46 protein-coding genes and 1 riboswitch are annotated in these 55,443 nt (G+C 65.4%); of the genes, 22 read left to right on the plus strand and 24 right to left on the minus strand.

All coding sequences use genetic code 11. The features are described from left to right. Positions 1-118 precede the first annotated feature (118 nt). Positions 119-628, plus strand: a complete 510-nt coding sequence (locus tag ACIA76_RS41125; protein WP_397160604.1) for an aquaporin — start codon at positions 119-121, stop codon at positions 626-628. Positions 629-865: 237 nt separating this feature from the next. Next, positions 866-1,621, plus strand: a complete 756-nt coding sequence (locus ACIA76_RS41130; protein ID WP_397160607.1) for an intradiol ring-cleavage dioxygenase — start codon at positions 866-868, stop codon at positions 1,619-1,621. 180 nt (positions 1,622-1,801) lie between these two features. On the opposite strand, the gene ACIA76_RS41135 is transcribed toward ACIA76_RS41130, so the two are convergent. The 3 genes from ACIA76_RS41135 to ACIA76_RS41145 all read right to left on the minus strand — a co-directional run bounded on the left by ACIA76_RS41135 (position 1,802) and on the right by ACIA76_RS41145 (position 4,965). After that, entirely contained in the window at positions 1,802-2,332 is a 531-nt protein-coding gene (locus ACIA76_RS41135; protein ID WP_397160609.1) for a DUF6636 domain-containing protein, read from the minus strand. A 196-nt stretch (positions 2,333-2,528) separates the two neighbouring features. Next, positions 2,529-3,128 carry a cadmium resistance transporter gene (locus tag ACIA76_RS41140; RefSeq protein WP_397160610.1) on the minus strand — a complete coding sequence of 200 codons (600 nt, stop codon included), beginning with the start codon at positions 3,126-3,128 and terminating at the stop codon, positions 2,529-2,531. A 31-nt stretch (positions 3,129-3,159) separates the two neighbouring features. Then, positions 3,160-4,965: a DUF1003 domain-containing protein gene (locus ACIA76_RS41145; protein ID WP_397160612.1), complete on the minus strand. Its 1,806-nt coding sequence runs from the start codon at positions 4,963-4,965 to the stop codon at positions 3,160-3,162. Positions 4,966-5,256: 291 nt separating this feature from the next. Here ACIA76_RS41145 and ACIA76_RS41150 point away from each other — a divergent pair, with 291 nt between their 5' ends. The 4 genes from ACIA76_RS41150 to ACIA76_RS41165 all read left to right on the plus strand — a co-directional run bounded on the left by ACIA76_RS41150 (position 5,257) and on the right by ACIA76_RS41165 (position 10,062). After that, the gene (locus ACIA76_RS41150; RefSeq protein WP_397160615.1) at positions 5,257-5,604 is read left to right on the plus strand and encodes a hypothetical protein; all 348 of its coding nucleotides are present in this window, start codon (positions 5,257-5,259) and stop codon (positions 5,602-5,604) included. A 241-nt stretch (positions 5,605-5,845) separates the two neighbouring features. Beyond that, a complete protein-coding gene (locus ACIA76_RS41155) occupies positions 5,846-7,150 on the plus strand; it encodes a DUF1800 family protein (RefSeq protein WP_397160691.1) in 1,305 nt (434 codons plus the stop codon). A gap of 13 nt (positions 7,151-7,163) precedes the next feature. Continuing rightward, a complete protein-coding gene (locus ACIA76_RS41160) occupies positions 7,164-8,345 on the plus strand; it encodes a DUF1501 domain-containing protein (protein ID WP_397160616.1) in 1,182 nt (393 codons plus the stop codon). A gap of 92 nt (positions 8,346-8,437) precedes the next feature. Next, positions 8,438-8,616, plus strand: a riboswitch (M-box (ykoK) riboswitch). Positions 8,617-8,691: 75 nt separating this feature from the next. Beyond that, positions 8,692-10,062 carry a stealth family protein gene (locus ACIA76_RS41165; RefSeq protein WP_397160619.1) on the plus strand — a complete coding sequence of 457 codons (1,371 nt, stop codon included), beginning with the start codon at positions 8,692-8,694 and terminating at the stop codon, positions 10,060-10,062. A 248-nt stretch (positions 10,063-10,310) separates the two neighbouring features. On the opposite strand, the gene ACIA76_RS41170 is transcribed toward ACIA76_RS41165, so the two are convergent. From ACIA76_RS41170 to ACIA76_RS41180, 3 genes are all read right to left on the minus strand, one after another. Beyond that, the gene (locus tag ACIA76_RS41170; protein ID WP_397160621.1) at positions 10,311-10,568 is read right to left on the minus strand and encodes an antibiotic biosynthesis monooxygenase family protein; all 258 of its coding nucleotides are present in this window, start codon (positions 10,566-10,568) and stop codon (positions 10,311-10,313) included. Between the two features lie 755 nt (positions 10,569-11,323). Then, entirely contained in the window at positions 11,324-11,509 is a 186-nt protein-coding gene (locus tag ACIA76_RS41175; protein ID WP_397160623.1) for a ferredoxin, read from the minus strand. A gap of 32 nt (positions 11,510-11,541) precedes the next feature. Continuing rightward, the gene (locus tag ACIA76_RS41180; RefSeq protein ID WP_397160625.1) at positions 11,542-12,825 is read right to left on the minus strand and encodes a cytochrome P450; all 1,284 of its coding nucleotides are present in this window, start codon (positions 12,823-12,825) and stop codon (positions 11,542-11,544) included. On the opposite strand from ACIA76_RS41180, the gene ACIA76_RS41185 reads away from it, so the two are divergent. Then, entirely contained in the window at positions 12,790-13,518 is a 729-nt protein-coding gene (locus ACIA76_RS41185; RefSeq protein WP_397160627.1) for a TetR/AcrR family transcriptional regulator, read from the plus strand. The two genes, ACIA76_RS41180 and ACIA76_RS41185, sit on opposite strands and share 36 nt — an antisense overlap. 422 nt (positions 13,519-13,940) lie before the next feature. On the opposite strand, the gene ACIA76_RS41190 is transcribed toward ACIA76_RS41185, so the two are convergent. Together ACIA76_RS41190 and ACIA76_RS41195 are read right to left on the minus strand one after the other, a co-directional pair. Next, a complete protein-coding gene (locus ACIA76_RS41190; protein WP_397160629.1) occupies positions 13,941-15,536 on the minus strand; it encodes an asparagine synthetase B family protein in 1,596 nt (531 codons plus the stop codon). A 1,226-nt stretch (positions 15,537-16,762) separates the two neighbouring features. Further along, entirely contained in the window at positions 16,763-17,896 is a 1,134-nt protein-coding gene (locus ACIA76_RS41195; protein ID WP_397160631.1) for a hypothetical protein, read from the minus strand. A 259-nt stretch (positions 17,897-18,155) separates the two neighbouring features. On the opposite strand from ACIA76_RS41195, the gene ACIA76_RS41200 reads away from it, so the two are divergent. Next, a complete protein-coding gene (locus ACIA76_RS41200; protein WP_397160632.1) occupies positions 18,156-18,608 on the plus strand; it encodes a hypothetical protein in 453 nt (150 codons plus the stop codon). A 67-nt stretch (positions 18,609-18,675) separates the two neighbouring features. Here ACIA76_RS41200 and ACIA76_RS41205 read toward each other — a convergent pair whose 3' ends face one another. From ACIA76_RS41205 to ACIA76_RS41215, 3 genes are all read right to left on the minus strand, one after another. Next, complete coding sequence (locus ACIA76_RS41205) at positions 18,676-19,185, minus strand: hypothetical protein (protein WP_397160634.1); 510 nt, start codon at positions 19,183-19,185, stop codon at positions 18,676-18,678. A 517-nt stretch (positions 19,186-19,702) separates the two neighbouring features. Then, positions 19,703-20,587: a hypothetical protein gene (locus ACIA76_RS41210; protein WP_397160636.1), complete on the minus strand. Its 885-nt coding sequence runs from the start codon at positions 20,585-20,587 to the stop codon at positions 19,703-19,705. A 3-nt stretch (positions 20,588-20,590) separates the two neighbouring features. Then, entirely contained in the window at positions 20,591-20,815 is a 225-nt protein-coding gene (locus ACIA76_RS41215) for a hypothetical protein (RefSeq protein WP_397160638.1), read from the minus strand. On the opposite strand from ACIA76_RS41215, the gene ACIA76_RS41220 reads away from it, so the two are divergent. The 4 genes from ACIA76_RS41220 (at position 20,814) to ACIA76_RS41235 (ending at position 24,390) form a co-directional block, all read left to right on the plus strand. Beyond that, a complete protein-coding gene (locus tag ACIA76_RS41220) occupies positions 20,814-21,467 on the plus strand; it encodes a response regulator (protein ID WP_397160640.1) in 654 nt (217 codons plus the stop codon). The genes ACIA76_RS41215 and ACIA76_RS41220 overlap by 2 nt on opposite strands. Further along, entirely contained in the window at positions 21,464-22,576 is a 1,113-nt protein-coding gene (locus ACIA76_RS41225) for a sensor histidine kinase (RefSeq protein ID WP_397160642.1), read from the plus strand. Before ACIA76_RS41220 ends, ACIA76_RS41225 begins: the two co-directional genes overlap by 4 nt. Positions 22,577-22,797: 221 nt before the next feature. After that, entirely contained in the window at positions 22,798-23,142 is a 345-nt protein-coding gene (locus ACIA76_RS41230) for a YciI family protein (RefSeq protein ID WP_397160644.1), read from the plus strand. A gap of 3 nt (positions 23,143-23,145) precedes the next feature. Beyond that, positions 23,146-24,390: an RNA polymerase sigma factor gene (locus ACIA76_RS41235; protein ID WP_397160646.1), complete on the plus strand. Its 1,245-nt coding sequence runs from the start codon at positions 23,146-23,148 to the stop codon at positions 24,388-24,390. Between the two features lie 111 nt (positions 24,391-24,501). On the opposite strand, the gene ACIA76_RS41240 is transcribed toward ACIA76_RS41235, so the two are convergent. Beyond that, the gene (locus ACIA76_RS41240; RefSeq protein ID WP_397160648.1) at positions 24,502-25,497 is read right to left on the minus strand and encodes a zinc-dependent alcohol dehydrogenase family protein; all 996 of its coding nucleotides are present in this window, start codon (positions 25,495-25,497) and stop codon (positions 24,502-24,504) included. A gap of 552 nt (positions 25,498-26,049) precedes the next feature. Between ACIA76_RS41240 and ACIA76_RS41245 the strand changes: the two genes are divergently transcribed. Together ACIA76_RS41245 and ACIA76_RS41250 are read left to right on the plus strand one after the other, a co-directional pair. After that, positions 26,050-26,493 (plus strand): MarR family winged helix-turn-helix transcriptional regulator, encoded by a 444-nt coding sequence (locus ACIA76_RS41245; RefSeq protein ID WP_397160649.1) that lies wholly within the window; start codon positions 26,050-26,052, stop codon positions 26,491-26,493. Positions 26,494-26,553: 60 nt separating this feature from the next. Beyond that, a complete protein-coding gene (locus ACIA76_RS41250; RefSeq protein ID WP_397160651.1) occupies positions 26,554-27,903 on the plus strand; it encodes an MFS transporter in 1,350 nt (449 codons plus the stop codon). Between the two features lie 151 nt (positions 27,904-28,054). On the opposite strand, the gene ACIA76_RS41255 is transcribed toward ACIA76_RS41250, so the two are convergent. The 3 genes from ACIA76_RS41255 to ACIA76_RS41265 form a co-directional block, all read right to left on the minus strand. Next, entirely contained in the window at positions 28,055-29,602 is a 1,548-nt protein-coding gene (locus ACIA76_RS41255) for an O-antigen ligase family protein (protein WP_397160653.1), read from the minus strand. Further along, complete coding sequence (locus tag ACIA76_RS41260; RefSeq protein ID WP_397160654.1) at positions 29,599-31,089, minus strand: CpsD/CapB family tyrosine-protein kinase; 1,491 nt, start codon at positions 31,087-31,089, stop codon at positions 29,599-29,601. Before ACIA76_RS41260 ends, ACIA76_RS41255 begins: the two co-directional genes overlap by 4 nt. Positions 31,090-31,182: 93 nt before the next feature. After that, entirely contained in the window at positions 31,183-31,581 is a 399-nt protein-coding gene (locus tag ACIA76_RS41265; protein ID WP_397160656.1) for a hypothetical protein, read from the minus strand. A 342-nt stretch (positions 31,582-31,923) separates the two neighbouring features. Here ACIA76_RS41265 and ACIA76_RS41270 point away from each other — a divergent pair, with 342 nt between their 5' ends. The 3 genes from ACIA76_RS41270 to ACIA76_RS41280 all read left to right on the plus strand — a co-directional run bounded on the left by ACIA76_RS41270 (position 31,924) and on the right by ACIA76_RS41280 (position 34,960). After that, entirely contained in the window at positions 31,924-33,273 is a 1,350-nt protein-coding gene (locus tag ACIA76_RS41270) for a nucleotide sugar dehydrogenase (protein WP_397160658.1), read from the plus strand. 20 nt (positions 33,274-33,293) lie between these two features. Next, positions 33,294-34,310 (plus strand): glycosyltransferase family A protein, encoded by a 1,017-nt coding sequence (locus tag ACIA76_RS41275; RefSeq protein WP_397160660.1) that lies wholly within the window; start codon positions 33,294-33,296, stop codon positions 34,308-34,310. A gap of 86 nt (positions 34,311-34,396) precedes the next feature. Beyond that, positions 34,397-34,960 (plus strand): YdcF family protein, encoded by a 564-nt coding sequence (locus ACIA76_RS41280; protein WP_397160662.1) that lies wholly within the window; start codon positions 34,397-34,399, stop codon positions 34,958-34,960. Here the strand turns inward: ACIA76_RS41280 and ACIA76_RS41285 are convergent. After that, positions 34,941-37,133: an alginate lyase family protein gene (locus ACIA76_RS41285; protein ID WP_397160664.1), complete on the minus strand. Its 2,193-nt coding sequence runs from the start codon at positions 37,131-37,133 to the stop codon at positions 34,941-34,943. The two genes, ACIA76_RS41280 and ACIA76_RS41285, sit on opposite strands and share 20 nt — an antisense overlap. A gap of 228 nt (positions 37,134-37,361) precedes the next feature. Here ACIA76_RS41285 and asnB point away from each other — a divergent pair, with 228 nt between their 5' ends. Further along, entirely contained in the window at positions 37,362-39,191 is a 1,830-nt protein-coding gene (asnB, locus tag ACIA76_RS41290) for an asparagine synthase (glutamine-hydrolyzing) (protein WP_397160666.1), read from the plus strand. Positions 39,192-39,256: 65 nt separating this feature from the next. On the opposite strand, the gene ACIA76_RS41295 is transcribed toward asnB, so the two are convergent. The 7 genes from ACIA76_RS41295 to ACIA76_RS41325 form a co-directional block, all read right to left on the minus strand. Beyond that, the gene (locus tag ACIA76_RS41295) at positions 39,257-40,756 is read right to left on the minus strand and encodes a sugar transferase (protein ID WP_397160668.1); all 1,500 of its coding nucleotides are present in this window, start codon (positions 40,754-40,756) and stop codon (positions 39,257-39,259) included. 391 nt (positions 40,757-41,147) lie between these two features. Beyond that, positions 41,148-42,323, minus strand: coding sequence for a glycosyltransferase family 4 protein (locus ACIA76_RS41300; protein ID WP_397160670.1), 1,176 nt, complete (start codon positions 42,321-42,323; stop codon positions 41,148-41,150). A 187-nt stretch (positions 42,324-42,510) separates the two neighbouring features. After that, positions 42,511-43,644, minus strand: a complete 1,134-nt coding sequence (locus tag ACIA76_RS41305; RefSeq protein ID WP_397160672.1) for a glycosyltransferase — start codon at positions 43,642-43,644, stop codon at positions 42,511-42,513. Then, positions 43,641-44,714 carry a glycosyltransferase family 4 protein gene (locus ACIA76_RS41310; protein ID WP_397160674.1) on the minus strand — a complete coding sequence of 358 codons (1,074 nt, stop codon included), beginning with the start codon at positions 44,712-44,714 and terminating at the stop codon, positions 43,641-43,643. The genes ACIA76_RS41305 and ACIA76_RS41310 overlap by 4 nt, the downstream gene beginning before the upstream one ends. Before the next feature lie 41 nt (positions 44,715-44,755). Continuing rightward, on the minus strand, positions 44,756-46,153 hold the full coding sequence (locus ACIA76_RS41315; protein WP_397160676.1) for a Wzz/FepE/Etk N-terminal domain-containing protein: 1,398 nt from the start codon (positions 46,151-46,153) through the stop codon (positions 44,756-44,758). Next, positions 46,150-47,625, minus strand: a complete 1,476-nt coding sequence (locus tag ACIA76_RS41320; RefSeq protein WP_397160678.1) for an oligosaccharide flippase family protein — start codon at positions 47,623-47,625, stop codon at positions 46,150-46,152. Before ACIA76_RS41320 ends, ACIA76_RS41315 begins: the two co-directional genes overlap by 4 nt. A gap of 49 nt (positions 47,626-47,674) precedes the next feature. Further along, positions 47,675-49,210, minus strand: coding sequence for a polysaccharide pyruvyl transferase family protein (locus ACIA76_RS41325; protein ID WP_397160680.1), 1,536 nt, complete (start codon positions 49,208-49,210; stop codon positions 47,675-47,677). 292 nt (positions 49,211-49,502) lie between these two features. On the opposite strand from ACIA76_RS41325, the gene ACIA76_RS41330 reads away from it, so the two are divergent. The 4 genes from ACIA76_RS41330 (at position 49,503) to ACIA76_RS41345 (ending at position 53,898) form a co-directional block, all read left to right on the plus strand. Next, the gene (locus tag ACIA76_RS41330) at positions 49,503-50,666 is read left to right on the plus strand and encodes a glycosyltransferase family 4 protein (RefSeq protein ID WP_397160682.1); all 1,164 of its coding nucleotides are present in this window, start codon (positions 49,503-49,505) and stop codon (positions 50,664-50,666) included. After that, on the plus strand, positions 50,663-51,655 hold the full coding sequence (locus ACIA76_RS41335) for an NAD-dependent epimerase/dehydratase family protein (RefSeq protein WP_397160684.1): 993 nt from the start codon (positions 50,663-50,665) through the stop codon (positions 51,653-51,655). The genes ACIA76_RS41330 and ACIA76_RS41335 overlap by 4 nt, the downstream gene beginning before the upstream one ends. 42 nt (positions 51,656-51,697) lie before the next feature. After that, positions 51,698-52,609 carry a heparin lyase I family protein gene (locus ACIA76_RS41340; RefSeq protein WP_397160686.1) on the plus strand — a complete coding sequence of 304 codons (912 nt, stop codon included), beginning with the start codon at positions 51,698-51,700 and terminating at the stop codon, positions 52,607-52,609. A 347-nt stretch (positions 52,610-52,956) separates the two neighbouring features. Continuing rightward, entirely contained in the window at positions 52,957-53,898 is a 942-nt protein-coding gene (locus ACIA76_RS41345; RefSeq protein ID WP_397160688.1) for a glycosyltransferase family 2 protein, read from the plus strand. A 698-nt stretch (positions 53,899-54,596) separates the two neighbouring features. Here the strand turns inward: ACIA76_RS41345 and ACIA76_RS41350 are convergent. Then, on the minus strand, positions 54,597-55,337 hold the full coding sequence (locus tag ACIA76_RS41350) for an FG-GAP repeat domain-containing protein (RefSeq protein ID WP_397160690.1): 741 nt from the start codon (positions 55,335-55,337) through the stop codon (positions 54,597-54,599). Between the last annotated feature and the right edge of the window lie 106 nt (positions 55,338-55,443).

Genomic DNA, 55,443 nt, shown 5'->3' on the forward strand with positions numbered 1-55,443 from the left:
TTCGATCCTAGACAAATCGAATTATCGCAGCTCAGAGCACCTTTCGCCATTTCAGCGACCAGTTGTCACCAATTACAATGAATGGCCGAGGTTAGCGATCGGCGCGACGCTCATGGTCATGGTGTATGCGGGCGGCCACATCTCCGGTGCGCACTACAACCCGGCGGTGACATTGGCTGCCCTGGTCCGCGGCCGCATCACACTGCTTGCGGCCGTTGGGTATTGGCTCATACAAGTCGTGGCCGGACTGGTCGCGGCGGCGGTCGTCCGCATAGTCGTCGGCGGCCCGCGGGGCCAGGTCTGGAGTCCCTCGGGTCGGCTACTCGCCGAGGCGCTCGTTGTGGAGTTCCTGTTCACTTTCGCTCTCGCCTACGTGGTACTCAATGTCGCTACCAGCGTGGACCACCCGAACAACTCGTTCTACGGACTGGCAATCGGATTCACCGTCGCCGCCGGAGCCATTGCGGTCGGCGGTATCTCCGGCGGCGTGTTCAACCCGGCCGTGCTCTTCGGCGGCATGGCGATGGGCCTGTTCGGCACGTCGACACTGCTCTACCTCGTCGTCGAGCCGCTCGGCGGCGCCGCGGCGGGTTTGATGTTCCGACTGCTGAACCCCGCCGACTCCTAGGGATCGGTAGTCCCACACGGCGAACGCAGCCTCGAACAACTCACCCCGGAAGCATGGGCGTTCGTCCGAGACCACCGCGATCGATCGCCCGAATCGACTGGGGCCGTGCGACTCTCGCGTGGATGACGTTGACTGCGGCAACCGCCGGGCCGCGTTGGTAATTCCTTCCATATGGAACCCCCTACTGCCGCTCGATCCGGCCGCGGATGTTATGCGCCATCGCTATCGTCAATTGCTATGAGCGAGAACCAATTTCAGTCCAGCAGGCGGCAAGCACTCACGGCGATGGGCGTAGCGGGGATCTCCGCGGTCACCGCGTCCGTGCTGGGTGGCACCGCCTCGGCCGCCCGGGCAACGAGCCCCGACAAGGTGACGTGTTCGACGGTGCTTTCGCCGGAGGAGATCGAGGGTCCGTATTTCGTCGACAACGAACCGGTGCGCAGCGACATCTCCGAGAACAAGCCCGGCATCCCGCTGAACCTACGGATGACCTTGATAGATGTCGGGTCGTGTGCACCCCTGGTCAACGCCATGGTGGCGATCTGGCACTGCGACGCCTTCGGCTTCTACTCCAAGTTCACCGACCAGCCGCCCAACGGCCCGGACGGACCACCACTCCCGCCGCCCCCGGACGACGGAACCTTCATGCGCGGCGTGCAATTCACCGACCCCGGCGGCATCGTGAGCTTCCGTACCGTCTTCCCCGGTTGGTACAACGGCCGGGCCGTCCACATCCATGTCAAGGTCAAGGCCGACGGCGGCAGCAACTACATCCACACCGGCCAGCTGTATGTCAGCGAGACGCTCACCCGGCAGGTCGTCGCGCTGGACCCGTACCGCCAGCACGATTTCCGCCGGTGGCACAACGACGAGGACGACATCTACAACCAACAGGGCGGTGCCGATTCGATGTTGACCGTCACGCCGGTGAACCCCAACTCGCTCGCCGACGGCCTCACCGCCACGACCACCCTCGGCATCCAATCCACGTGACGCCACCTCGTCACTGATGGAAGCGGAGCCCGCAGACACGGAACGTCTGAACCCGCACCGCTGCCCGGGCGCTCGAGCAGCCGTATCCGATGGCCGGCAGTCGGTCTCGCGAACGACTGAAGCCGCACCGACGAGCGAATGTTCGAGTTCGAGAGCCCGCACACCCGGGACGGATGCCGATCAGTAGATGGTGTAGAACTCGCGTGCGAGATGGAATCCGTGCCCCGTGCCCAGGTCGGTGCAGACGAGGTAGCCAACCATGCTGCTGCACAGGATGTTTCCGAGTTGCCGCTGATCGCCGTAGGGCAGCTCCGGGACGTCGTTTCCGACGGGGCGATCGGTATGACAGACGATCTGGACCGGTTGTCCGGCAGGGAGCGCGAACTCGTCTCCCCAGCCGCCGTGGCAGTCCGGAGGTGGCGGGGGCGCGGTGTAGATGCGTTGAGCGACCATGCACACAACGTTTTCGGCTGACATGCTGCACGCAATGTTGCGGGTCGGGGACTGGAACTGAATGATCCCCGGGCTCGGCGCGGCAGCTACCACGGAACCACCGAGCGCCGAGGCGGCAGCGAACACACAGACGAGGATTGAAATCCTGTGCCGCACAGTCATTGTCTTCTCTCCACAATCTACGACCATCGCGCTGGCCGACGGTCGCCCCGTCATGACCACACCGACCCTCGTGCCGGGCGGGTTGGCTCGACGCATCAAGTGTGGAGGCCGCGCAGACACTGGTCAATCAAGGTTCGGACATCCCCTCGCCGCCGCATATCGCATGGTTCGCAATGCCCGACAAACTCACCGAACGACCCGCTCAGGGAGACACCCCGATTCTGAGAGGGGTCTCGACCAACTGAGAAGCCAGTCCAACAGTCGTGGGATCGTGCTGGTGGTCGTTGCGGCCTCACAGTGCCTGCCCGATCGCTTCGAGGGTGCCGCTGTCGAGGATGATGAGTAGTCCGACGCCGATGAATACGGTGGGGACCAGCCAGTGCGCGATGCGTCCGACTGCGGCTGCCGCGGTTCGGTTGGTTGCCAACGCTGCGCCGATCACGCACCAGAGGCCGATCAGGGTCAGGAACAGGGCCGTGGCCAGGCTGGAGCCGCCGAGGTGGAGGCTACGGAACAGGGGCGTGAAGACCGTGATGTTGTCCGCGCCGTTGGCGAAGGCGAGCGTCGCGATGCCGGTGACGGTGCAGGCCAGTGGCGGTCGCGTAGTTGTGCCGGTACCTCGCAACCGCCACAGTCCCCACACGCCGAACCCGATCGGGACCAACCCGACCAGTCCGATCCACCGGTCGGGAACGATCCGCAACCCTGCCGCCGCGGCCAGGGCAATGGCGAGCACGGCGACGAACCCGACGTATTGACCGGCGACGATCATCCAGGCCGCAGGGCGGCCGGATACCCGGCGGGCCAGGAACAACGCCGCGAGTACGACCAGGTCGTCGATGGTGGTACCGGCAAACGCGACCATCGCGGTGAGGAGTTGAGATCCGGTCACCGCGGCGGCCTCGGACTGGGGAACCGGAGTGTCACTCGGCCGGACCGCCGTCCTCGAGTCCCGCCGCCCGGTAGACCGCCCTGATAGCGGTGACTTCGTTGCCGTAGCGGCGGCGGGCGCCGAGCCCGAAGAAGCCACCCTCCTGGTTCGCGTCGCCGACCGTCTCGGCGATCTCGCCCAGCAGCGCGCGGAAATCGGGAAGCGCGTTCGGTGCGGTTCGGCCGAGAATGACAACGGCCGAACGGATCGTCAGCACCGCGAGCGGCTCATAGTCGACGTAGCGGGTGTCCGGTCGCAGACCCGTGTCGAAGGTGGACGCCCCGGCCAGTTCGCGGATGAACCGATCGGGGTGGGTGATGCTGACCTCCCGGAGTTTCTTGATCAGCGCGAACATCTCCTCGGCATCCACGACACCCTCCGCCAGCGCCACCAGCACACCGGCAGCCATCAGCGCTTGGCGCAGGGTTTCCCAATCCTCGGCAGTGAAGTCGGCTTCGGTGGGGCCGCCAGCGCTTCGGGAGTCGCGCAGCACCTGGAAACCAGCGCGGGCCAGCACCGCCGGAACGCGCCGGGCCGCAGCGATGCTGATCGCCCGCGCCTGATCCGGTAAGCGGTCCCACGCCACCGCGATCGTGCCCTCGTCGCGTCCGGCCATGGCCTCGACCGCGCCGATCGTGCGCCCGCTGGTCCAGCGTTCGTAGTCGAACCGGGCCAGCGCCCCCACCTCCTCCTCGGTGAGCGCGACGCTCAGCGCGGGATCGAAGGTGGGCACCATGAGACACCCGATCGCGGCCAGATCCTCACCGATCCGCCGCGCCCGAACACGATAGGACTGCTTGTGTTCCTCGTCCAGCTCGTCCCAATTCCGGTGCCGCGCACCACTATGTGAGCCGCGATCACCTCCAGCGGCGAGGCGGGTGTGGGTCTCGTAACGGGCCAAGGCGGTGTCGGCGTGGACAGCCTGGGCGAGCTGCTCGGCGGCGTGGGTAGCGGTGTAGCCGGAGAGACTCTCGATGATGCGGTCCTGCGCGGTCAGCCGCGCTTTCATACGACGGCATTCATACAGGATGGCCTCAGCATCGAGGAAGGTCTGTTCCGAGCGGCGATCACCCGCCCGGCCCAGCACATCCTGCCCGACCATGATCACGATCATGAACACCAGCTGAGCCAGGGTGGACAGAAAACTCATGAACGCGAACGGATAGCGGTCGAACCGCTGCAGGCCCAGCTGCGCCGAGACCACCCAGACCGCTTGGGTGGCGGCTGCCAGGTAGAACGCCCACACATTGCCCAGGCGCCCGGTCAGCCAGGCCGCGATCCGCTGGTTGGCGGTCACCACCTCATCGCGGGCCTGCGGCGGAGACTGCACCCGGTGCCGCTCGACCCAGGGATGCGGGCTGGAATCCAGCAGACTGACGCCCCGGCTCAGCGCCCCATCGTGCCGGTCCAGATGGGCTTGCAGGTCCGCGACCTGGCGGAAGATCTCCTCGGCGTTCTCATATGTTTGTACCGCGCGACGGTCGGCGGCCCTACCCAGCACACGCTGCCCGACCAAGATCACCAGACACAGAACGAGTTGAGCGACGTTGTCCAGGAACAGCAGAAATGGGAACGGATAGGGATCGAGCCGATGCAACGGCCCCCACCACGTCGCAGCAGTCACCCACGCCCCGAAAACAACCAACACCACATACAACGCGGGCATCGACCCCACCCACCGCGTCAACGCCGCGGCGATGGCATCGTTCACGCCGATTCGCTCATCGGCCAACGCCACCGGCTGACGTGACGCACCGCTTCCCGGGCCGGAGTCGGTCACCGAGCTCTCCTCGGACACGAAGCCGATCATCGTCGACACACAACCCCCAGCTGACTTCTCCGCGTTGTCCCCGACCCTGCCGAGGGTACTGGCACCGCAGCGCGAAGGGCGACAAGGAATTCCGCGCTACCAGTCATCTCCCGGCATCGACATCGCCCGACCTCTTGCCGCTGCAATCACACTTCGAACCCCGGCTGTGCCCGACTGTTCGTCGGCGGTCCGAGCGACCCAACTCGGCCGTAGGATCCCCTGGGGGTAAACGCTTTTCGTTTACGGCGCCGTGGGGACCCTGGAAGGGGCGAGTCGATCGTGGCGAATATCGGATGGTGGCTCGCGGGTGGACCCGGTAGGGGGTTGACCATCGCCGCGATGTCGCCCGAGCATGTTCCCGTCTACTCCCGGACCGAGGTGTGGATCGGGTCGGGAATCCTGCTGCTGGGCCTGGCTGCGTTGCTGATCGGACTGCTGCTGGCCACCCGCCGCGGGGACGGCCACCACCCGCCGCGTCACCAGCCGTTTCGACGGGCACGTCATCGGCGTGGCTGGCCGTCACTCAATCAGCCCCCGGCCAAGTCGGATTGCTTTGATCAGCCACGGGATTGCGCCGACGATCAGATGGCCGCGTCGAGCGAGCATCCCGAATTTCGTTCCCGCTGACCAGATAACGGGTTCGAGCAGGTCGGCCGCGGCATGCGCCGCGCCGGAAACCCCAAGATCGACGCACTGACCGACGCCGCCGACTACGAACGGACCAAGAGACAACTCCCCTCGGCGTTCTTTTGGCCGGATGCGTTCCGGCCGCCGCATACTCGGACATTCTCCGGGGTGGGCTGAAGATCTGCTGAAGGTCGGTTGTCAGCCGCTCGAGGCGGCCCGCGAGCGGCTGATACTCGGCTATATGGGGACGCAATCACTGCAGTGGATGGGCACCGCCCGGGTGCTGCGCCGAATCGGATTCGGCGCGACCGGGGCCGAGATCGATGCCGTATCCGACCCCATCGCCTATCTGCGCACGGCTTTGGCCACCGATCCGGAGGCCGATCCCGGTGCCCGCGCCACGCCGCTGCCGAGCTTCAGCCTGCCGACCCCGCCCGGCAAGGGGGCGACCGCCGATGTCCGGCATCGCTATCAGGCTGAGCTGACCGCCCAGCTCGATGCCCTGACCGCGTGGTGGCTGCGCCGCATGGCCGCCGTGCGGGTCCCGGTGCGCGAGAAGCTGACCCTGGTGTGGCACAACCACTTCGCCACCTCCGCCACCAAGGTGCGCAATGCCGCCGAGATGGCCGCCCAAAACACGACGCTGCGCGGCCTGGGCACCGGCGATTTCGGCACGCTGGCCTCTGCGATGCTCACCGACCCCGCCATGCTGCGCTGGCTCGACGGCATCGCGAACACCGCCAAGGCGCCCAACGAGAACCTGTCCCGCGAATTCATGGAGCTGTTCGCCCTCGGCCACGGCAACGGTTACACCGAAACCGATGTGCGCGAGGGCGCGCGGGCGTTGACCGGGTGGGTGATCGGCTCCAGCGGTGCGGTACTCGATGCCAAGCGGCACGACGACGGCGTGAAAACCGTTCTGGGCGTGACGGGTCCGCTGGGCGCGCGAGAGTTCTGCGAGATCGTACTGGCCCGCCCGGAATCGGCTCGATATGTCGCCACGCGGACCTGGCAGCAACTGGCCTCCGACAATCCGCCCACACCGCCCGTGCTGGATCGTCTGACCGCCGCGTACGGGCCCGGCCGCGACCTATCCGCGCTGGTGACCGCGATCCTCACGGATGCGGAATTCCGCTCCGCCCGAAACACTGTCGTGCACGGACCGGTCGAATGGTTGATCGGTATGGTGCGGGCGCTGCGGATCCCGCTCGACGACGATGCCCAAGTCCGGCGAGTGGCCGGGGTGCTGCGCGGGCTGGGACAGCTGCCGTTCTATCCGCCCGACGTCGGCGGGTGGCCGCGCGGGCAGGGATGGATGTCCAGCGCGGCCGCGCACTCCCGGCTGACCGCCGCGGCCGAGATGATGAAGACGGCCGACCTGTCGCCGATCGCGCAGGCGGCGCGGCCGGACCGGCTCGACGCCGCGGCACATCTGCTCGGCGTGGGCGGCTGGTCGGATCGCAGCGCGAAGCTGCTCGCCGCCGTCGCGGACCCGGCCCGGCTGATCACCCTCGCTGTGAATACTCCCGAATACCTCACCAGCTGAAAGCGCCTCTGCCATGCCGGAATTCACTCGCAGACAGTTCCTCGTCGGCTCCAGCGTGCTCGGCGCGCTGGGCGTGCTCGGCGCGTCCGCCATCACCTGGGACGAGCTGCACCGCCGCGCCGAAACCACACCCCTGCCACCGGGGTCGGGCGTGCTGGTGGTGCTCACGCTCTACGGCGGCAACGACGGCATCAACACTGTGATTCCCTACGCCGACAACGCCTATCACGACGCTCGCCCCGAATTGGCCTATCGCGCCGAGGAAGTGCTGCATCTCGACGATCGACTCGGCCTGAACCCAGCAATGAAGGGCCTTGCTCAGCTGTGGCAGCAGCGGCGCCTGGCCATCGTGCGCGGCGTGGGCTATCCGAAGCCTGACCACAGCCACTTTCGTTCCATGGACATCTGGCAGACCGCGTCGCCGGACGAGCCGGTGCCGACCGGCTGGATCGGGCGCTGGCTCGACGTCACCGGCGACGATCCGGTCCGTGCGGTGAGTATCGGATCGGTGCTGCCGCAGTTGGCGCTCGGTGTGAAACACACTGCGGCGGCGCTGGATCCTGCCTCGGCGCCGCTGCCGCCGGAGATGTCCGCGGCGCTCTCGGGGCTGGCTGCCACCGATCCGGCCGACAGCGCCGCACAGGGCTGTGTGTGCACCGGCTACCAGGCGGAACAGACTGTCGAGCAGACCTTTTCAGTGCTGAAGGGAACGAAGGCCACACCGGGCGGCAATCCGCTGTCGGCCCAACTCGACCTGGTCGGGCGGTGCATCAAGGCCGCAGTGCCGACGCGGGTCTATTCGGTGAGCTTGGGCGGCTTCGACACCCATGCCGATGAACGCCACACCCAGGAGCAACTGCTCGGCCGCTTCGACGAGGCCGTGTCGGGCTTCCTACGGGACATGGCCGGGCACCCGGTGGTCCTGCTGGCCTACAGCGAGTTCGGCCGCCGCGTGCACGCCAACGCCTCCCAGGGCACCGACCACGGCACCGCGGGTCCGGTCTTCGTCGCCGGGGCGCCGGTCGAAGGCGGTTTCTACGGGGACGAACCCAGCCTCACCGATCTGGACGACGGCGATCTGAAGTCCACGGTCGACTTCCGCGACATCTACCACGAACTGCTGCACCGGGTGGTCGCCACCGATCCGGACGCGGTGGTGGGTCCAGGTCGCCGCGACCTCGGCGTGATCGCCTGACCGTCGAGAGCCCAGTAGAAGGGGTGGGCGCCGTCGGCACGGCCTGCGCGCGTTGCCGGGAGCCACGGTGGTGCGTATGCGGCTATAGTGGCAGTGCACCTCGTTAGGTGAGGCTCCTGTTCGAACAAAGGCCACTGATCTCACGACGTCGAGAGACGCCCAAGATCAGGACAGATCTTCCCGGCTTAAGGGTTGATCCCAGGTGGCTTCCCGCCGGATATCCGGCAGGGATACGTCGTGTAGTGCCGAAGCTCAACGTGTGGGGTCGCGTGCGACGTATTTCCGTTCGTGCAAACTCCTTCGTGCGTTCACTGAATCCTGTTGAGCCCGTAGGTAGGTGTGACGAATGAAGAACCTGATGACATGTGTTCCGATGGCCGGAGCCGGTGCCGAGCGGTCGGCGCTGGACAACCTGCTGCTCACCCGCGGCATTCTGCTGGCGAACAATATCCGATTCCTGCTGATCAGGACCGCCGCAGGCACGCCTGCGCTGGCACTGCGCGAAGAGTTCCGCGGACTCGTCGCCCCGCTGTTGCGCGCCGACGAGGGCCCGGGCAGCATCGACGTCGAATTCTGGGACTTCGGCCCCGACGAGGTGCGCTGCCCGCGCCCGAACGCATTGACCCGCAACAGCTTTCCCGCTGATGATCTCGAGCTGATCGCAGTCCAGCGATACGGCTGCGAATGGATCTCCCTGGAGGGAATGTTCGAACCGCATGCGGGCGATATCGGATTCCCCATCGATATCGTGTTCTCCTGGGTCGACGGCAACGATCCGGCAGTGGCCAGGCGACGCGCCGAAGCGGCGGTCGGCGTCACCCTCGGCGAGGGCGACACAGCCCCGGCCCGGACCCGGCAGATCGATGAACTACGGTTCGCGCTGCGGTCGGTGCGGGAGTACGCGCCGTGGGTGCGACGGATCTTCATCGCCACCGACTCCACCCCACCAGGCTGGCTCGCCGAAGACCCGAAGGTGACGATTGTTCGTGCGGCGGAGCACTTTTTGGACCCGACCTGCCTGCCGACATTCAACTCCCACGCCGTCGAATCGCAGCTGCAGCACATCCCGGGGTTGAGCGAGCATTTCATCTACGCCAACGACGATATGTTCTTGGGTCGTCCTGTCGCTCCGGAGATGTTCTTCACCTGCGGTGGTATCAGCAGGTTCGCCGATTCCGAACTCCGGATCGGCACCGGCCCGAATACCAAGCAGCGCAGCGGGTTCGAGAACGGGGCGCGGGTGAACCGGAAACTGCTGCAGGATCGGTTCGGGCAGGTGATCACCCGGCACCTCGCGCATGCGCCGACACCGCTGCGGCGCAGTGTGCTGCTGGAGATGGAGCGGGAGTTCGCCGATGATTTCGCCAGGACCCAGGCCAGCCCGTTCCGCTCCAGCACCGATATCTCGGTGACCAACTCGCTCTACCACTACTTCGCCTTGCTGACCGGCAGGGCGGTACGGCACGAAACCGCCCGGGTCCACTACGTGGACACCACGACCCACGACGGGCTCGATCAGCTCGATGTGCTGCCGGTGCGCCGCGACGTCGACTTCTTCTGCCTCAACGACAGCAGCTTCCCCGAGATCGAGGAATCCCACCGCGTGGCGCGGGTGCAGTGCTTCCTGGAGAACTACTTCCCGCGGCCCGCGCCGTGGGAGCGAGCCGCTGCCCCGGCACGCAGCCGGGAGGTAGAATCCGACACCGCCGCCGCATAGCAGGCACAGCGAGTTCCGGACCGGATTGCGCTGTGCCGCATCCAGTCCGGAACTCTGTACTCCGGCCAATGCAGGCAGGTGACCATCCTCAGCAAGTGAGGAGCCCAAGGCTCAACGAGGCAGCTTCAACCGGGTGTTGACGCTCCACACACACGCGCGAGGAAGTTTCGGCTGCTTGGGCCTTTGAGGCGGCCCTTCGCGTGGGACTCTGCTGACTGAGGCGTGAAGAGGTCGCGTGTTTGTCGCGTTCAACACCGCGGCGGCGGCAAGCGATGACCCCGCCAGGCCGCGATCGACTCCTCGTCGCTCCAGTACGACACCGTGATCCCCAGACCGTCCGCGCCGCGAGCCGAATCGACGCCGAGGAAACCCGGCTGGTCGGCAGCCAGTTTCAGCATCCGCTCGGCCCTGTCCCCATACCCCTCGTCACCAGCGGTCCGCACGGAAGTGAACACCACCGCGTAATAGGGCGGGGCGGGCAGCGATGCGGGCACAAGATCGGCCACAAGGTCCTCCAACAGGCAACGACGGGGGTATCACCTCAAAACGATCTCGCACACCCACCTGAACCCACAACCCCATTTACCGACCCACGCTCCTAGCCGGACTCGCATCCGGCGGGCACAGCGAACCCATTCACCGAATACTGTTGCGGCGGACCCGAAGTCCTCTTGAACGGGCGCCTTCGCGCAGCTCAGGTTTCGGGCGTCGATGGCGTCGGCACGATCGGTGGCCGATTTCGCGGCGTCATGCAGCTTGGATTCGCAGGTCGACTCATCGAGGTGGAACTCACTGCGGCACTCCCTGTTCGAACCTGGCGCACCGGCGGCGGAGGATCATCGGAGCGATCGGAGAACGTCCGGTATTGCCTGCGTTCCGGTCGTTCGACTGAGCCGTAGTCGTTGGCCGCTGGTCGATCTCGCGGAACATTCGCAACGGCCGCTGAGCGCTCGGTCCGAACCTGCTGTAGCGCAAGGTCAGCCGAACGTCCGCTGTTACCGAGTTGAGTGTGTTCGACCGCTCTCCGCGGGGGCGCTCGGGGCGTCTGGGCCCGATGCTGTCTTCATTCAGGGTCCGGCCATACCCTCTGCGGTGCCCACCGCGGTCGCGATGGTCGTCCCGCGACAGACGCTATGGCCGGCCTTATCGGCACTCGTATCTGTCGAAGTACTGGTATCAGCGCAATGTCCCCGAACGGCGAGATCCATTGAACTCAGGAAACCGCCTGCGACGGAAAGGGCCATGCGCCGCTTCACCATTGCTACTCCGTGAACGCTATGGCCCCGGACGGGCAGATATCGATCGCCTCGTGGGCAGCGGGTTCGTCGGCGGCGTCTGGGTCGAGCACCTTCACGAGGCCGTCGTCATCCTGATCGAAGACGCCGGGAGCGGTCAGTGCACACAGCCCGGCACCGATGCATACAGTTCGGTCGGCGGTTACCCGCATGTGGACTCCTTTCGCGCTTGGCGCGGGAATGGTCACCAGGTGACCGGAAGTTCGTTGACGCCTTGGATTGTCGTGCCGGGCCGCAGGGTCAGTTGCTCCACAGGAACGGCCAGCCGCAGTGCCGGAATGCGCTCGAACAATGCCGCGAGGATGATCTCGAGCTCGAGGCGGGCCAGGTTCTGGCCGAGGCACTGGTGGACGCCGTAACCGAACGCGATATGGTGGCGGGCCGAACGGTGCACGTCGAAGGTGTCCGGTTCGGCGAACACCGAACTGTCGCGATTGGCAATGGAATTGGAAACGATCACGCCCTCGCCCGCCTTGATCAATTGCCCGTCGATCTCGATATCGGCCTTCGCGAATCGGGCGCCCGCGATGTCGGCGATGGCGAGGTAGCGCAGCAGTTCCTCGACCGCGCCCGGGATGAGGCCGGGGTCGGCGCGCAGCGCGGCGTGCTGATCCGGATGCTCCAGAAGGGTGATCACCGACAGCGAGGTCATCGATGCCGTTGTCTCGTGGCCCGCGACGAGCAGCAGTATCGCGGTCGAAACCAGTTCCTCGCGATCGATCTCGCCATGTGCCAGTTGATCGGCGACCAGGCCGGACAGCAGGCCGGGGCCGGGCTCGGCCTGTGCTCTGGTGATCAGCCCGTCCAGGTAGGCCGCGAGTTCGTCGCGTGCGGCGACCGCGGCAGCCGCGGTCGTCGACTGCACCAGCCGCCGGCTCGCGTCCTGGAAGAGTTCGTGGTCCCCGTACGGCACACCGAGCAGCCGGCAGATCACCATGGACGGCACCGGCAGCGCGAACCGGCTGACCAGGTCGGCCGGTGGGCCTGCGGCGAGCATGTCGTCGATGAAGCCGTGCACGATCCGCTCGATGTCGGCCCGCATGCCCTTGACTCGCTTCACGGTGAACTCACTGATCAGCATCCGCCGCTTGACGCCGTGTTCGGGCGGGTCGAGGCTGATGAACGCCTGTCGGCGGTCCTGGAAACCGCGGAAGCGTGGCGAGGTGGCCGGGAAGTAGGCGTGGGTCCGATCCGACGAGAGGCGAGGGTCGGAGAGCAGTGCGCGGGCGGTCTCATGCTTGGTGACCACCCAGGCCGGGCGGCCGTCGAAGAGGGTCACCTGCCGCAGCGAAGCTTCCCCGTCTCGAAGCCGGGAATACTGCTCGGGTAACTGGTAGGGGCAGGTGCGGTCGCTCGGAAAGGTGGGAGCGTTGGTGGATCGGGGCGTCGTAACAATGTCGGTCATCGGTCCCCTTAAGATCATAAGATACTCTTGGTACTCTATTTTCAGATTAAAGTGTCTTCCCATGCGCCGCAACGTTTTTCAGGAGCCAAGCCGCCAGTGAACGCCCGGCAATCCGTCGGCACAACGGTCGACAACCGCAAAGGCTCGCGCAGGCGCGGCGAGGAACTGGAGCGCGCCATCCTGCAGGCGGCGCTGGACGAACTAGCCGACGTCGGCTACCCCGGGCTGACCATGGAACGGGTCGCCATCCGCGCCCGCACCAGCAAGACCGTCCTCTATCGCCGTTGGGCCGGCCGCGCCGAACTGGTGGTGGACGCGTGCAAGATCGGCAGCATCTCCGATGTCGATATCCCTGACACCGGGGCACTCCGCACCGACGTCATCGCTCTGCTGCGCCAGATGTCCGCGAAAATGGCTACGCCCTTCGGCAGCATCCTGCGCGGCCTGCTCGCCGAGATGACGCGCGATCCCGAACTCGGCCGCCTCATCCGGGAACGGGTGCACAAGGTCGGATCGGGCCCGATCCACACCATCCTGGAGCGGGCCGCCGAACGCGGCGAGGTCGACCGCCCCATCCTGAACTCTCGCCGCGCGGCGGTCGCACCCGACCTGTTGCGCAACCACTTCCTACTGTTCGGCGCGCCGGTCGACGATGAAGTCGTCATCGACATCGTCGATGAGGTGTACCTGCCGCTCGTCCTGCGCCCAGACGTCAACAGCCCCGGTCGAATTGAGGCATCGACAACCTCGGACTAGAAAACCGAACGCGACCGCCGCAGCGGCGCACCCATCCCGATCCGGATGTCCAACGGTGCCCCGGACAGGAGGAGTTGCCAAGCCGACTTCAAGATCAAGATGATCGGTCGGTGGCTCGGTATCAGCGGGTACTTCACGTCTCATTCTTGGTGAATCTCATCGCACCGGATGGAAAGACCGCAGCAGCAGTCGGTGTGCCGTTCGCCGTCGATGCCGCCGGCGCAGCCGTCGACGTCAGTTCCACCGTGGACGGAAACGCCGTTACGTTCCGATTCGGCCCTTCGACCTGTCAGGTAATCGAAGAAGAGGTAGAAACGCAGCCGCGAGCATTACCGCGCGCTGCTCGCCGCTGCCGGGCTCGAGCTGGGTGAAACTCATTCGCTGCCAATGGATTTCAGTCTGCTGTCGGCCACCCGCAACGCTCACCCCCGCTGAGCGTCCAGGAGCAGGAGGTCGGCGGCCGGTTCGCCGGTGCCCCAGTTGTCACGGGAGCGGGCGTCGATCACCGCCTGGAGGGTGGGGTAGTAGCCGAAGAGGCGGAACATGTTGTCGCCGCCGAGTTCGCCGAACTGCTCTCGCCAGATTCGGAACAGGAACAGGCTGATCTTGCTGGTGATTCCGGCCATGGGGTATCGGCGCTGGGCATCGGTGAGTTCGGCGTCGGTGATCTCGTCGTCGACCGCGCCGAGTAGGCCGAGGATGCCGCTGCCCTGGTCGAAGGCGAGTTTGATGCGCCAGACGATCTCGGCCGGGAGCAGGTCCTCGGCTGCCTTGCGCAGCACCCATTTCTCCACCACACGGTCGTCGGTGGGCCGCAGCATCGCCTCGGTTGGGAGGTTGAGGCCGTATTCGACGACCGCCGGATCGAGGAAGGGGACGCGGGCCTCGAGGGAGTGGGCCATGGTGGCGCGGTCGATTCGGCGGCATTCGTTGTCGCCGATGTTCGCGATCGATTCGCGCAGCAGGGCCGGGATCAGGTGGCGCGATTGGGTCCGGAAGTGGCCGTAGCCGGCGAAGATCTCGTCGGCTCCCTCGCCGCAGAGCACGACCTTCACCCCGTGGGCCCGGACCTCCCGGGCCAGCAGCATGCTCATCAAGCCCTCGAAAACCAGTACCTGGTTGTAGGACTCGGTCTGATGGATGGCCTCCGACAGCAGCGCCTTGGCCTGGTTCATGTCGAAGGAGCACACCACGTGCTCGATGCCGAGGTGCTCGGCGACCCGCCGCGCGGCCGCGACGTCGGGCGAGCCCTCCATGCCGACGGTGAAGGCGATCAGATCGGGGCGACGCTTGGCGGACAAGGCCGTGATGATGCTGGAGTCGATCCCGCCCGAGAGGTAGGTGCCGATCCTGATCCCCGGGTCCGCGATCAGGTGCTTGTCGACCGAGGCCTCGAGCAGTGCGCGCAACAGCGCCGGGTCGGGGACGCTCGTTCGGCGGTGCGCGTCGAGCGAATACCACTGCCGGACACCGTCCGGGGTGACCAGCGCGCCCTGCGGTAGCGAGCGAACCCGATCGATCGGCAGGCCCAGACCGAGGAAAGCCTTTGCCTCCGAGGCGAAGTACCAGCTCTCGCCGTCGTGGATGTAGTAGAGCGGCTTGATGCCGTAGCGGTCGCGCGCGGCCAGGAACGTGTCGCGCTGCTCGTCGTAGAGGACGAAGGCGAACATGCCGTCCAGGTATTCGACTGCCGCCGCACCGAACTGCTGGTAGAGCGCCAGGACGACCTCGGCATCGGATCCGGTCCGGAACTCGTAGTCACCCGCTCGGTGAGAGCGGATCGCCGCGTGGTTGTAGATCTCCCCGTTGCACACCAGATGCAGCGAGCCGTCGCCGCTGCGCAATGGCTGCTCACCGCTCTCGGCCCCGACGATGCTCAGGCGATGCATTCCGAGCGCGCACCGCTGTCCGATTTCGACGGTGCCGAAGCTGTCCTCGCCCCGATGGGCGATCGCGCCCATCATCCGATCGATGTCGAGTAGCTGAGGTCCGCCGACTATCGCGACAATCCCACACATCGGCTATCCCCTTCACGGCTTCCGCGGTTCGATCAGAACCGATCACAGGGATGATCTTGAAGGGTGCGGAAGCTTGTAAAGCTCTGCCACACAGAAGTATCCGAGAGTTTGCCAATGGGTCACGTATCGGCTCGCAGCCGTCGATCGTTCGTCAGGCAAAGCGGCTTGTATCGCGTCGTCATGATGTGTTGCTGTCGGCGGAGCGGCGGCGAAATTCGTTGATAGCGACCATAGTTCGCCGCTATCCCGGATAGAACCGTAATTTTGTCCCGTCTCTGGAGGAGGTCGACGTGGTTCGCTTTCTGAAGATGGCGGTCCGCCGGGCTCCGGGCGGCCGAACCCGAGGATCGTTGCAGGCTTGCGGGGGCAGCGACAGCTCGCCTCGGTCGGTCCCGTCACGCTGAACCAGCCACTCTCACGCCCACCCCGACGGCAGCACTTGCGACCGCAGCGACCGGTAGGCATCAGCCAAGTGCGGCAATCATCCAATTGGTTTGCGGTTCATGATATTTCACAGTCGCAAATGGGCAACCTACGACTATTCCGATCCTCAGTCACTTCGGGCGAACCGTCTTGCGGGCATAACTGACGACCTGAAGTCAGAGATGTCGTCGTTTCAAGGCATCGTAGCCACCGTGCATGAACGCTCGCGCGCTGTCGACACGACCCACGGGCCGCCACGCTGGGCTTTCAGGACATCGGCGAGGATGCAGCCCTACAGATCGACGCACCACCTTGAATTGTTCGACACTGCCTGGGCTGCAATCCATCTCGGCCAGAAGGCATCGAGAAAACTATCCCCGGCACGATAGGGGTTGTGGTCGCTGGCGCCCTACGGTTCGGCGCCACTCAGCCCAACCTTGTGGAGTTCGATCAACACCGACCTTGAGATCCTCACCGGGCCTTACGGTTCGGCGCCACCACGGCCCGCTGACAAACCTGCGCCTCGGCCTGCGTGTTGCGATCCTCGCCGAGCCTTCCCACCCGGCGGCTCGGTAGTCGAAGACCTGAAGCTGGTTCCGGGCAAGAGCTACCGGGGAACAGGGCAATTCCCCAAGTACGCAGCGGGCCGGTGACGAAGAGCAGGCGTAGCCATCAGGCCCGCAACCCGACACCGCGAGCACCGGGGCCATATTCGATCACGTACCCGCCGCTGGATTCGAGTGTGGCCCACACGCATTCCCGACTGTGCGCTCACGCCGGCCTGGAGGTGATCGCGACGATAGTCAGCGGGTGGCGACGATTTTCCGGTCGTCGGAATCGCCGTCGAGGTAGGCGTCGGCATAGCGCTGGGTGTCGTTCTCGACCCAGTCCTGGTAGCCGCGCATCCAATGTCGCAACCCATCGATCCAGCCGTTGAGTTGCGGGCTCGCGAGGGGCTCGACGCCGAGCCCGAGCTCTTGGAACTGTGCGATTTCGCTTCGCACCCGGGCGGCGACGAGGTCGACACTCTGCTGCAGGGTCAGGCCCTTGTTGACGTAGACGATCACCATGTTCCAGTACTGCCCCGGCTGCCGCATCTCCATCTTCAGGCTCTGCACATCGTTGCTCCAGCACACAACGTTGTTGGCGTGCATGCGCAAGCGCTGCGCAACGGGGTCGTTGAACTCCTCCGGACGCACCGGACCGGCTTTGGCCGCGTCTGCGACGTCCAGGCAAGGATTGGTGCCGCTGGTGTGGCGGCGGATGGTCTCGTACTGCGCGATATCGACCGAGGATTCCCGCAGGTGGTTGAGGATCTGCAAGCCGGCGGTGGCGGCCCACATCCGCATGCCATGGGCGAATCGCTGGAAATGCTCGGTGGACAGCTGCAGCTGCAGCCGGGTGCAGATATCGACCCAGGCGTACTCCCCGAAGACGGGCTCGCTCCCCGGCCTGCGGTAGTCCAGTACGTCGATCATCGCGGTCAGATTGGGAATCGTGGACTCCCCAACGGTTTCCACCCGATCCACGAACATGTCGTCGACGATGAAGAACCACATGAAGTAGTCCGCCAGGATCTGCAGCAGATCCAGGTTTGCGTCGGGATAGCAGCGGGCGGCCAGCCAGCCGTATTTGGTGCGCACCAGCCGGGCGTAATACTCCTCGTTGGGGATCAGGCCGTAGCGGGCTGCGAAGGCCAGAGCGCCCTGTTCGGCCTGCTCAGCGGCTGGGTTGCACGCCGATGGCCAGGGGAACGTGAACCGCGGGATGCGCAATCCAGCGTCGTTATCGGCGGGGCTGGCGGTGTCTGTATCGTCGCTGGCCCGGCGAAGTTCGACGATCCGGGCCGCGGAGGTGCCGAGCCCGGTCGGTCCCTGTTCGAAACGGTGCGTGGTCCTGGTGGCGTGGCCGCTCGAGGCCTCGGTCGAGGTGTGCATGGGAACGCTCCTCCGGCTCAGGTCGTGCGCTGTTGGATGCCGATCTCCCTACGCCGTCAACACTATTGGCTGCTCGGCCGTGGGCTGGCGGTTTCTGGGATCCAGAAACGAAACCACCACCCCGGAGTGCTCAGCGCCGGATTTCGTTCAGTTGGCCCTGACCCCCCGGTCGTGCCCATGTGTCATCGGGGTCCGCCGGTCGAGCGCAGGAAGGCCGAAATCCACCGGACGCACCACCACCCGTCGGCAACATGGGTACGTGTTCAAAATCCTTGTCTTCCATGAAACCTGCGGACGACGAATGCAAGGCAACTGGAATCACGGGACCCCGCACTACCGGTGCCTATACCCATCCGAGTACGCCACCGCCGACGACATCGACCACCCCGTCACAGTCTACGTACGAGAAGACCGCCTCATAGGCCCCATCGACTCCTGGCCAGCCGACATATTCCACCCCGACAGAATCGAACACACACTCTCGACTCTCGAAGCCGCACAACACGACCACGCCCCCGCACTCGACTCCGCACGACGCTCGCTCGCCGAATACGACCGCAAACTGGCCCGCCATCGAGCAGCGTTGGAGGCCGGCGCCGACAGATCGAGTGGCTGCGAGGTGAACCTCCGCTCGAACTGCCAGGTGGTCACCGTTGCGGCAGACAACTTCTGGGTGAGGTGGTGGACCGATTGCCGGGGCACGACGGGGTGAACCGCCCCGATCTTCTTGCCGAACACCATGCCGCACAACCAATTACGGCAGGAGCCACGATCCAGCCCTACAGCTGGAGTTCGTACTGGGTGCTCTCGCGCCAGGATGCGTCCGGATGAGTTGTCCGTTCGGAATGAACAGGCTGCGCGTTCAGGGCCCGCGCCGCGTCACCGGAAGGGCCGTTGTCGATGTCGTGCCACACCAACACGCGGTACCCGGCGGTGCGTGCCTGATCGGCGGCGGCCTGGTAGAGCAGCACGGCAACTTCGCGCTCCTCGTCGACCGCAGGTTCGCCGGCATAGAAGCCGGTGCGCAGGCGGTCGACCTCCCGCGGGATATACAGGTGCTGCACCATCGCCACATCCGGCGACTCCGTGTTCCCGTAGACCGTCGCCCAGGCCAGCAGAAGGCCATCTCGCCTGGCCGCAACGCTTCCGATTTCCGACCAGGACAACTCGTCGTCGGGATCCACAAGCTCGGGGACCGACACTCCAGCGATCGCATACATCTCGCCGATCAAGGGTCTACTGGAGCCATGGCCCGCCGCCCAGCCCGTCGAGAATTCGGCATCACTCACTCCTCCAACCATATAAGACCGTTCTGTTTGTTCTGCGTATTCTCTCGGCATACCCGGATTCGTCCCACTGTTGCCATTCCCTAGGCGCGATCGGGCGGGCCCGTTGGTGTCGGCGGTGTCAGGGTTCGAAGTGGGTGTATCGCATCCATTCGTGTCGGAGGATGCTTTCGCCGGCGGAGGATACTCCGGTCGACAGCTGACGGATGGCCAGCAGGTCGATGGTGGAAATCGGTTGATTCGATCGGGTCGAGATCCCGGGCTCGGCTGATTGAGCGAGTGGTGCTGGTCCGAGGCGAGTGTTGTGCCGATCGCGTTGCGGGTGACGGCGCCGGATCCGGAGCCACCGGCGTTGGTCCCGTTCACCAGTCATGGTGTGGGTGCTGTCGGCGATGCAGGGTATCGGCGTGGTCGACCAGTATCCCGATCGACGCCGGGCTGAGGTCGACTGCGGTCAGCAGGAGCCGACATAGTCGGGAACCGTGGAGCCGGGCAATGAGTCTCGTGTCGTGGTGGGTGGTCATCGGATTCTGCTGCTTTCCCCGCGGATGCCGAATCGGAGCCTTCCTTTTCCCGAGCGGGTGACCCCGTTGACGGGGACGTCGGTGAATTCGCGCAAGATCGGCATGACGGAGTCGAGATAAGGGCGGATTCCGCGGGCGGTGGTGAGGGTGAGAGCGACGAGATTGGGGAAGCTCTTGCGCAGCCGGACGGGGTCGAGATCGTCGAAGACCCGCGACCCGCAGAACGCGGCGTGCTCGACCCGGGGAAATTCCGGCAGCTGCGACAGCGCGTCACCGGTGAGTTGCGGGCTGTCGATTCCGAGCTCGATCATCGGCCTGGCGTCCAGATGGTGCAGGAGTTCACCGGTGAGTCGATCACTGCCGATCGACACCGCGTCGAGCAGTGGGCACGAGACGAGCACCTCGGCCAGGCACTGATCGGTGAACGACGTGTCGTGAACAGCGAGCCGGGCCAGCGAGCGATGACCGATGAAGTATTCGAGCCCCGCATCGGTGAGGACCTGCCCACCCGGAACCACCGCGCGGCTGTCTTCCTCGATGACCCGGCCCCGCCGCGCGGCAGAGACGATGCCGTCGACAGCGAGATCGCGGACCGGTAGCGGCGCCAGCGTGGCGAGCAACCCGTCGTCGGCGCCCAGGAATTCGGCGTGGGCGAGAACTTCCGGCGGTAAGCACCATGCATGTTCGGGGCGCAGGTGAGTGAATCGAGCACCGACCAACTCGACATCATGCTCGACAGCGACGATGCCGGTGGCCTCCACGATATTCATCTCACCGGTGGCATGGTCGTACAGATGCAGCCAGCCGATTGATATCTCGCGTGGAAACCGCAGTTCACGGAATTTCTTGGACAGCTTGGATTGCGGATGCTGTTGTGTCATGGTCTACCAGCCTGGTAACGGCAGGATTCGCAATTCCTGCGGATGGTCGAGCGCGACAATCGCGCTTGTTTTCAGCCGGGACGCTCGTTGTCCACCAGTACGCAGCGATGACGATAAGCGCCGGTCGATTCGCGCGACATCGTCGGAGAGTCTGATTTCCGACCGCCGACCGGCTGGCGCGGAAACAGTCAGGTAGCTGCCGGTTTGTGCAGTATCGTCGGTGAGCATGATCCGAGTCATGGTGATCGATGACGAGGCATTGGTTCGCTCGGGATTCGAGTTGATTCTCGGACAGGATCCCGATATCGACGTCGTCGCTACCTCCGACGGCCGTTCGGCGCTCGAACAGATCGACCACTATGGCCCCGATGTCGTTCTGCTCGATATCCGGATGCCCGATATCGATGGGTTGGCGATTCTTCGTGCGGTGCTGGCTCGGCCGCAACCGCCCGTGGTCGCGATGCTGACCACCTTCGACGCCGACGAATACGTTCTGCAGTCGTTGCGACTGGGCGCCTCGGGCTTCCTACTCAAGGACACCGACCCCCATCAGCTCGCCATGCTGGTCAAGACCCTCGCCGCCGGCGGTGTGGTGCTCTCGCCGACGGTCACACGATCGGTGATCAGAGGCTTCACCGCCGGAGAGGCGGTGGCCGCGGCCGGCGCGGCGATCGAGAGGCTGTCCGACCGTGAACGCCTCGTGCTCGGCTATATTGCCGCCGGCAGATCCAATCGCGAGATCGCCGAGTTGATCCAGCACAGCACCGGAACAGTGAAAGACGACGTGAGCGCGATCCTCGCCAAACTCGGCGTCGGCACGCGCGTGGAGGCCGCGTTGATCGCTCAGCAGGCGGGTCTGCTCGACAGGTCCGCACCGTGACCGACCTCGCCCGGCTCCAGCGTTATCGGACCGCCCTGTTCCTGGCTCCGATACCATTTGCCGCACTGGATATTTGGCTGCTGCCCTCGACACCGTCGAACGGCATCGAACACGTCGCCGCAGCGGCCGGACTGGTCGCGTTGCTGTGGCGGCGCAAGTTTCCGGTGATCGTATTCTTGTGTGCATTGCCTTCGACGTGGTCCTCGGTGATCCTTCCCGCGACCGCGCTCTACAGCGTCGGCCGATACAGCAGGCCCAGCGTCACCGTCGCCCTCTGCACAGCGATACTGGCGGGAGTTCTTGTCGCGGTTCGTCATTCGATCGCCTGGGATCACATCACATTCGAGCTGTTCCGGACGATCGTCGCCACCCGCCTGCTGGCCGCGATGGCGCCGGCGGTGCTCGGCCGCCTGATCAGATCTCGAATCGCGTTGCAAGCCAAGATCATCGAGGTGACCCGCGCACGGGAAGAGGGAGAAACTCTGCGCATCCAGACCGCCCTGGCTCGCGACCGCGCGCAACTCGCCTCGGAGATGCACGACGTGGTCTCCCACCAGGTAAGCCTCATCGCGGTCCGCGCCGGCGCGCTCGAAATGACCAGCCGCGAACCCGACACCGTGGCGGCCGCGGTCACGATCCGCGAACTCAGTGCCGCAACGCTGGACGAGCTGCGGCACATGGTCACGGTCCTGCGCGCCTCCGGTACCGACGCCACGACGCTGACACCACAACCCACCATTGCCGAACTGCCGCAACTGATCCGCGACAGTGGCATCGATGTCACCGCCGTCGGTGCACTGCCCGACGACCTCTGCGCGGTGACACAGCGAGCGATCTACCGCACCGTCCAAGAAGCACTCACCAATGTCCGCAAATACGCGCCCGGAGCACAGGTCACCCTCCAGCTCGGCACAACCCCGCTCGAAGTCACCGTCACCATCACCAACACACCCGGCAACCAGCCACGAATAACACTCCCCAGCTCCGGCCACGGCCTGCGCGGCCTCGCAGAACGCGCCGAACTCCTCGACGGCTCCCTGACCACCCACCACCGACCCGACGGCGGATTCGGAATCGAACTCCGGCTCCCCCGAACAGCCGACACCTGATCACCCAGGCGCCGACCACCCTCGGTAACTGCTACTCACCGGTGACGCCGTCGATCGGCTTGTTGCCCCTCCAGCCGTTGATTTGCCAGTTAGTTGCAGTTTCCTGATGCTAGGCACTCACCGGTCAGTAGGGTGCGGTCTGACGTCCATTCCGACGGTTGCTGTTCGTCCTTGGAGTGAGATCGGCGACCGCCGCCGGTCCGTACCGCAGGAGTGATGCCATGCCGAGCTATATCGCTCTGACCTATACCGATGATGTCGATTGGACCGAGCCCGAACATGCCGAGGTGATGAAGGAGGCGGCTGCATTCGGGGAGGCGGCCGCCGCGGTCATCCGGGGTGGCCATCCGCTTTATCCGACCGCGACTGCCAAAACAGTGCGGGTGGTGGGCGGCAAGGGCGGAAAAGCGATCACGAGCGACGGCCCGTACGCCGAGACCAAGGAGGTGCTGACGGGCTACTTCCTGCTGGAGTGCGCCGATATGGAGGAGGCGGTCAGACTGGCTGCCAAGATCCCGGCGGCCTGGAACGGGGCGGTCGAAGTCCGTCCCGTAATCGAGCTCTGACCGATGGCGACTCCGGCTGCCAGTGACGCGGTAGCTCAGCTGGTGCGCGAGGAGGGCACTCGGGTGCGGGCCACGCTGATCCGCGTGACCGGCAGTTTCGACCTGGCGCAGGACGCGGTGCAGGATGCGGTCGTGCGCGCGCTGGAGACCTGGCCGCGCGACGGGGTGCCGGACAACCCGCGCGCTTGGCTCACAGTTGCCGCGAAACGACGAGCAATCGATCTGATCCGTCGCGAAAACAGGCGCCCCGGGAAGGAAGCCGAGGCAATGGCATTTACCGATCCGGCTTTCACCGGTCCCGTTCCCGAGCCCCCGGAGGTCGTTCGCGATGATCTACTCCGGTTGATCTTCACCTGCTGCCATCCGAGTCTGCCGATCGAAGCGCAGGTCGCACTCGCGCTGCGCACTCTCAGCGGGCTGTCTACCACCGAGGTCGCCCGCGCCTTGATAGTGCCGGAGGCGACCATGGCCAAGCGGCTCACGCGGGCGAAGCAGAAGATCGCGCTGGCCGCGATCCCCTATCGGGTGCCGACCGCCGACGAGCTTCCCGACCGCCTGACCGGGGTCGCGACGACCATCTACTTGATCTTCAACGAGGGCTACACCGCAGGCACTGGAGCGGACCTATTGCGCGTGAATCTGACGGCCGAGGCGCTGCGGCTGGCGAGACTACTGGCCGAGTTGATGCCGGAGGAGCCGACCGCGCTCGGGCTGCTGGCATTGCTGCTGCTGCAGGATGCGCGCCAGGCCGCCCGGGTGGACGCCGCCGGACAGCTGGTGCTGATGGCCGACCAGGACCGTTCTCGATGGAATACCGCGGCGATCACAGAGGGCGTGGAGCTCGTCGGCACGGCGCTCCGACGGGCACCCGACCGACCTGACTCCTATGTGGTGCAGGCCGCGCTCGCCGCATGCCACGCGCTGGCTCCGTCTTACGCCGACACCGACTGGGATGCGGTCATCTCTTGGTACGACGTGCTGCTCACCGTCCAGGACACCCCTGTCGTCCGCCTCAACCGCGCGGTTGCCGTCGCCGAACGCAACGGTCCCGACGCCGGACTCGCCCTGGTCGATGGAATCGACGACCTCGAGAGCTATCCGTGGTGGCACGCCACACGCGCCGAACTGCTGCACCGGATGGGCCGAGCCGAACAGGCACGGACCGCGTACGAGCGGGCCCTCGCGCTGGATATGAGCGAGCCGCAGGCCGAGCACCTTCGCCGCCGCCTCGCCGAACTGAACGAATAATCCACTACGCGTTATTGATTCGGCGACACTTATGGCATCCCGAGCCCGGGCCACTCACGGTTTCGCAGGCATGGACCGCGAAACCGTGAGCAGGACTTCATCTGTACCGCCTCAGGCGTCCGTCGTAACGACGATCTTCCCGAATTGCTGGTTGGACTCCAGGTAACGATGTGCACCGACGATATCGATCAGATCGAAGGTGCGATCGACGACCGGCGCGATGGCGCCCGACCGCAGACCGGAGTTGACGAACGCCACCCCACGCCGCAAACGTTGCGGATCGTAGAGAATCTCCATCAAAATGAATGGCCGCGTGACGATCGGCGTGAAATACGGGTTCGCCGTCGGCAACGGAGTGGGCAGGCCACTGAGAGCACCGGAGTTTATCAACATTCCAGCGGGTTTGGTTGCCCTGGCAAGGATTTCGACGCCGGGGCCTGCGATGGGATCGATAACGAGATCCGCACCTCGACCTCCGGTGGCATGCAATACCCGCCCCACGAGATCGTCCTCCTCAGTGACGATCACCTCGCTGGCCCCGGCAGCCAACAGCCGCTGTCGCTTTGCGCTGGTGCGGGTGGTGGCGATCGGGACGGCACCCACCCGGTGCGCCACCTGAATAGCCGCCAACCCCACACCACTGGAGGCCGCGGTGATCAGGACCGCATCCCCTGCCCTGAGCCCACCGAACTCGACCAACATGCCGTAGGCCGCCAGATACGACACCCACGCTGCGGCGCCGGCGACCGGGTCGATGTCGGTGGGCATCGGCACCACCGACGTGGCCGGGAGTACCACGAGATCGCCGTAGGTGCCGTACTCGTTCATCGAGAACGCCCCGACCGAGGCGACCGGCTGACCGATCGCGAACCCGGTGACGCCCGAGCCAACCGCATCGACCGTGCCCGCGGCCTCATAACCCAACCCAGCGGGAAACTTCGGCTGCTCCCAGTACTCGCCGCGACGGAACATCGCCTCGGACCGGTTGATACCGATGGCCCGCACCCGGATCCGCACCTCACCCGGACCGGGCACCTCGCCCTCGACATCCTTCAGCTCCAGCACCTCCGGCCCACCCAACTCTGCAAACCGCACCACTCGTGCCATAACAGAACTCCTTCAGGTCCGAGCCGGTTCCGATAACCGACCTCACCCAAAGGACGAACCACATCGACCGCCATGGACACATGCCTCGGCATTCGTGCCGAAATGACTCGCCTGACCCCGTTGACCACGTCAACACCTGGAGCGAACGGGCCGAGATCATCTCGGAGCCGCTCGGCCGCCGGCAGTGCGCGCTCATGCCGACCAGCGTGCGTTCGCCGGTGCCTCGAGATCCGAACCGTCCAACCCGAACCTCCAGCGGCACAGTCTCTCTCCCGAGTGCGGCTGTGAGGGGAGATGCCCTGCAGCGCAGGGGTATATCCGACGGGCGATCGGCAGTCAGGTCAGTCGGGAGTCGGGTATTCCGCTTCCCGGCGCGGTCTTCGCCTGTCCTACACGTTGTTTCGCGCCATGAAACTCTTGTCGCCCAGGGCGATCTCGTACGGCTCCGACAGCGACGTCTGCGCCCACAGCGCCCGTGCCCCCAGAATTCGCCCCTCGATTTCCGCGTTGTGCCCGGCAGGATTTATTTAGGCTAGTTAACGAGGTAGCCTGATGAGTGTGGTTGAGTTGACTTCCGAGGGCGATCTCGCCGCGGTGACCACGCTCCGAGCGTCGGTCATGCGGTTGGCTCGCCGCCTGCGTCATCGGCAGGTGGAGCATTCGCTGAGCTCGGCAGAGATGCAGGTGCTCGGGACGCTCTCCCGCATCGGCCCGGCAACTCCCAGTGAGCTGGCCCGCAAGGAACACGTCCAGCCGCCGTCGATGACCAGGGTCATCGTGCTGCTGGAGGAGAAGGGCCTGGTCCAGCGCGAATCACACCCGGAGGACCGGCGGCAGGTGATCGTCACCGCCACCGAGGCGGCGGCGCAGATCCTGGACGAGAGCCGCCGCCTTCGAGACGCCTGGCTGACGGATCTGGCCGGGGGACTCACCGAGGAGGAGTGGGCACGCCTGCGCTCCGCCGCACCGGTGCTGGAACGCCTCGCGCAGTTGTGAACTGACGAGCTTCGGTACCGCACGCGGGGTACACCGCGCCCGGAGAGGCACGCAGTGACGTTGACAACTCGAACCGACGACAAGGACATACCCGACGACCACGACATAGCCTGCACGACCGCCGACGTGGTGCCACCGTCCCACCCCGAGGTGGGTATGTTCGCCTCGCTCGCCGTCCGCAACTATCGCTATTTCTTTGCCGGACAGGTGGTTTCCAACACCGGCACCTGGATGCAGCGCATCGCCCAGGACTGGCTGGTACTCAGCCTCACCGGCAGCTCCTTCGCAGTCGGGATCACCACCGCCATGCAGTTTCTGCCGATGCTGTTGGTCGGCCTGTACGGCGGGGTGATCGCGGACCGCTTCGGCAAGCGGCGGCTCCTGATCCTCACCCAGGCCACGATGGGCCTGCTCGCCGCCGTGCTCGCGGTGCTGACACTCACCGATGCGGTGCGGGTATGGCACGTCTACCTGCTCGCCCTGCTGCTCGGGCTGGTCACGGTGGTGGACAATCCGACCCGGCAGACCTTCGTCGCGGAGATGGTCGGCCACCGGCAGCTGCGCAACGCGGTCAGCCTCAATGCGGCGAACTTCCAGACCGCCCGGCTGATCGGGCCGGCGGTGGCCGGGGCGGTGATCGCTGCGGTGGGCACGGGATGGGCGTTCGCCATCAATGCCTGCTCCTTCGCGGCCGTGATCGGGGGTCTGCTGCTGATGCGGTCCTCGGAGCTGCGGCCGATGCCACGGGTGCCGCGGGAGAAAGGGCAGTTGCGGGAGGGGCTGCGGTACGTGAGTGCACGCCCGGAACTGATCTGGCCGATCGTGCTGGTGGGCTTCATCGGAACATTCGGATTCAATTTCCCCACCGTGCTGTCGGGGTTCGCGTATCACGTCTTCCATATCGACGCAGGGCGATACGGTCTGCTCAATACTGCGCTGGCGGCCGGGTCCCTGGTAGGCGCGCTGCTGGCAACACGGCGATCGCGGGTGCGGCTGCGGATGCTGGTGATGAGCGCGTTCGGTTTCGGTGCGCTGGAGGCGGTGACCGCCTTCGCGCCGGAGTACTGGGTGTTCGCCGCGATGCTGACCGTGGTGGGCCTGCTCGGGCTGACCTTCAACACGTCGAGCAACTCGATGGTTCAGCTGGCCACCGAACCAAGGATGCGGGGGCGGGTGATGTCGCTCTACATGATGGTGTTCACCGGCGGGACCCCGATCGGCGGGCCCGTGGTCGGCTGGGTCACCGAACGATTCGGCCCACGAGTGGGATTGTTCGCCTGCGGCGCGGTCTCCGCCCTCGCCGCCCTCGCCGTCGCATGGATCCTGGCCCGCCGCGGTGGATTGCGCGTGCACGTGTCGCGCCGCGGCGTCTCGTTCGTCCCCGGCGAAGACCTGGCCGCAGTCCCGTAGGACGGCCGGTTCGTATGCAAAAACATGTCAGCTCGTTCGACTTCGGCAGCAGCAGAAAGCTTTTGGGGCCGCCGAGGGAGTTGCATTTGTCGCGGATCGCGCCGGCACGTTCAGACTCGGATCACTATGCGAACCGGTCTGGCCGCCTTGGTCATTGACCGTGTGCGCCCACTCGCGGCGCAATCGCAGTTTGCTGTTTCCGAGCCCGGATCGCCGCGCGGTGCGCCTCGCCTGCCTCGAGCGGATCGATGATCGTTCGATGCGACGCTCGATCCGCCGCGCCGACCGCCGCACCGACGACTGCGAAGACCATCGTGCTCGGGTAATCGAACAGGCGAAGATCGACGAACAGGCCCCCCAAAACCAGTGAGCTCAACGCGGTCACGGCAATGAATGCGAGCGGTCGGCCCGTGATGCCGTCGGCGGGCAGTTGAAGGTAACCGATGACCAGTCGGCGTGCGATGAGGACCAGCACGGTCAACCAGAGGATCAGTCCCACGATGCCCAACTCGGCGAGGATGCCGAGTTCCGTCTCGTGCGCCGGAATTCCGAGACCTCTTTCCCACAGGGTCTCCGGCGTCCATTGCCGGTGGTGATAGGTGTTTACCGCGACGAAGCGCCCCAAACCCCAACCGCTCCACGGCTTCTGCGAGAAGGCCCAGATGGCGGTGGTATCGGCGTTGAGCCGGTCGTACACTTCGTTCATCGAGGAGACGCCGCCTGCCTTCCGATCGGAGCTGGTGAAGTTGCTCCAGTTCAGTGCGATCAGCGTGACCGCTCCGATGGCGGTGACCACGAATCCGATGCGGTAGCCCTTGGCGAGCACGATGCCGACCGCGACGACGGTGGCGAAATCCAGCCAGATCGAGCGGGTGTGCGTCAGATACACCGAGTACGCGCACCCCGCCGCGACGACCGCGAGCAGCACCCGCTGCCAGCGGGCGCGGTGTTCGGTGCCGATCATGACCAGTGCCAGCACATATCCGACGATGAGGATGAGCCCGTTGACCTCGGGCTGATTCGGCAATCCGACGGCGCGTTCGGGCCACGCCGGGCTGACCACGATGTATTTCGGCCAGATCAGCGCGTGCGGCCCATGGAATTGCATGATGCTGACCCAGGCCGAGTACGCGCTGCAAGCCAGCAGTGTCGTGATGAGATAGCTGATCGACTGCCGCGTACTGAAGATCATCCGGGAGATCAGGTAGGCCGCGAACGGAATTCCGGTGCCGATGATGAGAAAACGCCACAGATCGAGCTGCATGCCGGACTGCGGGTACAGCATCGGCGGGTAGTCGTGTTGCTGCAGAATCGAATTCAGATTCCAGAGCAGGTAGAGCACCATCGCGCAGTCGAGCGCCCCGAGTGACACCCTGCGCTCTGGGTGGCCGCGCACCCAGACGAGTGTGGAAATGATCAGGCCGCCGAACGCGAGAATGAACGGGTCGGCCGTGGGCAGGACTTTAGGAATCGCGGGGCGCAGGAACGTCGTAACCATCAAGAAGACGAAAGCCCAACGCGGATCGCGCAGTCCGATGACGACGAGTACGGCGGCGAACCCGCCCACTGCCGCGACGGTGCCGACACCGCCCGGGGCCTTCGGTGACACCGCGAGCACGGCGCCCAGCCCGGCGACGACCGCGACCGCGACCGCGACCGTCTGTGCGAGGTGGTTTGCGACTGGTGATCGAACGGTCATGGGGCAGTCCGTGATTCGGCGAGATCGCGGGCCGGTTCGCGCCGTGCGCGTCCCGGCCACCAGCGGGTGGGGGCGAAGCGACTCGGGAGTCGGTACCGCCGCTCCGGACCGCGTCCGTCGGAGGTATCGACGAGTACGGCACCGAGCACGTCGGCGCCCACCTGGTTCAGCGCACGTACCGCCTCGTGGACGTCGCGCACCCGGGTCTGCCCGCGCTCGATGACCAGAATTGTCAGATCGGCCAGATCGGCGACGATCTGTGACTCCGGCGCGGTGCTCATCGGTGGCACGTGTACGACGACCAGATCGGCTGCCGCACCTGTGGCGTCGAGCAATGCGCGTACTCGATCACGATCGAAGAGCGGGTAGGGGTCGGTGCCAGATTCGCCGGGCGCAATCTCGACGAAACCTGCTGATTCCGTGACCAATTCCCGGATGTCGGCGACCGACCCGCGCAGATACTCGCCGACACCCGGTCCGAGCCCGGAGCCGACGGCGATCGTGTGCGGGTCGCTCGAGACAACACCGCCACGCAGGTCTGCGTCGACGTAAACAGTTCGGACACCCTGCGCCGCACGGTGATCGGCAATCGACCGCGCGATCATGTCGCCGCCGATGCCCGGCGAAATCGGCGCCACCGCAACCGAAGTGGGTGATTGCGTGCTCGACCGCGCGACCACATTCGCGAGGTGGCGCAGCGCGACCTGCCGGCGAGCGTCGCGTCCGGCGGTGCCGCCCGGCGGGATGACATCGAATGGCCGGACACCGGTCTTCTCCATTACGTCGTACTCGGTGTAAAGCCGGCGCGTTGCCGCACCCGCCATCATCGCGACCACACAGCCGAGGAGGAGTCCGCCGACGAGTCCGGATGCGAGGGTGCGTGTCTTGCCCGCACCCTTCGCGGTCGCCCCGGCGCCCGATTGGAGGATGACCAGCCGGTTGGAACCATCGGCGTTCAGCTGGTCGATCTGCTGCTGGAGTTGGACCTGGGCGGTGAAGGCGCTCGGGCTGTTCGCGGTCAGCTGCCCGCCCCACACACGCATCATCGCCGTGGTCATGGCGGCAGCCGTTGCCTCACGGCTCGCGTCGAGCCTGCCGTTGACGTCGTCGATGTACAGCTGGGCGAGCTTCGGCGCCGCGGCCTCGGCGGCCTGGGGCGTATCGGCTGTCACTTGGACATAGAAGAGCGGACTCGCGGAGACGAACTCGGCCGAGAAGTTGTTGATACCGCTTGGGAATCCAGGCTTTTGGCGCAGGCCCGACTGGTAGGTCGGATCGTTGATGTAGTAGGTGAATCCCTGGGCCAGGATCGCGTCCTGGGTCGGCGGTCTGGTCGAAGCCGCGGAGACGAGCACCCGGCTCATATACGTCGTGGTGCGACCGTAGGTCGTGAGATACGCACCGAACAGGACGACCAAGGTAGTCGCCACAACGAGTGATCGGCGCTGCCAGATCCTGTCGACCAGGACATTCAGCGTATTCGTCAACGGACCTCCGGCTGCTCGACGATGATCGTGGATTTCACCGACACCCTCCACTCGGTGTCCTTCGTGCCGATCGGAATCCGGCTGATGGCAACATCATTGGTGATCGAGCTCCACGACGACCCGGCTGGGGTTGGTCAGCCCGGTCACGCGGAACCCCACCTGCGGAGTCCGGAGTCCGATGAAGGACTGGGTCACGCCGTGCACCACGCTCGCGAACCGCACCTCGCCGACGGAGGCCGTCGCGGGGTCGGTCAGCGTGACCGGGCCGGAGTACGGTGGCAGACCGGATTGGAACGGGTTCGCGGCCTCCCGGATCAGCACCTCGATAACGGACTCGCCCGGAATCGAGACCACGTGCCTCGTATCGTTCTGCACCGCTTGCTTCACGTAGTGCACCGCCCAGCCCGGAATCGCGTCACCGGTGAACTGGTACGTCACGCGATCCACCGAATCCGTATGCGCGAGAGAGATACTCGTCAACCCGATACCCACCGCACCAGGGTCAGGGGTTCTGTTCTTCGCCACCATCTCGTCGACCGTCGGTGTGGCAGATCCGGATACCTGGTTCGCAGGTGCCGGGGTGCGGTTACATGCGGAAGCGGCACCGCCGCCGAGCAACAAGACCGCTGCCAGCACTGTTGATCTCGTGATGCGACCGTATCCGGCGGCACTACCGCTCGACAGTCTCATGTACTCAGCGACCTTCCAACGACCCAGTGCGCGACGTGCCCGGGGAGCGCCGCGCTTCGCACCGGATGATGATAACGCCACAGATCACGGAATCCCTTGGTATAAAACACATTAGCGATCAGACGATCCCGGATGGTGGGCAGCATGAACGAACAGGACCGGCCGGGCCGGGCACTGGCAGTGAGCGTGTTCGGGCTCGGCTATGTCGGCTGCGTGTCGGCCGCTTGCCTTGCGGCCCAGGGCAATACAGTGATCGGTGTCGATGTCAACCCACAGAAGATCGAGTTCATCCAAGAGGGGCGGGCGCCGGTTGTCGAGGAGCGAATCGGCGAGCTGATCGCCGACGTAGTCACGGCCGGGCGGCTGAGTGTCACCGGGGATGTGGCGAACGCTGTTCTGGCAACAGATATTTCGATCGTCTGCGTTGGCACGCCTTCCGCGCCGGGCGGCGGTCTCTCGACACGGTACCTGGAGCGCGTGAGCGAGGAGATCGGGGCCGCACTCGCGGATAAGAACGCCTGGCACGTGGTCGCGTACCGGAGCACGATGGTGCCCGGCACGTGTGCGGGCAGCCTCATCCCCATCCTCGAACGCGCATCGGGGAAGACCGCGGGCGTCGACTTCGGCGTCTGTGTCAACCCGGAATTCCTCCGCGAAGGCAGCAGCGTCCGCGATTTCGAGAATCCGCCGAAGACCGTCGTCGGCGCGACCGACGACCGTACGGGAGCGCAGATGGCGAGCCTGTACGAGGGGCTGCCGGGACCGCGGTTCCAGGTGCCGATCGCCGTCGCCGAGATGACGAAGTACGTCGACAACAGCTTTCACGCGCTCAAGGTCACCTTCGGTAATGAGATCGGTGCGCTGTGCGCGAAGCTCGGCCTGGATTCCCACGCGGTGATGGATATCTTCCTTGCCGACACGAAGCTGAACATCAGCCCGGCCTACCTGCGTCCGGGCTTCGCGTTCGGTGGCTCGTGCCTGCCGAAGGATGTGCGCGCCCTTATCCACACCGCACGCCAGCGCGACCTCGAATTGCCGGTGCTCCAGAACGTGCTGGCGTCCAACGAGTCTCAGCTGCGTCGCGCGGTCGACCTCGTGATCGAGCACGGCCGCAGGCGGGTCGGGATCTTCGGTTTGTCGTTCAAATCGGGCACCGACGACCTGCGCGAGAGCCCGATGGTCGAATTCGCGGAGCGGCTCATCGGCAAAGGCTACGATCTGCGGGTCTACGACGCGAATGTGGCGCTGTCGCGGCTGGTCGGCGCCAACCGCGCCTTCATCGAGGAGCGCCTGCCGCATATCGGAGAACTGCTGACCGACGATATCGCGGAAGTCGTGGCGCACGGCGAGATCTTCATCGCGGGCACCGCGGAGCCGGATGTCGTCGCGGCGATCGACGGCATCGGACCGGAGCGGACCGTGATCGACCTGGTACGGCTTCCCGGCGCCGCCCAACGACGCCTGCGTCCGGGCTACCTGGGTATCGGATGGTAACCAGCGGTAAGGGGGTGCCCATGGGGGCGCCGAGCGTTCCGACGTTCAGTTTTCTCACGACGGCCTACAAGACCGAGGCATACCTGCCCGACACCATAGATTCGGTTGTCGCGCAGACGATTCCGGATTGGGAACTGGTCGTCGTCGACAACGGTATGTCCGACGAGATCGCGGCGATCGTGCACCGCTACGGCGACGACGGGCGAATCAGGCTGGTCCGCCAGGAAAACAAGGGCTACGACGGCGGCGTCATGGCCGCGGCGACGAATGCGACGGGCCGCTATCTCGTGGTGCTCGACAGCGACGATCTGGTGATGCCCACGTTCTGTGCGGCGATACAGCGCACGCTCGACACCGACCCGCGCATCGATGCGGTCGGCTGCGACGCCTTCCGATTCGACGACTCCGGCGCCGACCTGCCTGTCGGCTACTACCGTTCGACGAATGTCAAACAGCGGCCGGATCCGACGAGACGCCTGACGCTGACCGACCTGCTCGGCGGCCTTGTCCCCTATTACACGGCGGCGATTCGCCGGGAAGTGTGGGACGCCGTCGGCGGTTACGACCGAGGTGATGCGGAGCTGCACGAGTCGGTGGTCATCTGGATTCGTATGGTGAGGTCCTACGACATCCGGATACTGCCGCAGCGACTGGCGCGCTTCCGGCTGCGCAGCGACTCGTTGACACGCGACCCGGAGAAGGTCGAGGCGTTCATGACCGAGCTCGAGCGGTCGTTCGCATGGGCCGCACCCACCGAGCCGGAGGAGAAGGCCGCACTCGATCGAACCCTGCGGACCTTCCGCTACTGGGTGCTGCTCAGACGGGCACAGCAGGCGTTCCTCGCGGGCGACGACAAAGGCGCGCGTCGTTCGGCGCGGGACGCGTTCGCGCAGCGCAGGACGATGCGCGCCGCCGCAATCATCGCCTCGGTCACCATGTTTCCCGCTCTCCTACGCCGAATCCATCCGATCAAACAGCAGGTGTCCGAACGATTCGCGCATGCGGCGGGCCGGATCGTCACCGCCCTCGAACGGTGACCGCGGGCGGTTCGATTCCGCGCCTGCAGCCTTCACGATCGTCCTGATTTCCCTGGCGGCCAAAGACTTCCGGTATGTTGTCGCCGATGAGCACCCCGGCGAAACAACGACGTAGGCTCTCCGCGGCTGTCGCCGTGATCCTCATCGTTGCGGCGCTCATCGGTGCTGGCGTCCCGATCTATGTGCGGCCGCAGATTGATCCGCTGCGCCGCGCCGACGCCATACTCGTACTCGGCGGCGAGGGGGTGGACCGCTATCAGTACGGGCTGACGCTCGCGCGTGAAGGTTACGCGCCGTACGTACTGTTTTCGAATCCATATGGCGAGAACACCGACATCGACGAGGTGCGCGAGCCATGCCACACGCCGCAGCGGGGATTCACGCTGGAGTGTTTCGCTCCCGACCCGTCGACGACGGTCGGTGAAGGTCGTGAGCTGCGCCGGCTGGCGAGTGAACGGGGTTGGCGGACAGTCATTGTCGTGACGATGCGTCCACACCTGTCCCGGGCGCGCTATATCCTCGAGCGTTGTTTCGCGGGCCAGCTCGTGATGGAACCGAGCAACGAGAACCTCACGCCGTGGTACTGGGCGTGGTCCTACCTCTACCAAACCGCCGGCTATGCAAGGGCATTCATAGATCGCGGTTGCTGATCTCGCGATGGCTCAGCTCCGCCGCACCATCGCGCAGCGTGTCGACGACCACTGTGCGGACCGTCCCACCGTCGAGCCACTGCGCGCGGATTTCGGTACCGGTCCACTTCACCCGCAGTTCGCGGATCGGCGTCACGCCGTGATGCGGGTCCAGCACAGTGACGACAACGAACGGTGCTGTGCCGCAACAGCGTGCGCCGATCAACCACGACGGCTCCCGAGCCTCCAGTCGCTCCGACCACCAGCCGAGGTCGCTGCGCTCGTCACCGCGAATCTCGTTGCGCGCCAACGGCGCCGTCGCCGCGTACAGCGCGGTGAGTGCGGTGTGGCCGTGGTGGGTGACAATGTGTCCGCCGTCGACCGGACGAATATCGAGCGCGGGATGCAGCGGCCACGACACCTGCGCCGAATGCGTTCCGCTGCCCGAGACCAGGTCGACGATCACGAGTTCGCGTCGCTCCGGTGGCGCGACCAACCAGCGCCGGTGAACGACCGGATCGGCGAGACGGCGATATCCGTCGTGCTCGGCATCGACCAGACCTCGCGTGAGGTCGACAGATCGCACCCGGACCTCGGCATGGACAGTCCACAGGAACGGGCCGCCCGCAACGGACTGATCCAGATCGTCGACGGTCACCGTCGGATGGACGCGGGTACTCCGGTGTACGGCACGCTGATTCGGATATCCGTAGTAGCTGGCAGTGCCCGGATCGCCGATCAGCTCGACGCCGTCGACGGCGAGGGTGACCGCCAGGGCGTCGGCATGTCCGTGCGCGGCGATCGACAGATAACCCAGCGGCCCCACATCCATGGTCACTCGACGGCCATCGGCCCGCAGCACGGCGAGCCCGCCATCCGGTGCGTATCCGCTGACGCCCAGTCCGGGAACGTCGATAGGTAAACCCATCCCGTCGTTCCCGAGCGCGGTACGCAGCCATGCGGATGTCATGGTCGAGGTGGCCGCACGTGCGACCGCCCGGTCGGGTACCACCGCCTCGGTGATGCCGAGATGTTCGCGGACGGTCCGGATCTGTTCGGAGCCGAGGCGTAGCGCGAATCCGCCATCATCGTCGCCGTAGCGTGGCTGGGGATCGGCATCACCGACCAGCATGGCCAGATAGCGCGAACTGCGTCCGATCGCCGCACCGATCCGGTGCTGTGCCGATTCCCCGGTCGCTGCGCTCCTGCCCGCTGGTGGCTCAGCGCGCAGTGCGCGGAGCACATAGACGATCGCCAGCAGCTCCACGGTGGAAAGCTGGTAGGCGATGGACTGTTCGGCGCCGGAGCCGTCGGGCAGGATCTGCCGGTCGGCGTGTTCGGCGAGCGCATCGAGCGCGTCGTCTTCCCATCGCGCGGCGGATGGCAATTCGGGCAACAGCATTGCCGCCACCGCCAATCCGGTCAGCTCACCGATCAGATGGTTGTTCGCGGAGCTGAACAGTGATCGCTGCGCCCAGCAGCGGCGTGCGCTCTCACCGAGCAGGGTGACGATCTTCCCGTAGCGTTCCGCCGTCAATCCCGGCGCATCGCGCAGGCCCTGGAGCGCTACCCCGACCGAGATCGCACGGATACCGCATTCGAATGCCCCCCGCCACGCGATACCCGAGCCCGGCGGCTGCTGCTCGATCCAACTGTCGAGGTGGTCGAATGCGGTGTCGGCGAATCTGTCTTCGCCGGTGAACAGCCACGCCTGGGCCAGTAGCGGCAGATGCTGCAGCCGGTTGAGCTCCCAGATCCATTTCGGGTCGCCCGCGGCGGTGCGGTGGTCGATGCGCTCGGAATTCGTATCCGGCCAGCGCATTCCGGCCAGCGGGTCGTAGTTCCAGTCGACGGTGGTGCCGATACTCGCCGACGGATACCCGAGAAGACGAACATCCCCCTTGCGGATCCGTTCGGCGGCGGCGACCACCGCGGTGGCCGCCTCCGGATCTGCCGCGGCGATGAGTTCGGCCCGCGTCCGATCGAGCAGTACGGGCCTGCCCGTGCTGTTGCGGAAACGCCGCAGCAAGCTATCCCAGTCGGGGACCTCGCGACCGAACAGCGAGCTCCGCGCGGACCGCCATGTAACCGGGCGGACCACCAGATGCTGTGCGAAACGGACTGCGCGCCATAGGATTTCTTGTCCGCCCATCGTGCGGAGACGGCGCAGATACCAGACCAGGTGGGTCGACACCGCCCTATTATTCACCCCGTGATCGACTCCAGGGCAATCTTCGGCGCCACCTGCCAAGGCTCTGGCGGCATATAGCTTGTCCCGGTAGTGTTTTCGCGCCTGCATCGCCACTTTGCAAGTGTCCCAACCTTATTCCACACCCGGCAGAGCCACGCCACGGCTACGCTCGCAGCAAAGGCTGCGGCTCGAGGTTCAACGTCGTTGGCCGACAGACGAAGTGGAGACGATGTGTGTGGAATAGTCGGCGTGCGCCGATTCGACGGCGCCCCGGTCAACGGGGAACTGCTTGCCGGCATGGCCCATCGTCTGCACCACCGCGGTCCCGACGATGCCGGTGTGTGGTGCGACGGTGCCATCGGCTTCGCGCACACTCGGTTGTCGATCATCGATCCGGCGGGTTCGGCGCAGCCCATGGCGGGCGCGGGCGGTGGAGCCCACATCGCCTTCAACGGCGAGATCTTGAACTATCGACAGTTGCGTGACGGGCTCACCTATCCGTTCACCACGAGCGGCGATACCGAGGTGCTGCTCGCCCTGTACGAGCGATACGGGCCTGCCGGTGTCGGCAAGCTGCGCGGCCAATTCGCTTACGCCATCCATGATTCCCGGACGAACGAAACCCATCTGTTTCGCGATCGGCTCGGCATCCTCCCGCTGTACTACTACGCCACCGATACCTTGTTCGCCTTCGCCTCGGAGATCAAAGCGCTGTTCCCGGTGGTCGAAAAACCCGGCGTCGATACCGCGAGCCTGCACGACTTTCTGGCCCACCGGTCCGTTCCCGCTCCGTACACCTTCATCGAAGGCGTACGGAAGGTGCCACAGGGACATCACCTCGTCGTCCGGGCCGACGGCGCCGTCCGCATCGAGGCATTCTGGACGCTCCCGCCGGACTCCGAGGTCATCGACGTCACCCCCGACGCGGCCGTCGACCTCCTCGACAACGCACTCCGGTCATCCGTGCGCGATGCACTCGTCGCGGACGTACCGGTCGGCGCGTACCTGTCCGGTGGGGTCGACAGTAGCCTGATCTGTGCGCTCGTGGCGAAGGAGCGTAACGGCGAAGGGCTGCACACGTTCTCGGCCGCATTCGGCGATGAACGGGTCGATGAAACCCGGTGGGCCCGCATGGCGGCGAAGATCGTCGGCAGCGAGCATCACGAAACGCTCGTGACCGCCAACGACTTCCAGGACAACTGGGCCAGGCTGTGCTGGCATCGGGACTCTCCACTGTCCGAGCCCGCCGACGTCGCGGTGTACCGGCTCGCCGAACTCGCAAGGGAACACGTTAAAGTCGTGCTCTCCGGGGAGGGGAGCGACGAGTTGTTCGGCGGATACCCGAAATACCGATACGCGCGAACGACCCGCATGGCAGGCGCACTCCCGCGCGCCCCGCTGCGGTGGCTCGAAGAGCGGATGCCCGCGCATCGGGCCCGATTGGTGGTTGCGCTGCGAGCCATCTCCGAACCCACCTACGCCGAACGAATGCGCGGTTGGTTCGCGCCGTTCACCTCGACGGAGCGCGACCGGCTACTGGGTAGCTCGCCGGAACGCAGCGTACTCGCCCCGTACCTCGACGGGCGCGGGGACGCATTGCGCCGCATGCTCTACGCCGACACGCACACCTGGCTCGCGGACAACCTCCTCGAGCGCGGTGACCGGATGTCGATGGCGGCCTCGCTCGAACTGCGCCCGCCTTTCCTCGACCACCGGGTGGCCGAACTCGCGTTCCGGCTGCCGAGCGCCGTGAAGGTGCGCGGCGGCACAACGAAGTGGATCGTCAAAGAGCTTGCCCGCCAGCACCTTCCGACGGATCTGGTCGATCGGCCGAAGGTCGGCTTCAAGGTCCCACTCGACGAGTGGTTCCGCGGGCACCTGCGCGAGATGGCCTTCGACATGCTCATCGGACCATCGTCATTCGTCGATTCGATATTCGACAGGACCGCGGTGCGCCGCCTTCTCGACAGCCACTCGTCCGGCGAAAGGGATGAACAGTCGCGTATCTGGACCCTGCTCTCGCTCGAGGTCTGGCACCGCGAACTGCAACGGCGTATCTGAAGCCCGGTGGCGGCGCTCCCGAGGTCCTCCATGGTTACACAGGCTGCCGCCACCGGTTCACGCCGCTAATACGCTCCTTCGCTCCTCGTTACCGCGGAGATCGTCTTCTTGATGATCAGGAGGTCCCGCACCATCGACCAATTCTCGACGTAGGACAGATCGAGCCGGACGGATTCGTCCCACGATAGATCGGAGCGGCCCGATACCTGCCACAGACCGGTTACGCCCGGTTTGACCAGCAGCCGCCGCCGAACCTTTCCGTCATAGCGTTCGACCTCACTGCGCAGGGGCGGGCGCGGCCCGACGATACTCATTTCGCCTCGGATGACATTGATGAACTGCGGTAGTTCGTCGAGACTCCACCGGCGCAGGATGCGGCCGACCGCGGTGACCCGTGGATCCCGTCGCATCTTGAACAGGGGTCCGGCCCCCTCGTTCTGGGATAGCAGTGCGTCGAGGCGCTGGTCGGCGTCGGCGTACATGCTGCGGAACTTGATCATGCGGAATGCTTCACCGTTCAAGCCGATCCGCTCGGATCGGTACAAGACGGGGCCGCGGCTGGTGAGCTTGATGACAACGGCGGCGGCGACCATCACCGGCCAGACAACCAGGAGTGCAGCCGTTGCGAACAGAACATCGAACGCAAACTTACCGAATGACTTCGCCCTGTCGTATTGGGGTTTTTCGATACGTAGGAGCGGGAGGTTTGCCACTGGTCTGATCGAAAGTCGTTCATCGGCAACGTCTACCACGCCGGGAGCCACCACTAGATCGACCCCGAGCGGCGCGAGCTTCCATAGCAGCTCGTTGATGCCTCGGGCTCCGAGTTGCTCTGTCGCCGCGATCGCGACGGTATCCGCGCCGGTCTTGCGGACCGCATCGAGCACGGACGACTCCTCGTCAGCCGTCCACAGGCCGGTCTCGAATCCACCCTCGCCACCGCTGCCACGTGGGGTGTAGACGCCGACTACGCAATACCCGACCGCGGGGTCCCGCTCGAAATATCGCATGATCTCGTGCGCCGAATCGCGCCGGCCGACGACGAGCACCGAGGTGAGATACTGCCCGAGCCTGCGCTGCCGTGCCGCGTACTTGCGCCAGTACAGCCTGCTCACTATCAATGCCAGCAAACCGACCGGTAGGGCGATCCCGAGATAGCCGCGGGCGAATTCGATTCGAAGCAGCAGCGATACGATCGCGATCAGCCCGAACAGCCGCATCGTCGCCGCGATCAGCCTGCGGTATTCCTCCGGACCGGTGCCGATCGTGCTCGACGACCACGTATTGCCCAAGGCCAGGAATCCGGTCCAGGCCACTGCCAGCACGATCGAGATGACCGAGTACCCGATCCCGGTGTCACCCGGCCAATTCAGTCGTGCGGCGTTGTTCAAGCCGCCGAAACGGATGAGCTGTGCCATCGCGATGGAGCCGCAGACGGCGGTCGCGTCACTGACCCGGAGCCGTCGCCGGTACTCGTCCTGCCAGTGTTCGCGTTCGGACCTCCGGAATGATCCAGGGTGAGGGGAAAGTTCGAGGGTCTGTGCCGGGTCGATCTGATAGGCCATCCTGGAGCTCCGTCCCAAAAATAACGGCCTTCATGGCGGTACTCCGCCGAGACTTCAGAGCTGAATATTACTGGCCCCGAAGCCCTTTCGGCGCAGGAACGCCGAGACACCTTGACGCAGAGCACATCCCAAATGGTCTGTACGTCACTGCATTTCGAGTCAACGGCGGTTTCGGCCGCGCCGCCGCTCGACCCGCACTCCCCAGTTCGGCTGATAGCCTTGTCATTTCGCTGGTCATCGACACACTCCGTTGGCCTGAAACGTCACTCGCATGTGACAGATCAAGGTCGCCGGGCTTCGGCGGCGGTCACGCGGTCAGTGTCCGATCGGACCGAGCGGCTGGAGGGCGACGGCGGCCGGGCCGGTCAGGCGGCGAATGCACCGCTGGGCGTCAGCCTCGTGAACGGCGCCTGACCGACGTTCGAAAAACCCCATCGTAAAACGCGATGAGATTCTTTTGCGAAGTGTCCCAAGATAATTCCCGCTCGACGCGTTCGCGGCCGAGCTCGCCCATCCGCTTGCGGCGCTCGGGATCGTCGAGCAATTCGCTGATCGCGACCGCGAAGCCCGCCTCGTCATTGTCGGGCACGTACACCGCCGCCTCGCCGGCCGACACCCGCGCCTCGGTCAGCTCGAACGATACGACCGGCCGCGACATCGCCATGTACTCGACCATCTTGTTCATGGTCGACACATCGTTCAGCGGATTGTGTGGATCAGGCGACAGGCAGATGTCGGCGGTCGACAGGCAAACCTGCACGAACTCGTCGGGAACCCGCCCGGTGAATTCGACCACATCCTCGAGTCCGAGTTCTTTCGACAGCGCGACCAGGTCATCGAAGGCATCGCCGCTGCCCATGAAGATGCAGTGTAGGTCGGCGCGCCCGATAACGTTGCGCAAGTGGGCAATTGCGCGTAACGCATAGTCCACCCCATCCTGCGGTCCCATCACCCCGAGATACGCACCCAGATAAGCCCTTCCGCGTTTGAGCGCCGGATCTGGTTCGCGTGGCACAAATCTGGACAGGTCGGGCGCGCTGCGAACGACCGTCACCCGATCCGGCGCCGTTCCGCCGCGCTCGATAGCGACGCGGCGGTAGCTCTCATTCGTGGAGATCACCGCATCGGCGAACGCGAAGGTGATGCGCTCCAACACGATCGATACGCGATACAGCAGGCCGGGGCCACCTGCGAAGCGCGACCGGAACAGTTCGGGGACGAGATCGTGGTGGTCGAAGACGAAGCGGGTGCCGCCGACCCGCAGCACCAGCGCGATCAAGAACAGCAGATCGGGTGGATTGCACGCGTGCACGACATGGATCGGGCCCGCGCGGCGCACCCGTAGCGCCAGCCACAGGGTGTGCCATAGCGCGAGCGAATACTCACGCAGATAGCCGACAGGTCCGCCCGTGGCGGCGCGCAATGGATAGCGCAAGATTCGGACGCCCTCGATGGTCGCCTCGGCCTCGCGATCCTGTTTGGTTCCCATCGGGCAGATGACCGTCACACGGTAACCGGCATCGACCAGCGCCCGGCTCTCCTGCCACACCCGCCGGTCGAACGGCACCGATAGATTCTCCACCAGGATCAGAATGTGTCCGTTCACGCCCCCGCCTCGCCGGCGCTCGGCTCCGTCGTTCCCGGCAGCGGCTGTGCCGATTGATCGCTCGCTCATGACTGCGCCTCGCTGACGCTCGGCTCCGCCATGACCGAGCGGTGCTCGGCTGTGCCTATTGATCGCTCGCTGCGCTCGCTCACTGATCCACGACCTCCTCCATGGCAAGCTCTGCGGCCGAAATGCTCATCCGCAGACTGAATTCCGTGTCGACGCGAGCTCGTGCCGCCGCACCCATCTGTTTGCGTGCCGGGACATCGGCAAGCACGACGAGCAAACGCTCTGCGAGCCGATCCGGATCGCGCGGCGGCACAAGGTATCCCGTCTTCCCATCGACGATCAGCTCCGGTATGCCGCCGACGGAGGTGCATACGGCGGGCCTGGCCGCGGCCATCGCCTCGAGCAGCGCCATGGGAAAGCATTCGACGCTGTACGAACTCAGCACGACCACATCCATCGCGCGCAGCAACGCCGCGACATCGGGTCGAGAGCCCGCGACGATCACCCGATCATCGAGCCCCAATTCCCCCACCAGACTTTCGATCCGGCCTCGCTCCGGCCCGTCGCCGACGATGAGAAACTTCGCCGACGGCAGCCTGTCGGCGACCTGGCGGGCCGCCCGCAGAAAAGTCGCGTGGTCCTTCTCGGGACGCAGCGCGGCGACGATACCGACGACCACGTCCTGTTCACCGATCCCGAAATCCATTGCGGCGGTGCGATCGTCGCCGGTTGCGAAGGCCGATGGGTCGACGCCGTTGTAGATCACCCTGATCTTGGACTCGGGGTAGCCGAGATCCTCGACCATGTACCGGATCTGTGCCTGTGCGACACCGAAATACGCCGAGGTGCGCCGGTCGAGGATGCGATCGGTGACGGCCCGGAACCGGCCGCGCGGTTCGACGTCTCCGCAATTATGCACCCAGACAATGGCTTTCGGGACTCTCGCGCACCACGCCGCGATCCGCCCGAGCGCCTCGGCGTTGTAGCCCCTGGTGACCACCACATCGGGGCGCTGCCGCCGCATCGCACGGACGAGATCACGCAGCGCCGCTGCCGCTTGATGTTTCGTCCGATGCAGCGCCTGCGCGGGCACACCAGCGGCACCGAGTTCGGCGAACAGGCTGCCCTCCTCGCCGATACAGATCACCGAGGGTTCGAACCGTGCGCGATCGAGATTCGGCAACAGTGTCGTCACGTGCCGTTCGGCCCCGCCGACGCGAAGGTCCGGGACCACATACAGGACCCGTATCGGACGGCGCTGCCTCGGGTTCATGCCTCCGCCTCGCTGGTGCCCGGCTCTGCCATGACCGACCGATAGATCCGATCGAACCGCCGCCACACGACATCGATATCGAATTCGTCGCGAACGCGCTGTAATGCGTTCTCACCCAGTCGTGTTCGCAGATCATCGTCGCGAACCACCCGGCCGAGCGCCTCGGCGAGTGGTTCGACCGCGCCGGGTGGCACCATGAGGCCGCACCGCTCGTCGATCAGGTCGGGGATACCGCCGACCGGGCACGTCACCACGCACAGCCCCTTCGCCATCGCTTCCAGAATCGCCATCGGCTGACCTTCCCGGTGCGACGGCAGCACCAGCGCCTGCGACTGTCCGATCAGATCCGGAACCCGGTGCGGTGCAAGCCATCCGGTGATCTCTACAGTCGACTCGATGCCCAGCTGCGCGACCAGCTCACGAGCGCGCTCGACCGCACCGTCACCGGCGATCACCAGTCGCGGGAGCACCGTGGTCTCCGTGGTCGCGATCATGCGCTGCCACGCATCGAGCAATGTGAACGTGCCCTTACGCTCACCGACCTCCCCCAGGAAGAGCACCTGCACCGGTGCCCCGGCGTCCGGTGAACGACTCGGCGGCTCGAGCCGGCTCGCCGGTCTGATGGCATTGGGCACCACGATGATTCGCGCATCCGGCGCGATATCGCGCAGCGCCACCGCCCACGGCTCGCCGAGGGCGACCACGACGGCCGCCCCCCGGAGGGAATCCCGGATGCATACCCGCAGCGCCCGCGGAGCCTCGTCGTAGAACACAGAGAAATCGGAACCGTGCACGTGCAGCACCACGGCTGTGCGCGCAGCACGTGCGATCAGTTCGAACAGATACTTACGCGGGAAACTGCCGTACGACGAGATGTGCAGGTGCACGATCGAAGGCCGATGCACCGCAAGACGATAGACGTATATGAACAGTGCCTGCGCGTACGTGGCAAGCTTCGTCGCTACTCCACCATCGCGGTGCGTCGCGACGTGCCGGATATCCCACTCCGCCCAGATCGGCGTGTCACGCATCTGCCGCACGAAGGTCGCTACGCCGCCACGCGTCGACATACTCGTCGACACCCACAGAGCCCGTTGCCCTTTCATACCTGTCATTCGATGGCGCCCGCCGCGGTGAATGTGGGATCGCCAGCCGGATCCACCTGCGCAGGGGCGGGGACATCGGCACTCGATCGATCGCCCGAATCGATGAGCACGGCACCGAGCACGTTCGCATCGACCGCGCGCAGTATACGGTGGGTGCGACGAGCGTCGGCAACCTTCGTCGTCGCCCGATCGAAGACCAGCACGGTCGAACCCGCTGCGGCCGCGACGACCTGGACTTCGACCGCCTCGAGTACCGGCGGCACACTGACGACCACGAAGTCCGCGCGGTCGAGCAGCAGCGTCAGCAACCGTGCGAACCGCTCTCGGCTGATGGCCGTGAACGGGTCCTCCCCGGTGGTGCCCGGGAACACCTCACGCAGATTCGGCAGCGATGTCGCGGTCAGTACGGTGTCGATATTCGCGTGACCCGCCAACAGCTCACCGACACCGACACCCTGCCGATGACGCAGATCGGCGTGCACCAGAATCGTCCGAATACCCTGCCTGGCGCGCTCTTCGGCGACAATCCGAGCCACAGTCTCCACACCGCTCGTCGGCCCCGGCGAGGTGATCGCCACCGCGGCGTTCGCTCCCGGCGAAGCGAGTCCGACAGCGGTCACCACCTGCCGCATCGCCGTATCCCGAGTGGCACGGCTATTCGACTCATCCGGCACTACAGCGATCACGGGCACGCCGATCTTCACCTCGACATCCTCGGCAGTGCGCAACCGTCTCGACACGGCGCCGAGAACGAGCGCGACAAGACCACCGAACAGAAGTCCGGCTAGACCGTAAGCCGCGATGGTCGGCAACCGCGACGGCTTCTTTCGCATCACATCGGAATCGAGTTGCAGGTCGATCAGCTTGTTCGAGGTATCGGCGTTGATCTGGTTGATCCGATCCTGCATCTGCGTCAGCGCTACATCACTGACAACGCCGTTGGCGGCGCGAATATCGTCGAACGGCTTGCGCACCGCCGCGATCGCGGCATCCTGCGCGGCACGCAACCTGGCGTTGATCTCGTCGCGAAAGGCGGCGCCCGCCTTGGTCGCAGCATCCTGGGCGTCCGGTGGCGTGGTCGCCGTCGACTCGATGTAGAGAATCGGGCTCGACGCAACGGTTCTGGCGGCGAGGCGCACGCCGCTCGGCACCCCGACTGCTGCCCGCAGCTTCGATTGATAGGCAGGATCGGTGAAGTACTCCGCGTATCCCACCGACAAGACGGCGTCTTGGTCCGGGGCCCGGTTCGGCGAGCCGATCGTCATGGCCACCCTGCTGGTGTACATCGGCCGCGCGTCGCGGGTGGAGAGGACGCCGAGCACGACAGCCAGCACGGTAATCGCAAGTATCAGCCATTTGCGGCGCCATACCCGATTGACGTGAACTTTTGCGGCGCTGTTCAACTCATCTCCCTCGCGATTCTTGGAATGACGCGGCGTACCGATCGTGTTGCCAGACTGACCAATCCACGGAACACATCGGGTGCGAGCACCGCGAGGACGAGCAGATAGACCGCGGCGAACACGATCGCGTCGACGATCAGTGCGCCGATTCCGACGATGGTCGGCCGCGTATCTGCTTGCAGGACACGGTGTTCGAGACACCAGCAGGCCGCGAGGGCAAGCGCTGCCGCGGGCAGCGGTGGGGCGACGGTGCGGGCGAATGTGCGCAGCGAGATACCGATGACCGAACGCGCGATGCTCGATACGACCACGGCGACGACAAGTGTGGTAACCGAGGTCGCGAGCCCGACGCCGATCAGCCCGAAAGACTTGATCAGTACGAGAAGCAGCCCGATACCGAGTCCCAGCTCGATTGCTGTCTGCCAGTTCAGCAACGCGGTGCGACCGCAACCTTTGATCGCCTCCTCGCTGACGCTCATCCACGCCTTGCCGAGGCCCAGGCCCGCCATGGCGACCAGCACACCGCCCGCCTCGCGCCAGCGATCACCGAAGACGACGACGACCGCCGGCTCACCGAGCGCGATGATCAATCCCGAAAGCGCAGCCGCGCCCACGGTCGCGAGCCGCAACGCTCGCAGATACGCCGCCTCCAGCCGATCCCGATCCCCCTCCTCCGCGATACGGGAGAATGCGGGAAACAACGAGGTCGCACCGACTTCGACGATGAAGCGACCAGGAATCTGCGCGATCCGCTGGCCGTAGCGGTAGTACCCGAGCGCCGCGGAACTGAGGCCGCGACCGACGACCGCGGCCTCCACCGAGGTCTGTATCCGCGCGCCGAGCATATTCACGACCACCGGTGAGCCGTACCGCGCCAGCTCACGCCAGAGCCGAAACGAGGCGTGCCCCTGGCCGGGCCGCCACCCGGCCAGCCACCAGACCGTCACCACCCAGACGGCGTAGGACACATAGGTGCCCGCGACCATGCTCCAGACACCGAATCCGCAGGCGGCGAGCGCCACCGAGACTGCCGCGAAGCTCACCGAAACGGCCGGGCCGACGATGATCCGCCGCTTGACGCTGAATTCGCGCTGCAGCAACGCTTCCGGCACATTCGTCAACGCGAAGATCAACAGGAAACCGGAGGTGGTCGCCGCGATCAACCCGACGGTCCGGTTATGGAAGATCATCCCGATAATCGGTGCGGCGGCGAACGCACCCAACGCCATCGCTGTCCCATTGGCGAACGTGGCGCGGAATACGGTCTCGGCGGCATCGGCGACTTGGTCTTCGCGCTGCACCAGGCCCGATCGCAGACCGCCCTCGACGAACGTCGTCAAGAGCATCGTGAGCACCGTGCCCGCCGCGAACATGCCGACCTCGGCCGGGCTCAGCAACCGGGCCAGTGCGATGGTCTGGCCGAAGGATACGAGCTCAGTGAACACGAGCGCCACTGCCGATGCGCCGGCCACGCGGCCGATCCGTCGCGACAGTGTCGATTCGGCACGCGGCCCGCCGTGGCTAGACATGCTCGACGTGCGTCCGTTCGAGGAGCGCGAACAATCGCTCGAATGCCTGCCTACTGGCGGCTGCCTGTTCATCGGCCCGCGTGCGCAAGGCGTCGCGAACGGTTTCGGCCTCGCCCCACGCGTCACGGATCGCGACGGCGAGCCGCTCGCCGAGATGCGAGTCGTCGAGTTGTATCAGTCGTATGCCGCCCCCGAACATGTCGGCGAGCCCGAGGAATTTGTCGTCGTAGTACTCGGTGGAGGTCAGGCCGACGACCGGGATCCCGTGGCTCAGCGCGAATACCGCGAGATGGTAAGCGCCCGTGACGAGTACCCGGCACCGTGTGACCTGCTCGGCGACCACGCTCGGGTGCACGAATCCGCCGACCGGCGCTACCGCGTTCGCACTGCCGCGCACCAGCGGCAGCGTCGTCCGCCGGTCCGGTGAACCTGGCGTCTCCGCTATGATGAGCGGTACGAGTAGCGCACCGAATTCCGTTGCGGCCCTGCGGATTGCCACACCGACGCAATCCTGTGCGTGCCGACTCACCGGCGAATACTCGGCGATCCGAAGACAGACACCGATATCGGTGCCCACCTGATGCTTTCGAACGTCGCATGCGAGTTCGATTGCGTCATCGCCGGTTACGGTGACCACATCCGGCGCGACACCGAGCGAGTCGAGCAGCGCAGGGCCGCGCCGGCGCTCGCGCAACGCGATCAGTGGGAGCTTCGCCAGTACCCGCGCCGCCTGCTTCCGCAACTCCGGATCGCGCAGCGGGCCCAGCCCCTGACCGACCATTGCCGTGGGTATGCCTGCGTCGCTTGCATATTCGAGTAGCTCGAGCGCGCGGCCCGCCTGCGGGATGTCGGCGTCGGTGAGGTATCCGCCGCCGAGCGCGAGGACCAGCGATGCTTCACGTACGGCCCTGGCTGCGCCGGGATGTCTTGTCACAATTCGCGAAACAGTCTCTGTACCAACCGCCACGCCGCCGGAGCCACCCGTGGAAAGCACCCGAGCGACCTGCGCGGTGCGACCGGCGGATAGGGGTGGCGCAACCCGAGAGCCGACCATGCGGCGGATACGGTCTCTGGCACGGATCGCCCGCGGTAGCAACCAAGCCCTCGCCCGCAGCCACGCGACCGCCGCGGGACCGACAACGGCGGGACCGAGCTCGGCGGCCAGCCGTTCCGCCGCTCGGGGCGATCCCCACGGGTCCCTGTCGCCGACCGTAATACCCACTGCGCCAGGAAAATACGCGGAAACCAGCGCGGGCGACTCCGTCATGATCCCAATGCGAGCCTTGGGCCAACGCTGCTGGAGCCTGCGTACCGTCACGTCCAGCATCGCGAGATCGCCGTAGTTGCGAAGCCAATATTCGCTGTTCTCGATGAGGATGCGGTGCCCAGCACCTCCACACGGCAGTCCGGCTGCCATCTCCACCTCCACTGATCGTGCGTCGCGACTGCCGGTAAGCGCACGGCAACGGTATCTCAAATCGCCACGCCCGCAAGCCCTTTGCGAAGGTTGGCAATCTCGCCTGCCCACGGCCGACCTCTGCTGTACCTTCTACGACATGCCGCCTTGCCTGGGTCCCGTACTGGTCGCCGGACACCGGGTCGCGTTGCGCAGCACTCGACTGTCGGGTTTCGAGCGACGGCGCGAAATCCGCTTCTGTGAACCGCATTTCGCTGATCCGCTCTGGACCCGCCGACCGTGAAGGCCGCTGTCGCGATGTCGATACCCGGGCTGCAGCCAACGAAACACGTTGTCGTACAGGCAGTTAGAACGCTCCCCGACCTGCGGGGTACCGGCGACCGGGCTACACCGAGGAGTAACCGTGGGGTTGAACGTCGTCATGATTGCGACCTATCCGCTCGAACCGGGCCGGATAGTGGGCGGAATCGAGTCGGTGACAAGCACTCTCGTTCCCGCACTGGCCGCGAGGGACGAGATCGACAAGCTGACCGTGCTGCGGTTCCACACCGGTGAAGTCCCGGTGCATACCCGCCGCGAAGGCCCGAAAGTCGAGGTTCGGTATCTGCGCGGGCAGCGCAGGCTCGGCGTAGCCAGCAGGTCGTTCCTCGATGTCCGGCAGATACGCAGGATCATCGCCGAGTTGGCGCCGGACATCGTGCACGCACAAGAGATCGGCCTGCGCGGCGACATTGCCACCCAGGTGAGCCCGAACACCATTGTCACGGTGCACGGGCTGGTGCATCTCGAGACGAAACTGCAGGCGCGGGCCAGTATCAAGGAGTGGATCCGCTACTACTTGGTCGCCGGGATGGTCCGCCGAATACTGCGCCGGGCAAAAGTGGTCATCTCGATATCCGACTACGACGCGAAAGCGCTGGCCGGACTCGTCCACGGCATGCACGTCAGCATCCCCAACCCGACGGCTCCGGAGTTCTTCGCGCTGGCCCCTTCGGCCACGACCGGTCAGCGGCTGCTTTTCGCGGGCGTGCTGTCGCCACGGAAGAATCCGGAGGGTCTCCTCACTGCCTTTTCCCTTGCGGTGCAGCAGGTTCCGCAGGCACGCCTGATAGTCGTCGGCCCACAACCGGATTCGGAGTACGCGTGCGCTGTCCGTGAACACACGACGACGCTCGGCCTCGATCAGCACGTGGAATTCATCGGAATGGTCGATAACGAGCGCCTGCGCGAAGAGATCGCGCAAGCTCGGGCGGTCGTGCTCTTCTCCCACGAGGAGACTTCGCCGACCATCCTCGCGCAGGCGATGGCCGCGGGAAAGCCGGTGATCTCATCGCGGGTGGGCGGTGTCGCGGAAATGGTGGTCGACGGCGAAAACGGCTACCTGGTCGAGCCGAATGACGCGCCCGCGCTCGCGGCACACATGGTGACTCTTCTCGAAAACCAAGATCTTGCTCTGGATCTGGGGAAGCGCGGCCACATCATCGCCCGGGACAAATTCGATCCGGATGCGGTCGCGCGGCGCACGATCGAAACCTATCTGCAGATAGCCGGAAAGGAAACACCATGACCGCATCGAATCAGGCCGAATCCATTCAGAACGTGGACTGGACCGCGACGTCGGCGTTGGTGACAGGTGGCGCCGGGTTCATCGGATCGCACCTCGTCGAACTGCTCGTCACCGCCGGCGCACGAGTGACGGTATTGGATACCTTCGCGACAGGCAGTCGCGCCAATCTGGCTGCCGTAGCAGATGCGATTACGCTGCGGGAGCGCGACATTCGCGTCATGGACTGGGCCGAATACTTGACCGCGAACCCGGTCGACGTGATCTTTCATCTGGCGGCCAACGCGTACGTCCCGCCGTCGGTCGAAGCGCCCGCGGTCGACTGTGAACTCAATTTCACCACCACCTTCCGCCTACTCGAGGCACTGCGCCTACTCCAGTGGCCGGGCAGGCTGGTCTTCGCCTCGAGTGCCGCGGTGTACGGAAATTCGGTACACGTCCCGATCAGTGAGGACGATCCCACCGTACCGATCTCACCCTACGGTGTCGGCAAGCTGGCCGCCGAGCGTTATCTCGCGGTGTTCGCAGATCTCTACGGGCTGAAAATGGCCTCGGTGCGGTACTTTTCGGCATTCGGCCCCCGACAGCGCAAGCAGGTGGTGTTCGACCTGCTCGTCAAACTCACCCGGGACCGCGAGAGGCTGTTCATCCACGGCGACGGGACCCAGGTCCGCGACTTCCTCTACGTCGAGGATGCGGCCCGGTCGGCCATGACCGTCGCGGCGAATGCGCCATTGCGGGGCGAGGCGTACAACGTGGGGGCCGGCAAGGAGTACACCATTGATCAGCTCGCGAAATCGCTGTGCAAGATCACCGGCGTCAGCCCGATTTTCGATTACAGCGGTGCGAATCGTCCCGGCGATCCGGAAAAGCTCGTCGTCGACATCTCGCGGCTGCGGTCCATCGGCTATCGGCCCCGCGCCGACTTCGATCAGGGCCTGGCCGACACGGTAGCCTGGTACGAGTCCCTGACCGCGACGACCTGGCGGTAGGGGTATGAGCGAAAACTGGTCGGCCCCATGACATCGGATCGGATGCGCAACGCGGTGCCACGCCGGAGTCGTCCATTGCGCGCGGCCGTCGCGCTCGTGCTCATATCGTTCATCGCGGCCTGCTCGTCTCCCGAACCGGTGCCGGCTCCAACATCACCAGCAGCTCCAACGTCGGTACCAGCGCCGACTCCGGCGCATTCGTTCGTCGGCGACTTCGTTACCGGCAATTTCGATCAGTGGGCAATCTGCCAGAACGTAGCGGTGGGGAGCACACCCTGCGCGAACGACCACAGCTCGTCCTACAGCATGCAGATCGAAAAGACCGTTGTGCGCGAGGGCAGTCGCTTCGCAGCGCGGTTCGAAGTCCACCAGGGCGATGCACCGAACGGAATCTGCTGTGGTGACCGAGCGGAGGTCAGTGGCGAGGAAGCTACCCGAGCCGACGAAGGCGATGACCGCTGGTACCAGTGGAGCACGCGATTCGCGAGCGGATTCCCCGCGGATCGGGGCTGGACCGTACTTTCCCAGTGGCACGCGGATCAAGACGGCTCGCCGCCGTTGGCCATCGACGCGGGGCCGACCAACGTCGGGGTAAACCGCTGGGGCATCGTCATTTCGACCTGGAACGCACCGGATGTCCCGGGTCCCACGTTCACGCCGTGGAGCGCGCCGATCGCCGCGGACGTGTGGACCGACATCAAGCTGCACGTCAAATGGTCGACGCAGGACCAGGTGGGTTTCATCGAGCTGTGGGTCGCGGGAGTTCCCCAGGTATTCAGCGCCGCCCCGTGCGCAGGTGCGACGCGATGCATGGTCCGCACGCTCATGCCGGATGGAGGCGGCGTCTATTTCAAACAGGGATACTACCGCGACTCGAAGATCGCGCCACCGGGCATCGTCTATCACGACGGCTTCTCACAGGCCACGACAGAGGCGGGACTCGCACCACTGTAACCACTGCTGCCAACGAAACAGCAAGCGGGACTATCGGTTTCGTGGCCGATCGCTCGTATCTACGGCCCAGACCTGATACTGCGGTAGCACCCGAACTCATCGTCGGCGACTTCATCGATGGGCTGCCGGGTTCGGCCGCAGGCCCGCGGAGGCGGATCACTATGTCGCGCAAGCTCATTCATGACGACGGAAACGCGGATATCGTTTCGTGTGGCCCGCACGCGGGTTACCGTATGTGTGATCGGTGTCCGGCACCTCGCGTACCAATCCGACCCGTGGTCGGTTGCCAGCGAGTGCCGGGATAGGGGTTTCCAGCGACCGAAATGGGTTCAGCCATGCACTCTCCCGTGTTCAGTATCGTATCCGCGGCCCACGGATGCGAGGACCATCTCGCCGAGGCGATCGACTCCGTTGTCGCGCAAACCTTCACCGACTGGGAACTCATCGTCGTAGACAATGGCATGTCCGACGTCGTCGTCCAGGTCGTCGACCGCTACGCCGACGATCCGCGAATTCAGTTGCTGCGCAACGAGTACGAGGGTCTCGCCGCCGCAGTCAACGCGGCCGTCACGCAGGCCCGCGGCGAGATATTCACGGTCGTGCACGGCAATCACACATTGTTGCCCGAATTCTGCGCGCACACCTACACCGCGTTGCAGAACGCGCCTGAAGCCGATGTGATAGCCGTCGACGCGTACCGGTTCACCGACGACGGCGTGATCGTGACCGACAGCTATCGGCAAGAGGGCGGGGTCGACGTCGAGCCCGGCGTCGACCACCGGGTAACCCTCACCGAGTTCGTGGCAGGCTCGGTGCTCTACTACTCGGCTGCGATCCGCGCGCGAGCATGGCAGATAGGTATGGGCTATCCGACCGACCTGCCGGTGGTCGAGGAATTCATGCTGTCCGCGCGCATGCTGGCCGGCGGTTGTGACATCCGAGTACTGCCGGAGCGTCTCGCCGCTTGTCGCGCGGTCGAGGATCCCGCCAAATTCGCGATCTACGAAGACAATATGCAGCGGGCATTGACCGATATCGCCACGATGTCCGACGACCCGGCCGTGCGCACCGCCGTCGACCGGAAGCTGCGCGAGGCCAGGTTTCACCAGGCGATGCGCCGGGCTCGGGCGGCGCTGGCCCAGGAGAATTTCGCGGTGGCTCGCGAGCAGGTCCGGCTCGCCCTCGAACAGCGCCGCGACCTGCGGCCGGCCGTGATCTATGCCGCGCTGACAGTGGCACCAAACGGGCTGCGCCAGATACAGCGCATCAAGCGAAGTCTGCGACGTTGACCAGCGGGCCGCGACATCCGACGCTGAGCAGGCCGAGATGAGGAACACGGAGGTGCGGTCGATCATCTCGTGGCGGCACCCCAGCACCGTGCGCGCGGATCTGGCCGCGGTGATCGCGATCCGAGCTGCACCGAGCTCGCGGATGCCGTTGTGGCCGTGCTCGGTGCGGGCGATACGAAATAGACGTTCCCGCAACGGAATCCGACCCCTCGATGGCCGATCGATGCGCTCGAACCCGACGCGGACGGTTTACGCCCGGAAAGCGCCGATTCACAAGGCAATCCACGCCGGTAACTGGCCCAAGATGTCGGTGAAGCCGCCTCCGGCCTTCATCCTTGAACGGTATACACGCCCACGGACCGAACCGCGGTGGGGGTCCAATACGACTCTGGAATCAGATAGCATGACTCCCATTGTGTTGCAAGGTAATTCACGATTCATTGCATCCGGAGGGGGACACGTACTTCAACCACACGGATCGACCTGCGTAGATGCGCATGACCTACATCCGTGCACGCGATGCAGGTCGAGAAGACTGGCGTTCGCGCTGGCCGATTCGACACCGGGGGGCCGCATTGCCCATCGGGCGGACGTCTCACCAACGACACCGACGTAGCCCCGTGCCGAACCACTCCCTCATTCCCTGTGCCGAGCTCACCGCCCCCGGCCAGCAGTCCGATCATGTGAGTCGAAGTCGGTCACCGGTTGGCGGGGTTGTTGTTGACGAGTACGGCAACATCCTGGGAGAACGTGCTGGCGGTGACGAGGTCGGGTAGCCGATCGTGGTTCAAGGTGACAGCGTGCGCGGCCTGGCCGCCGAGCCCGATGGTGTGTTGTTCGAGGTAGCTGAAGGTGTGGTCGCCGTTGTTGCGCCAGATTTGGACGACCGACGGCACGAATTGGACAACGGCGATGTCCTGCAGGCCGTTATGGTGACCGGTGTAGTCGCCGGGTTCGACGGCGCAGGGACCGACGGCGCCGAAGGTGGGTACGAGTGGGCCGAAGGTGCCGTCGCCGTTGCCGTAATGCACGGAGAAGCTGAAGGCCGCGATGTTGGCGGTGACGAGATCGAGGGTGCCGTCGCCATCGACGTCGGAGAGTTTGATGTCCTCGTCGGGCAGCAGGAGCAGGTTCCAGCGCGGTGGCAGGAATCCGCCGTGGTGGTCGTTGAGCATGACCCAGACTCCGGAGGTGGCGCGGTCCTCGACGACCAGCGACGGCCATCCGTCGCCGGTGAGGTCGCCGGCCTGGATGCCGAGTTTCAGCAATCCGGCGCCGAACCATCGCGGCGGCGCGAAGTGGCCGTTGCCGTCGTTGTCCATGATGCCGACGCCGCCGGGGACCGGGAGCACGTTGTTGATGGCCAGGCCGGGATGACCGGTGTGGTTGAAGTCGGCGATCGCCACCCCGAAGGGGATGCCGCCGGTGCGAGTGGTCACGGTGGGGTTAGCCTCGGCCATTCATTGTAATTGGTGACAACTGGTCGCTGAAATGGCGAAAGGTGCTCTGAGCTGCGATAATTCGATTTGTCTAGGATCGAAATCA

The organism is Nocardia sp. NPDC051570, assembly GCF_044454005.1.
Classification (GTDB): domain Bacteria; phylum Actinomycetota; class Actinomycetes; order Mycobacteriales; family Mycobacteriaceae; genus Nocardia.

Coding starts and splice junctions, on each gene's coding strand:
- ACIA76_RS41125 (WP_397160604.1), top strand. CDS start 119: ATGGTGTATGCGGGCGGCCACATCTCCGGTGCGCACTACAACCCGGCG.
- ACIA76_RS41130 (WP_397160607.1), top strand. CDS start 866: ATGAGCGAGAACCAATTTCAGTCCAGCAGGCGGCAAGCACTCACGGCG.
- ACIA76_RS41135 (WP_397160609.1), bottom strand. CDS start 2,332: ATGCGTCGAGCCAACCCGCCCGGCACGAGGGTCGGTGTGGTCATGACG.
- ACIA76_RS41155 (WP_397160691.1), top strand. CDS start 5,846: ATGGGGACGCAATCACTGCAGTGGATGGGCACCGCCCGGGTGCTGCGC.
- ACIA76_RS41160 (WP_397160616.1), top strand. CDS start 7,164: ATGCCGGAATTCACTCGCAGACAGTTCCTCGTCGGCTCCAGCGTGCTC.
- ACIA76_RS41165 (WP_397160619.1), top strand. CDS start 8,692: ATGAAGAACCTGATGACATGTGTTCCGATGGCCGGAGCCGGTGCCGAG.
- ACIA76_RS41175 (WP_397160623.1), bottom strand. CDS start 11,509: ATGCGGGTAACCGCCGACCGAACTGTATGCATCGGTGCCGGGCTGTGT.
- ACIA76_RS41180 (WP_397160625.1), bottom strand. CDS start 12,825: ATGGGAAGACACTTTAATCTGAAAATAGAGTACCAAGAGTATCTTATG.
- ACIA76_RS41190 (WP_397160629.1), bottom strand. CDS start 15,536: ATGTGTGGGATTGTCGCGATAGTCGGCGGACCTCAGCTACTCGACATC.
- ACIA76_RS41195 (WP_397160631.1), bottom strand. CDS start 17,896: ATGCACACCTCGACCGAGGCCTCGAGCGGCCACGCCACCAGGACCACG.
- ACIA76_RS41210 (WP_397160636.1), bottom strand. CDS start 20,587: ATGACACAACAGCATCCGCAATCCAAGCTGTCCAAGAAATTCCGTGAA.
- ACIA76_RS41220 (WP_397160640.1), top strand. CDS start 20,814: ATGATCCGAGTCATGGTGATCGATGACGAGGCATTGGTTCGCTCGGGA.
- ACIA76_RS41215 (WP_397160638.1), bottom strand. CDS start 20,815: ATGCTCACCGACGATACTGCACAAACCGGCAGCTACCTGACTGTTTCC.
- ACIA76_RS41230 (WP_397160644.1), top strand. CDS start 22,798: ATGCCGAGCTATATCGCTCTGACCTATACCGATGATGTCGATTGGACC.
- ACIA76_RS41235 (WP_397160646.1), top strand. CDS start 23,146: ATGGCGACTCCGGCTGCCAGTGACGCGGTAGCTCAGCTGGTGCGCGAG.
- ACIA76_RS41240 (WP_397160648.1), bottom strand. CDS start 25,497: ATGGCACGAGTGGTGCGGTTTGCAGAGTTGGGTGGGCCGGAGGTGCTG.
- ACIA76_RS41245 (WP_397160649.1), top strand. CDS start 26,050: ATGAGTGTGGTTGAGTTGACTTCCGAGGGCGATCTCGCCGCGGTGACC.
- ACIA76_RS41255 (WP_397160653.1), bottom strand. CDS start 29,602: ATGACCGTTCGATCACCAGTCGCAAACCACCTCGCACAGACGGTCGCG.
- ACIA76_RS41270 (WP_397160658.1), top strand. CDS start 31,924: ATGAACGAACAGGACCGGCCGGGCCGGGCACTGGCAGTGAGCGTGTTC.
- ACIA76_RS41275 (WP_397160660.1), top strand. CDS start 33,294: ATGGGGGCGCCGAGCGTTCCGACGTTCAGTTTTCTCACGACGGCCTAC.
- ACIA76_RS41280 (WP_397160662.1), top strand. CDS start 34,397: ATGAGCACCCCGGCGAAACAACGACGTAGGCTCTCCGCGGCTGTCGCC.
- ACIA76_RS41295 (WP_397160668.1), bottom strand. CDS start 40,756: ATGGCCTATCAGATCGACCCGGCACAGACCCTCGAACTTTCCCCTCAC.
- ACIA76_RS41305 (WP_397160672.1), bottom strand. CDS start 43,644: ATGAACCCGAGGCAGCGCCGTCCGATACGGGTCCTGTATGTGGTCCCG.
- ACIA76_RS41310 (WP_397160674.1), bottom strand. CDS start 44,714: ATGTCGACGCGTGGCGGCGTAGCGACCTTCGTGCGGCAGATGCGTGAC.
- ACIA76_RS41335 (WP_397160684.1), top strand. CDS start 50,663: ATGACCGCATCGAATCAGGCCGAATCCATTCAGAACGTGGACTGGACC.
- ACIA76_RS41340 (WP_397160686.1), top strand. CDS start 51,698: ATGCGCAACGCGGTGCCACGCCGGAGTCGTCCATTGCGCGCGGCCGTC.